Genomic DNA, 57671 nt, shown 5'->3' on the forward strand with positions numbered 1-57671 from the left:
TGCAGGTCCGACGTCTCGCCAACAAGTTGGCTCCTACCGGGTCACCGTTTGCTTCGCGACAGCGGTGTGTCATGGACGCAAGGCGCGCGCTCATCCAGCATCACGTCGATAATGGATTGAAACGCAGACCGGGTAGGAGGCAACTTGTTGGCGAGGCGCAATTTCTGACGATGCAGGTCCGACGTCTCGCCAACAAGTTGGCTCCTACCGGGTCACCCGTTTGCTTCGCTACAGCGGTGTGTCATGGATACAACAGGTTGGCGTTTAAATCGCAGCATACGGTCCCTCCCGCGCTTACTCGCGCCCCACTCCAACCTAAAGTTTCCCTGCTATTGGCCGCTACAAAGTAGATACAATCCAGATAAGCCAGCACGGAAGCGCTATGACCTCAATCTCTTTAGTCACTGCCAGCACGCCGCTCATTACCACACCAGCCGCCACTGCCGTACCGGTGAGCGCCACCGAGACACCTCTCACTCTCGCCAGCTCACCGGCCTCCGTTGTGATGCTCGGTCAGGATTCAAAAGTCGCAGATGCCGCCACTTACTCCAGTCGCGGGAGCTTGAACAACGCCGATTCGGTGTTGTTCTTTGAGAAAAAAACCAGCGATGCAGTGACGACAGTCCTCACTGGCAACATGTCCGCTAAATCCACGGCCGGACGTTTTCAGGGCCTGGGTGCTGCACTGCTGGAACAGCTTGCCAGCGGCAATTCGAACTCAATCTCCCAGTCCGTCATCAGATCAGGCACTGACGGTATAAAAGACGCTGCCGCGCTGAAATCAGCCCAGGCTCAGCTGCACAGCAATACCCAAAACACCATCACCCTCACGCTGAAAACCGCGAGCGGCGCGACCATCACGCTGAACCTGACCAGCAAGGATGACGGTCTCGCCGTGCAAGCGGATGTGACCGGTGGCAAGCTGAGCGATGAAGAAAATGAGGCATTGGCCTCTTTGGCAGACTCCTTTCAGGGAGCCATTGATGGCCTGACTGCCGGAACACCGCGTCTGAATCTCGGCAACCTGACCCAGCTGGACCCGGCCTTGTTCTCGTCGATTGACCTGAGCGCGCGCCTGAAAGTGGGCGATAACCAGTATCAGACGCTGAACTTCCAGTCGGATGAAAAAAACAGGTCCGTGGAAATGAACGGCCCGACCGGCAATGTTCAGTTGAGCGTCAAAAACAATGCTGCGATATTGGGCAACGCGCAACAGCAAGCCCAGGCTGTAGAAAGCTACCTGAAGCAATTTGACGCAGCGCAAAACCGGGGCCAGGGCGACAAAGACCTCATGGCGCTGTTCAAGGATGCGTTTTCCTCCTTGCAGAGCACCACCAAGAGCCTGAGCGGTAGCTCCAGCCTCAACAGTGTGGATCGCTCGATGTTGACCGGTCTTGCTGATTTCAGTGTGTCGCTGACGCAAAACGCCCAACACAGCAACCCGATGCGCCCCGCCGAAGCCGACAAGTTCTCTTATAAAGCCTCGCAGACTACCGACCTGCAAGGTGCAGGCGACGCCAATCGATCCATCGAGCAGAAACAGACATCCAGTCTCGAGGCGTCGTACCACAAGAGCATTTACCCAGGCTCGAAACTGGCCTTGGGCAATACCGCGGAATCGCAAAACTACGACTTCTACCAGATTACTGATCAGGCCGAGAGCACGACCCGCATCGGCTATAACAAGGGCGCGCTGGTAGTAGCCAACTCTACCCAGAGCGTCCAGCAGTCAACGATCGTCAATCGATACGAAATGGGCAAATTGATCGACACCATCAGCACCCCGAAAGAGATTTCCAGGTCGCGTAACTTGCTGGGCATGATCGACGCCGCCCTGCGTGAAGACCGAAGCTCGCGGGTAACGACGGGCAAGTCGACACTTGAAGACGATCTGATGGCCGTTCACGCCAAGGTGCTGCTGCAGTCGAATCCCTCTTCGGTTCGCTGACTGGCAGTTATGACGCAAACTTGTAGGAGCTGCCGAAGGCTGCGAGGCGATAATCCTGACACACCGCCATCGCAGCCTTGGGCAGCTCCTACCAAACAATGCATAACTATCTGATTCACACCACAACCTGTGGGGCCGGATTCATCCGGGAAGAGGCCAGTAGATCCGCCACATCATCGTCGCCTGGAATGCCGTCTTCCCGGATGAATCCAGTCCCACAGGTCCTAGGTTTGTTGAGCGACAGCGTGTTGTCAGTGATACCCGGGCAGCTCCAACGGAAAATCAGCGTCAGGCCTGAGGAACTCAAACATCGCGAAACAGATCGTGAGCGTCCAGCAACCGGTAGGCGATTTCGGGGTTCTTTTCCAGCCCTCGCCTGATTGCAGCAGGAATCGACTGCCTGGTTTTGCGGCACAAACCCGGCAGCTCGTCGATAGTAATCGCGATCCCGCGCATGCTGCGTACTTCGTTAAAACCCGGCACCACCTCCAGGCGAATCCCCAACTGCTCGTACAACTTGCGCTGCATGTGCTCAAGGTCAGCCAGACTCTTCAGGTTTTCCAGACGCTCAAGCAGGCGTTTCTCCTCCTGGCGGGTCAACGCCAGAATCCGCAGCTCGTCCGCCTGCAACAGTTCGCGCCCGCAATTGCAGGCACCGGGGGGACAAGGCTGACGAAGCGATAGCGTGGTACTCATGGTCGCAGCATACCGAGGCTTGTCCCGACTTTGCCATCACCCCTGGCAGGATTGGCGCATTTTTACCCCCGATTATGTTCAAACTCCCGACTGAGCAAATCCCTGAACGCGGGCAACACCGGATTTTCGTTATCGCGACGGGAAATCATGTGCAGGTCAGCATTCAGGGTCGCGTCGCGGAGCGGACGGAATACCACAGCGCCACTGTGCAGTTGCCGGGCCGAAGCCGGCACAATCGAAAGCCCCAGACCGGCCTGAACCATGCTGACAATGGCGTGGGTCTGGCCCAGATGATAGGCATACCGCGGCGTGACACCGCTCATGGCGAACAGCCCGACAATGCAGTCATAGAAGTAACGGCCTTCATCCGCGGCGTACATCACAAAAGGCTGATGATTAAGGTCCGCGAGGGCAATCGACGGCTGTGTGGTCAACGGATGCTCTGAGGGCAACACCACTAAGAGCGGTTCGCGATACACCAACTGCGCATCGAACACTTCTCGATCCCTGACCTGACGCACCAGGCCAATGTCGATCAGGTTCGCTGACAGCGCATCCAGCTGGGCATCGGAAACCATCTCCTTGAGGACGAACTTCACTTCCGGCATTTCAAAGGCAGCCTTGGCCAGCAACTGCGGCACCATGCTGTAAGCGCTGACGCCGGTAAACCCGAGGGTCAGCCTGCCCACTTCGCCGGAGGCCAGACGCCGCGCGGAATTTCCTGCCTGTTCGGAGAACGTCAGGATGTGTCGCGCATCGCGCAGAAAGCCCCGGCCAGCCGCCGTCAGGCGAACGCCACGGTTATTGCGCTCCAGCAGGACAATGCCCAACGAACGCTCAAGCAGCTGGATCTGTCGGCTTAATGGCGGCTGGGTCATATGCAGGCGTGTAGCGGCTCTGCCGAAGTGCAACTCTTCGGCGGCGGCCACAAAACATCGTAACTGGTGCAATTCCACGATTCAAAATCCGCATCAACCTATCCAGCATCTATGTTAGACGTATATCCACCAAGGCTCCTACTATCGGGGAAAGACAGAGTTACATCTTCTAACAAAAATAAAACGTCCCTACAGGAGACGCCCCATGCTTTCGAAATCCATTCCTCTGGACCAGGTCGAGGCGCAAGCCCGGGTCGGTCGCCATCGCTTTCTCATTCTTGCCCTGATCTTTATCGTTACCGTCATCAACTATGCCGACCGGGCCACCATGTCGATTGCGGGCACCGGGGTGGTCAAGGACCTGGGTCTGGATCCCATGATGCTCGGCGTGATTTTCTCCGCATTTGCCTGGGCATACGCGCTGGGCCAGATCCCGGGCGGCTGGTTGCTGGACCGGTTCGGTGCGCGGCGTGTTTATGGCTGCAGTCTGGTGCTCTGGTCTATCTTCACCATGCTGCAGGGCACTGTCGGCTGGATGGGCTTGATGGGCGCTTCGGCCGCCATCAGCCTGTTCGCCATGCGCTTCATGCTGGGGCTTGTTGAATCGCCGGCCTTCCCTGCCAATAACCGAATCGTTTCCTGCTGGTTCCCTACCAGCGAACGCGGCACAGCGTCAGCGTTGTTCAACTCCGCGCAATACATGGCAGTGGTGCTGTTCACGCCGTTGATGGCCTGGTTGACCCATTCGTGGGGCTGGGAACATGTATTTCTGTGGATGGGCGGCCTGGGCCTGGTGCTCAGCATGGTCTGGTTTGCCTTCTACCGCGAGCCCCACAGCGATAAAAACCTCAGCCCTCGGGAGCTGGAATACATGCGTGACGGCGGCGCACTGGTAGACCTGGAGCTGACCCGCACCACGAAAAAACCCAAAGCAAAGCTCAGCGAAATCAAGCAACTGTTCACCAGCCGCACCTTGTGGTCGATCTACCTCGGTCAATACTGCATCACCGCCCTCACCTACTTTTTCATCACCTGGTTCCCGATCTATCTGATCAAGGGACGCGGCATGACCATCATGGAAGCCGGTTGGGTTGCGGCGCTGCCCGCCATCTGCGGTTTCTCGGGCGGCGTATTGGGCGGCATGCTCTCTGACTGGATGATTCGTCGTGGCGTACACCCGTCAATCGCCCGCAAGACACCGTTCATGATCGGCATGTCGATGTCGACGATCCTGGTCTCGGCCAACTTCCTGGATGCCAACTGGATGGTCATCACGGTCATGGCCATCGCCTTCTTCGGCAAAGGGTTGGCGGCGGTGGGCTGGGCAGTGTTGTCTGATACCGCACCGAAAAACATGGTCGGCCTCAGCGGTGGCGTGTTCAACGGCATCGGCAATATTGCCGGGATCATCACACCACTGGTGATCGGCTACATCGTCGCGGTTACCGGTTCCTTTAACATTGCCCTGTGGTTCGTCGCGGCCCATGGCGTGCTGGGCCTTCTGTCTTATGGCCTGCTGGCCGGCCGGTTTGAACGGGTGGTGATTGTGGAGAAAGCTTCGGTTTGAAGTTACCAAACCTTTTGATTGAAATGCAGTTTCATGTGGGAGTCGGGCTTGCCCGCGGTAAGGCTGGAACCGATCTGAAGTGAACCGCTTCCGGCCTTATCGCGAGCAAGCTCGGCTCCCACGAGAATCACATTTCAGATTAATCTCTCAGCGCTTCTTCAAAAAACGCCACCAATGCCTGCAACCGCGCCGTACGATTTTTCCGGGAGCGCACCAGCAAGCTGACAGGCGCGCTATCGAACTCCCATCCCGGCAAGACCCGCACCAGAGCCCCACTCGCCAACGCCTCCTTGATGTCCCATTGAGAACGTAACACCAGGCCCAGGTCTTGCTCGGCCCAACGCCGGGCCACGCTGCCGTCATTGCTGAGCATTGCCGGTTCGATCCGCAGGGTGCGCCGCGTTGATTGCTTGCGCAGTTGCCAGAGGGTGACGTCTTCTTCATTTTCGCGAATGCAGATACACCGATGCTGCAACAGATCTTCGGCGGACTCAGGCATTCCGTATCGCTCAAGATACCTCGGGCTCGCGCACAACCAACGCTCGTTGTGGGCAAGAGTACGTACCACCCAGGAACTGTCGCTGACACTGCCGATATGAATCACTGCGTCGCAGTCGTGGCGGTCCGGCCAGGGTGTTTCGCGCAAATCCAGATGCACTCGCACGTCGGGGTGCAGTCGGGCGAAACGTGCCAGTAACGGCGCGATCCGCGACCGGCCATAACCGAACGGCGCTGCCAGTCTCAGCGTGCCGCTCAGTTGATCATCGGCCTGCTTGAAATCCTCCGGCAGTGCTTCCAGTTGCTCCAGCAGCAAGGCGCTTTGTCGGGCAAAACGCTCACCCTCGGCGGTCAGGCTCAAACGTCGGGCAGTCCGGTTCGCGAGGCTGATTCCCAGCAATCCTTCCAGCTTGCGCAGACGCATGGAGAGCGCCGGAGGCGAGACATTCATGCTTCTGGCTGCCGCGCTGAGGGATTCAGAACGGGCAAGCGTCACTGCCAGACGCAAATCTTCGATGGCAATCATTCAATTTCACTTAATGATAAATGCCATCGTATTGAAGCACAGACTTACGTTTAAGACGTAGATTGGCGACACACACAGCTAACATGAGCCATGACCATGCCGACACTTCAGACCCTGGACACACCCGCCGCGGTCATCGACATCCCCCGCATGCAGCGCAACATCCAGCGCATGCAGCAACGGATGGACACGCTGGGCGTCCGCCTGCGCCCGCATGTGAAAACCAGCAAATGCCTGGCCGTCATCGACGCCCAGCGCGGGGCCGGAGCACAAGGCATCACAGTGTCCACGTTGAAAGAAGCCGCGCACTGTTTCTCCCATGGCATCGATGACATTCTTTACGGCGTGGCCATGGCACCGGGAAAATTGCAGCAGGCACTTGAGTTACGGCTGAAAGGTTGTCGCTTGAGCATCGTGACTGACAGTCTGGTCGGCGCCCAGGCCATCGTCAGCTTTGGCAGAGAACATGGGCACCGCTTCGAGGTCTGGATCGAAATCGACAGCGACGGCCATCGCTCTGGACTGAAAATCGAGGATCCGACGCTGCTGCATGTTGCGCGCACGCTTCATGAAGGAGGCATGCAACTGCTCGGTGTCATGACCCACGCCGGTTCAAGTTACGAGCTGGACAATCCCGAAGCATTGCAGGCCATGGCCGAACAGGAACGTCGGGCCTGCGTAATGGCTGCGCAAAAGCTCCGTGCGCAAGGGCTGCCCTGCCCCGAAGTCAGCATCGGCTCGACGCCGACCGCGCTGTCAGCCACCAGCCTTGAAGGCGTGACGGAAGTTCGTGCGGGGGTTTATGTATTTTTTGATCTGGTGATGCTTAACGTTGGCATCTGCCAGCCAGATGAACTGGCCCTGAGCGTGCTGACCACGGTTATTGGTCATCAGGAGGAAAAAGGCTGGATCATCACCGACGCGGGCTGGATGGCTATGAGTCGGGATCGTGGTACCCAAAAGCAGAAACGCGACTTCGGTTATGGACAGGTCTGCACCGAAAGCGGTGACTGGATTGAAGGTGCGGTGTTTGAAGGGGCCAATCAGGAGCACGGGATTGTCAGTACCTGCGAAGCTGACATCACCGATCGCTATCCGATTGGCAGCCGCCTGCGCATTCTTCCTAACCATGCGTGCGCGACAGGCGCGCAGTTTCCGGAATATCAGGCGGTTGATGCCGAAGGTCGGGTGCAGGTTTGGGGGCGGTTGTATGGGTGGTGATATGTGTTTGGCCTTCGCTGGATGTACACAATTTTCTTGTGTACATATCCGTTATTCGGTAATGGCTGGTATTGGTTGCGCTTTTACAGCGCGTCACTTTTGAACATCCGGAAGCCGGCCCACACAAAAGTAACCAAAAGGCTCTTGCCCCACCACTCGGCACCTCGCTGTCGCTCGGTGTACCCGCCCGCAGATCCTGAACCGTGGGCCGCCGCAACGGGCCATCCATGGCCCAATGCGGCTAACCCGGCGTCCTGCCCCTCTTCAACTCAAGAGCACCCCACGCTTCAGAATCTGCGTTCGGCCAGCGTGGTTTAACGGGGCGCCTAAGATCAAAATCAAAAGCGCGGCGGCCTGACAGCCGACCTGATGTGTGAACTTACCGATATTTTGTAGGAGCTGCCGAAGGCTGCGAAGCGGTGTGTCAGATGAAGAATGCGTTGGCTGTCGGGACGTCTCGCGAACAAGTTCGCTCCTACCGATCCGAGGCAACCCCACCGGGGGGTTCTCGCCCCCGCTCTGCTTTTGATCTGCTCTGCTTTTGATTTTGATCTTAAGCGCCCCGTTAAACCACGTCGGCCGGAATTCGATATTGCTGTGTGGGGTGAACCGGCAGGGATGCCGGTTTAGCCGCCTCAGGCCATGGATGGCCGGTGGCGGCGGCCCCACGCAGCAATGTCGGATTACGGGCATGCCGAGCGACAGCGAGGCACCCAGTGGTGGGGCAAGAGCCTTTTGGTTACTTTTGGCTGGGCCGGCTTCCGGCTGTTCAAAAGTGACGCGCTGTAAAAGCGCAACCAATACCAGCCGTCACCAAATAACGGATATGTACACAACCAAAACTACCCCACCTTACGCCCCTGCACCGGATAACCCGGATCGGTATAGCCATGGGTCGACGTATGCCCCGGCACCACAAGGCTGTCCACCAGCTTCTCATCGTCCGGACCCAGCTCCAGGCTCAACGCATCCATATATGTATCCCAATGCGCCTCAGTCCGGGGCCCGGCGATCGCGGCGCTGATCAGCTTGTTCTTCAAGACCCAGGCCAGCGCGAATGCAATAGATGTAGTGCCCCGCTCAGCCGCATGTCCGGCGATCGTCTGAGCGATTTTCAGCGACTCGGGACGCCACTCGGTCTGCTGCAAACGCTTGTCACCGCGGGCCGCTCGGGAGTCTGCCGGAATGTCTGCATCAACCCCGTACTTGCCGCTCAACACCCCCCGCGCCAACGGGCTGTAAGACACAACACCCAATCCGTACTGCTCGGCCGCCGGCAATTGCTCCACCTCCGCACTACGGTCGACGATGTTGTACAGCGGCTCACTCGCCAACGGCCGTTCGATACCCAACTGATCAGCGATACGAACCATCTCGGCAATGCGCCAGCCATGGAAATTGGAAACGCCGTAATAACGGATCTTGCCCTGACGAATCAGATCGCCGATGGCCCGAACCCCCTCTTCCATCGGCGCATCAGTCAGCGCCCGGTGGAAATACAGCACGTCGATATAGTCGGTACCCAAACGTTTCAGGCTGGCTTCAACGGACTGCATGATCCATTTGCGCGACTGGCCCTGCTCGTTTGGCCCTTGGGTCCGGGGTGTGGGGTAACCGAACTTGGTCGCCAGTACCCAACTGTCGCGTTGCGGGGCAATGGCACGGCCTACGACTTCTTCAGAACCACCGGCATGATAGGCGTCGGCTGTATCGAGAAAATTGACGCCCTGTTCGAACGCCTTGTCGATGATGCGTTTAGACGTTGGCTCATCCGTTTCGCCGCCAAACATCATGGCGCCCAGGCACAGGGGGGAGACTTTCAGAGCGCTGCGGCCCAGATATCGGTAGTCCATAAGGTCCTCTCGAGAATGGCTGAAATACACATTCAGCCCATCCTAAAGAACCGGGGATTATTGAGTAAGCCCGAAAAGCGAGATGCAGTCATGAGCAATATTCATGTGTTCAGCCGTAAGGCATCGACCACGATTGCCAAGGCCCGGGAGCTTTGACGGCGACTGGCGTAATACAGATGCAGGCCCGGAAAAGTCGGAAACCAGTCCTCCAGCACCCAGTTCAAACGACCCGCATCGACGTGCGGCTGTGCCAGGTCTTCAGGCATATAGGCCAGACCACCGCCATCAATGGCGGCCTGAAGTATCTGATACACACCGTTGAAGGTCAGTTGCCCGTCTACGCGGATCTGCAACTCATCTTTGCCATTCGCCAGTTCCCAGGCATAACAACCGCCATGGGTCGGCAGGCGCAGGTTGATGCAGTTGTGCTGATGCAGATCATCGGGTTTGAGCGGCATGGCGCGGTTTGCGAGATAGGACGGCGCGCCCACGATGGACATGCGCATGTCCGGTGCAATACGTACCGCGATCATGTCCTTGGCGACCTGATCGCCGAGCCGCACTCCGATGTCGTAACGCTGAGCGACGATGTCCGTCAGACCGTAATCGGTAATGATCTCGACTTTGAGGTCGGGGTACATCGGCAGGACTTTCGCCAGCCTCGGCCAAAGAACCGTGTTGGCGCTGTGGTCGGTGGCGGTAATACGGATAGTGCCGCGCGGCTTGTCCCGCATGCCCGTTACTTCGGCCAGATCAGCATCTATTTCTTCAAATCGCGGCGCCAGGCTTTCGAACAGCCGCTCACCTGCTTCGGTAGGTGCCACGCTGCGGGTGGTGCGAGTCAGCAACCGTACGCCGAGCCGGGTCTCCAGAGAGCGAATGGTATGACTCAAGGCGGACTGAGAAACCCCAAGCTGGGCCGCCGCGCGAGTAAAGCTCCTTTCACGGGCCACCGCGATGAATGCCAGCAAATCGTTGTAACTGTCCCGCGCCATTCATGAGCCCTCGTCATCTAATGACTGGATTAAACCAGCTATCGCTTAATCGCCCACGCTATTTGTTTGCAAGATGTATCGGGACACCCACGTCCGAATAGGCGTCAAGCGCCCGTACACATGGGTTAAGAGGGGATTGATGAGCTCAGTTCAGGTGTGTATTGCGATCTTTGCGCGTAGTCCTGCAAGACTCTGCCGACTAACGTCACAGCTCTCGCACACCTTCTCCAAGCCACCACGAATTCATGAGCAGAATGCATAACTGTTAGCGAGCAGAAACCGCAAACTTTCTACGCAAGCGGCGAGTCGTAACTTTGACTTGTACGAAATTGACCTCCACGAAACAAGCCCCAGCCGGACCAGGCCTGAAGGCGCAAAGACGCCCGGCACTAGCGAACTTGATGACAAGGTGTCGATACGGACGCCGCTGCCAAGCCACTGCTGAATTCGCAGCCATCCCCGTGCATAGGGGAACAAAATAATGGACGACCGTGACCTCATGAAAATAACCAGACGCAAATTCCTGATCGTGGGCGCGGTGACCGCGACCACGGCCGTACTTCCCCCGTTTATTTCCGCCCTGGCATCGGCGGCCAACCAGATGGCTCGCCCGGTCCGCGCACCGGTTTCACTTGAAGTGAATGGCGTGGCTCGACAACTGGATCTGGATACCCGCACCACGTTACTCGACGCTCTGCGCGAGCACTTGCATCTGACGGGCACCAAAAAAGGCTGTGACCATGGCCAGTGCGGTGCCTGCACCGTGATCGTCAACGGCAAACGCGTCAACTCATGCCTGACCCTCGCGGTCATGCAGCAAGGCTCGAAAGTGACCACGGTCGAAGGCCTGGGCACGCCCGACAAATTGCACGCGATGCAGGCCGCTTTCATCAAGCACGATGGCTTCCAGTGCGGCTATTGCACACCGGGGCAAATCTGTTCTGCAGTGGCTGTCCTAGATGAGATTCGTCAGGGTATCCCCAGCCACGTGAGCCAGAGCCTGACTGACCGTCCGCAACTGATCGCCAGTGAATTCCAGGAACGCATGAGCGGCAATATCTGCCGCTGCGGTGCGTACTCCAACATCATTGCCGCCATCAGCGAAGTCGCGGAGGTGAACGCATGAGGCCTTTTACTTATGTACGGGCGCAGTCGCCCGCCGAAGCGGCGGCACAGGCTGCACAGACCGAAGGGGCCAAGTTCATCGCTGGCGGGACCAACCTGCTGGACTTGATGAAGCTGGAAATCGAAACCCCGATGCACCTGATCGACGTCAATGACCTTGCACTGGATCGTATAGAAGCGACGCCCGAAGGCGGCCTGCGGATCGGCGCACTGGTGCGCAACACCGATCTGGCCGCTGACGCCCGGGTGCGCAAGGATTACGGCTTGCTCTCCCGAGCATTGCTGGCCGGCGCTTCCGGGCAATTGCGCAACGCTGCGACCACGGCGGGCAACCTGCTGCAGCGAACCCGTTGCCCGTATTTCTACGACACCAATCAGGCCTGCAACAAACGCCATCCGGGCAGTGGTTGCGCAGCGATTGGCGGGGTCACGCGGCAACTGGGGATTATCGGTGTGAGCAGCGCCTGCATCGCCACCCATCCGAGCGACATGGCCATCGCCATGCGGGTACTGGATGCCCAGGTTGAGACCGTACGCCCGGACGGCACCACCCGGGTCATTCCCATCGCCGACTTTCATCGGCTGCCCGGCAATACGCCTAACATCGAAACATCGCTGGCAGCCAACGAATTGATCACCGCCGTTACCCTGCCCGCGCCGATTGGCGGCACCCACATCTATCAGAAAGTTCGTGACCGGGCGTCTTACGCGTTCGCGCTGATTTCAGTTGCTGCGGTGATTCAAAGCAACGGCAAAGGCCGCGTCGCGCTGGGCGGTGTTGCACCTAAACCCTGGCGCGTTGAAGACGCTGACTCGCTGATGCCCGACGGTGCCAAGGCGGTCATGGCCAAGCTACTGTCTGGCGCCACGCCGACCCACGAAAATGAATTCAAGGTCACGCTTGCCGAGCGCACGCTGGCTTCGGTCATGGCGCAAGCGAGGGCTACCTCATGAAATTTGATACCCCGGCCAGCACCAACCCCATCGACCAGCTCAAAGTGGTCGGCAAAGCAACGCCGCGCATTGACGGCAAACTGAAAACAACCGGCCAGGCGCACTACGCCTATGAACATCACGACGTCGTGCCGAATCAGGCTTATGGCTATGTGGTGACCTCCGCCATTGCCAAGGGCCGTATCGGTTCAATGAATCTGGAGGCCGCCAACGCAGCGCCGGGTGTCATCGGGATCGTTACCGCAGCCAGCGCGGGCAAACTTGGCAAAGGCAAATACAACACCGCCACACTGCTCGGCGGCCCCGAGATCCAGCACTATCATCAGGCGATCGCGCTGGTGGTGGCAGAGTCCTTCGAGCAGGCACGCACCGCTGCGCAACTGGTGCAGGTCGAGTACCTGCGCACTAACGGCAAATACGATCTGGGCGGCGACCTGAATGCAGCCGTGAAGCCTGAAGGTGAATCACCCGATACCGCACGCGGCGACTTTGCCGGTGCATTCAGTTCGGCGGCGGTGCAATTCGATGCGACCTATACAACCCCGGATCAGTCCCACGCAGCCATGGAACCGCATACCTCCATGGCGACCTGGGAAGGCGAAAAGCTGACCCTGTGGACGTCCAACCAGATGATCGCCTGGAGCGTTGGCGATATCGCTACCACGCTGGGCATGGCCAAGGAAAATGTGCGTCTGGTCTCGCCTTATATCGGCGGTGGCTTCGGCGGCAAACTGTTCATCCGCTCTGATGCGATCCTTGCTGCGCTGGGTTCTCGGCAGTGCGGCCGTCCGGTCAAGGTCGCGCTGGCCCGCCCGCAGATCATCAACAACACCACGCACCGCCCGGCCACTATTCAGCGGATCCGCATCGGCGCAGGTCAGGATGGGAAGATCACTGCGATTGCCCACGAAGGCTGGTCCGGTGATCTGGCGGGTGGCGGTGTAGAGAACGCCGTACAGCCCACCCAGTTTCTATATGCCGGTGAAAACCGCATGACCGCCATGCGCCTCGCCACGCTGGACCTGCCGGAAGGCAATGCCATGCGTGCACCGGGGGAAACGCCGGGGTTGATGGCGCTGGAAATTGCCATGGACGAGATGGCGGAGAAGCTCAACATGGACCCTATTGAGTTCAGGGTCCTGAACGATACTCAAGTCGATCCTAACAATCCGCAGCGGCCCTTCTCGCAACGTAACCTGATCCAGTGCCTGCAAACCGGTGCCGAGCGCTTTGGCTGGAACAAACGCAACCCGCGTCCCGGCATGCAGCGCGAAGGCAACTGGCTGATTGGTATGGGCGTCGGCTGCGCCTATCGCAACAACCTCCTGCTCAAATCCGGCGCCCGGGTACGTCTGGGGAGCAACGGTAAGGTCACGGTCGAAACCGACATGACGGACATCGGTACTGGCAGCTACACGATCATTGCCCAGACCGCGGCAGAAATGATGGGCGTGACGCTGGATGACGTGGTGGTGCGTCTGGGTGATTCGGACTTCCCGGTGTCAGCGGGTTCCGGCGGCCAGTTCGGTGCCAACTGCTCGACTGCCGGGGTTTACGCGGCCTGCGTGAAGTTGCGTGAAGCCGTCACCCAACGCCTGGGTTACACCGCCAACGATGCGGTTTTCACGGAGGGTCAGGTGCAGTTCGCAGGACGTAGCGTTCCGCTGGGTCAGGCTGCGCGTAACGGCGAGCTGGTGGCCGAGGACTCCATCGAGTTTGCGGAACTCGCCAAGAAGTACCAGCAATCCACCTTCGGCGCGCACTTCGTTGAAGTTGCCGTCAACATGGCCACAGGGGAAACCCGTGTAAGGCGAATGCTGGCTGTTTGTGCAGCAGGTCGCATTCTCAATCCCACATCTGCCCGCAGCCAGGTGATTGGGGCGATGACAATGGGCGTCGGCGCAGCGCTGATGGAAGAGCTTGCCGTGGACAAACGACTGGGGTTTTTCGTCAATCACGATCTGGCGGGATACGAGGTGCCGGTACATGCCGACATTCCCGAGCAGGAAGTGATTTTCCTCGACGAAACCGACCCGATGTCATCGCCCATGAAAGCCAAGGGCGTAGGCGAACTGGGCTTGTGCGGCGTGAGCGCGGCGATTGCCAACGCGATTTACAACGCGACTGGGGCAAGGGTTCGGGAGTATCCGATTACCTTGGACAAAGTCCTGAAATCTTTGCCTGAGATGATTTAGGCAAACAGATACACGTTTCTCTGCAGGAGCTGCCGAAGGCTGCGATGGCGATGTGTCAGGACCAATGCTTTCGCAGCCTTCGGCAGCTCCTACAGGGAACGTGTTTCGAGTCAGGCAATCGCGTTTGCAATCCTGTGGGAGCGAATTCATTCGCGAAGGCGGTAGTTCAGGCGTTACATCTGCAGCGTATGCACCCGTCTCTTCGCGAATGAATTCGCTCCCACGAAAAACCGTGCAGTCAGGTGTTTTGGCGGTGAAAATACATTTCTGTGGGAGCGAATTCATTCGCGAAGGCGGTAGTTCAGGCGGTACATCTGCAGCGTATGCACCCGTCTCTTCGCAAATGAATTCGCTCCCACCAGGTTTTGCGCTTGCGGGCAAATATCGACGCCTCTACGTCAGATATCATTCAGATCATGGCCCTGCGTGATCAAACCTCACTGCGCCCTACCCCATTCGCCACCCTGATCACATCCGCCATCACCGCAATAGCGATCTCCGCTGGAGTTTTACTGCCCAGGTTCAAGCCGATCGGCGCGTGAATACGCTGCAACTGCGCCTCTTCCAGACCACCAATACGCACCAGCCGCTCCATGCGTTTTTCACTGGTGCGCCGCGAGCCCATGGCGCCGATGTAAAAGGCGTCGGTTCGCACGGCCTCCATCAGCGTCAGATCGTCCAGTCGCGGATCGTGGGTCAGTGCAACCACCGCTGTGGCAGCGTGGCAGCCACCTTCGGCGATGAACACCGACGGCAGCACCTCGCGGATTTGCACGCCTGCCATAGCGAACCCTGCAATGACCTCAGCACGTGGATCACAGAGAATCACTTCGTAGCCCAAGGCCACAGCGAAACTGGCGCAGAACTCCGCCACGGGAGACAGCCCGGCAAGAATCAGCCGATACACGGCCCCGACTCTGATAAACACTTGATCATCCAGCACTGAAACCCGCGCCTCTTCCATGCTCGCCGGGCGAATATCGCGTTCGGTGCCGTGCAGGCGCACGCTCCTTATCGCCAACGCTCGCCCAGCGAGAGCGTGATCTATCGCTGCCAGATGTGTCTCGCTGTCTTTGCCTGGTTCAAGGTACTCGACCAGAACATCCAGTACACCGCCGCAGGGCAATGCCAGATTGGGTGCCAGTCCGCCGTCGCCGTAGCGAACGATCTGATTCACCTGCGGAAAATACCGTGCAGCCAGTCGCTCGAGGAAATCATCCTCGACGCAGCCCCCCGAAAGCGAGCCGCGATGCTCCCCCGTCGATAACGCCACCAACATCGCCCCCGGCCCTCGCGGTGCAGAACCGAAGGTCGAGAGGACCGTGCAGAGCCAGATCGGCTTGCCGGACGCGAGCCAGTCACGGGCTTGCTGAATGACCTGCAAATCAAGCTGCTTCATCGTTAAAACATCCAACCCTGCGCCGCTTGAAATAAAAAAGGCCACCCCTCAACGGAGTAGAACCGAGGTGGCCTGGATAACTGGGGATCGATCTTCGGATCAACGGATATTCCGGTATTCTTGCTCGCTCACCTGCTCCATCCAGTTCACCACCTTACCGTCCAACGCTTCGGCAATGGCGACATGGGTCATGCCGGTGTTGGCGGCTGCACCGTGCCAATGCTTGACGCCGGGCGGAATCCACACGGTGTCACCGGCCTTTATTATCTGAATGGCCTTGCCTGATTCCTGCACTAGCCCCGTTCCCGCGGTGACGATCAGGGTTTGCCCCAACGGATGCGTATGCCAGGCAGAGCGGGCACCCGGTTCGAACGTCACCGTCGCACCACTTACCCTGGCAGGCTCACTGCCCTTGAACGGCGCATCAATCCGCACTGCGCCGGTAAAAAAGTCCGCCGGGCCCTTGACCGAAGGCTGTGATCCGTTAGGCGTAACGGTGACCGGAATCGCCTCCGCGTGGGACTCGAACGCGACTAGCGAGAGCGATAAAGCAGCAGCTGCAAGTGTTCTCATGATGACCTCACTGGAATGTATTCAGCTCTAAACAGTGGATTCGAGCGCCGCAACCTCAGCCTTGAGCACCACGACTTGCAAAGACTTCTTTCAACACCGGCACTGCCGACATTGCCTTTGGCCAACCGGTGTAGAACGCCAGATGCGTCACCACTTCAGCCGCCTGTTCGCGGGTCAGACCGTTGTCCATGGCGCGGTTGAGATGGAACGGCAGCTGTGCCGCCTGGCCCTGAGTAATCAATGCAGCAACGGTCACCAGGCTGCGATCCCGCGCCGTCAGGCTGGTTTGTCGCCACAGGTCTGCAAACAGCACGTCATCGGTGAAGCGCCCGAGCTCCGGGGCTACATCTGCCGTCGCAGCAGCAACAGCTGCTTTACGCCTGGCTTCGCTGGCGGGGTCCAGAGTCAGCGGCTCAGTGGCCGGTGGCACGATGTGGTCTGCAGGAATGCCCCGCTCGTCAAAGACCTTTTTCGCCACGCCCACCGCGGACATCGCGTTCGGCCAACCGGAATAGAACGCAAGGTGGGTAATCAACGCGCTGATTTCGCTTGGCTTGAGACCGTTGTCGAGACCCAGTTTCACGTGGCTGGTCATCTGGGCGGTCTGTCCGCCGGCCACCAGCGCAGACAGGGTGATCAGGCTACGATCACGAGGCGACAGTTCCTTGCGCTTCCAGACTTCGCCGAACAGTAACTCAGTGGTGTATTGATAAAGCTGAGGCGTGACTTCCAGGACATCAGGCGATGGCTTTGGGTCAGGCCTGGCTCTGGATTCGCTGCCGTCGGATGCAGCAGCGAAAAATAGAGTGGCGAACGCGGTTGCTAGCAGCTTCATGCATGGGCCTTTCAAGTAGATGAATGTACCCGGGATCTGGCCCCGGCGGGTAAATGATCCTTGGACGTTAAAGCACTGAAAGGACCAGAACTATGGGCGATAACCGCATGCAACGATGAGTGGAATTCACCAATACTTTTCAAGGCTGGTAGCGCAACGCATCAACCACCAGAGAAAATGCCAGCGAGGCATGACGCCGGTTCGGGTAATACAGGTGATAGCCCGCGCATGGCTGACACCAATCGTCGAGCACAGCCACCAATCGGCCGTCTTCGATGAACGGTGCCGCCCGGTCTTCCGGCAGATAAGCCAGCCCAAGACCCGCCACTGCCGCATCCAGCCGCATGAAAATGCTGTTGAAGGTCAGTTGCCCTTCCACCCTAACCTTGACCTCGCGGCCATCCTTTTCGAAGTCCCAGACAAACAGTTCGCCATGGGTCGGAAAACGAATGTTGATGCAGTTGTGCCCGGCGAGGTCCTGCGGGACTTCAGGTCGCGGATGCCTGAGAAAATAATCCGGTGAACCCACGATGACCCAGCGCAGATCAGGACTGATCCGCACGGCAATCATGTCCTTGGCGACCCGTTCGCCCAGTCGCACACCAATGTCGAAGCGCTCGGCGACGATATTGGTCAGGCCGGAATCGATATTGACCTCGACATTGATGTCCGGGTACTGCGGCAACAGTTTCTGCAACGCCGGGGCAATGATCGAGATGGCCGCGTGCTCACTGGCCGTAATGCGGATGGTGCCAGCGGGCGTTTCGCGTTGATCGCTCAACATCGCCAACTCCGAAGTGATCTCATCGAAGCGAGGCTTCAGCGTGCGCAGCAACCGCTCACCGGCCTCGGTCGGTGAAACACTGCGGGTAGTGCGCGTCAGCAAGCGCAACCCCAGCCGCGCTTCGAGATTGCGGATGGTATGGCTCAAGGCCGACGGGCTGACACCCAGTCTGGCGGCAGCCTTGGTAAAACTGCGATCGGTCGCAACAGCGGCAAAGGCGAAGAGATCGTTGAAGTTTTCCTGCTGCATTCGGGGTTCCGTTTTCTGAGGCATCTGGAGTGCCGAAGCTGGCAAGTCAGTTCAATTAAAGCATCCGGGATTGTCACGACTCACTGTTCCGACATCGGCTGTTCCACCATCGGCGTAAAGCTGGCGAAGGTCAGGCTTGCACAGGACTCAATCAACGCGCTGACGATCTCGGTCATCGGCTCACTGGAAAAATGCGCAGTCATTTCTGTCGCGCTGGACCAGTAGCCGCTCATGATCCACACATCGTCTCGACTGGAGCTACGAATCAACGAATAACCCAGACAGCCCTGAATGTGTTGAATACGTGCGACGCAGGCTTGCAGGTGTTGCTCAAGCTGTGAGTCAGCCTCGGGACTGGTCCGGATTTCCAGGGTGTTGACGGCAGTTATGCTCATGACTTTCGTTCCTGCGCCCGCTTAAGACGGGGTGGAAGTTAACCAGCAGGTAAGACCATGACTATAGGGCCATGTCTACTTACACTCTTGAGCCGGTTTCATTAATCCACAGCAACAGCGTTGCTCAAGATGCCTCCAGCCGTTGGCTCCAGGCTCTCGGTAAGGGTCTCATGGGAAAAAGCCTAACGTCATTCCAGACTGTAAAAAGCTACAGCCCTCATGGGATATGAGCTTTAGCCATGCCCGCAACGAACAATCAAAACAACCGGCTGCCGAAGGGATGATCTTTGGCGTCGCGTTGATCAGAGGTACTCACGCGCTGGTAAAACATCAAGTCAGCGGCCACCCGCGATGAGCGGGATACATTTTGCAATCATTGCAAGCAAGCATACCTCCTGCATTGAGGCGCATTTCTGTAGCCCCGGTGTCCATGGCACCGCGCTGTCTCCCGGCAAACACAAGACTTGTAGGAGCTGCCGAAGGCTGCGACCGCGGTGTGTCAGGAGAAATGCTTCGCAGCCTTCGGCAACTCAAGCAGAAAATGCATTTCATCCAGTAGTTTGCATGTTGTTTGATGAGGGCTGCCTGAGGTCGTCGCCAGGCTAAAACCCCGCCGCGTGCCCATCCCGGCGGCTATCACTGGCCGCCACATAACCGTGGTCCGCATCCTCCGACAATCGCCAGATAAACTGCCCCGAACCGAAATCCATGTACGGGTCCTCCACCGACTTCAGGCGATGCCCCAAATCCCGCAAACCCTCCACCGTAGCGTTCGCCAGGGTATCTTCCAGATCCACCGAAAAATCCCGATTCACCTTCCAGCGTGGTGCATCACAGGCGGCCTGAGGCTGCTGGTTGTAATCCAGCATTCGCACCAGCGTCTGCACATGCCCCTGCGGCTGCATGTCCCCGCCCATCACCCCGAAACTCATCTGCGGCTGGCCGTCTTTGGTCAGGAAAGCCGGAATAATCGTATGGAACGGCCGCTTGCCCGGTGCAACTACATTGGCCGACTTCGGATCACTGGAAAAACCAGCGCCACGGTTCTGCAAACTGATCCCGTACTCAGGCACCACAATCCCCGAACCAAAGCCCATGTAATTGGACTGAATGAACGAAATCATCATGCCGTTTTCATCCGCCGCGCTCAGGTACACCGTGCCCCCGCTGCGTGGCATGCCGAAGCCCGGATCACTGGCCTTATCCAGATTGATCAGCTTGGCGCGACTTTCCAGGTAAGCCTCATCGAGCATCCGCTCCGGCGTTACGTCCATGCTCTTGGGATCGGCCACATACTGATAGATATCGGCAAACGCCAGCTTCATGGCTTCAATCTGCAAATGCTGCGACTGTGCCGAATCCAGCGGCAGCGAGCCGACGTCGAAGCGCTCCAGAATCCCCAGCGCGATTAACGCCGCAATACCCTGCCCGTTTGGCGGGATCTCATGCACGTCATAACCCCGGTAGGATTTCGAGATCGGCTTGACCCACTCCGGCTGATAGTTGCGCAAATCATCCAGCGTTAAAGAGCCGCCAGTCTGCCGGGCAAAACCCACAATGGCTTCAGCAATCTGGCCCTCATAAAACGCCCGACCACCTTGTTGGCCGAGCAGGCGCAAGGTCCGCGCGGCGTTCTTAAACACGAACTTCTCACCGATGCGCGGCGCGCGCCCGCCGGGCATGAAAGTCTCGGCAAAACCGGGCTGGGTATTCAGCAACGGCACAGCTCCCGACCATTTATGGGCTACGGTCGGCGCAAGCGTCACACCGCGCTCGGCAACCTGCGCAGCGGGCTCCAGAATGTCAGCAAATGGCAGCTTGCCGAAACGCTCATGCAAAGCAGCCCAGCCCGCCACAGCACCCGGCACCGTCACCGAATCCCAGCCACGTGCCGGGCGCTTGGCATGACCCGCGCCATCTTCGCCATAACGCCCGCGAAAGTGCTCCAGATCCCAGGCCTGCGGCGCCGGGCCGGAAGCGTTCAGGCCATGCAATTGTTCACCGTCCCAAAGGATTGCAAACGCGTCGCTGCCCAGCCCATTGGACACAGGCTCCACTACCGTGAGCATTGCGGCAGCGGCAATCGCTGCGTCTACCGCGTTACCGCCAGCAAGCAGAGTATTCAGCCCTGCCTGAGCGGCCAGCGGGTGAGACGTCGACACCACGTTGCGGGCGAACAACGGGATCCGGGTAGTCGGATAAGGGTTTTGCCAATCGAAAGCCATGAGCGCTCCTTGATTCAGTCTTTACGTTGTCGCCGGGCGGCGCCCGGCTCCCAGAAAATCACGCGATGCTGTAGGGCTCGCACGCTTTGCGCGCCGCACAGGCCGATCAGCGCCAGCAGGATCAGGCCGCTGAACATCGTTGCCATGTTCATGCTCACCGAGCTTGAGGCGATCAGGTAACCCAGCCCGCTTTGCGACGAGAGAAACTCGCCGACGACCGCACCGATCAGCGCCAGTGAGATACCGATCTGCAAACCGGCGAAGACTTCCCCCGCCGCTGCCGGAAACTTCACATGCAGCAGCAGATACAACCGCGATGCCGAAAACGCCCGGCAGGCGTCCAGCAACTCCGGGTCGGTACGGCGGATGCCATTCACCGTATTGACGAACAGCGGGAAGAAGCACACCAGAGTCACGAGGACGATCTTTGAAGCGATGCCAAAGCCGAACCAGACCAGGATGATCGGCCCCAGCGCAACTTTCGGCGTGGCCTGCAGGCCAATCAGCAGCGGGTAGACAAAGCGTTCGAAGGTTCGCGATTCAGCCAGTACTGCACCGAGAACAATGGCCAGTACCGAACCCAGCACATAACCACTCAACGTCTCGATGACGGTCGACGCAATGTGCGGCCACAAGGTCCCGTCAGCGAACCCGTTGGCCAGTGCGCGATAGACCGCCAACGGCGGTGGCAGCAGATAATCGGAAATTCCCAGCCAGCGTACGCTCTGGTCCCAGACCAGAATCAGCACTGCCAGACTGGTCAGTGGATACAAAAACGGCACTAATTTACGCATGGCTGAAGTGGCTCCGCAGGTGATGACACAGCGCGGCAAACTGCGGATCGTTGAGAGTATCCAGGGTTCGCGGGCGCGGCAGAGGAATCGTCAGCTCATCAATAATGGTGCCGGGTGACGGCGACATCACCAGCACCCGGTCGGCGAGAAACACCGCCTCCTGAATGCTGTGAGTGATGAACAGCACGGACTTGCGGTGTACGCTCCAGATACGTTGCAACTCCAGCGTCAGCGCCTCACGGGACATGGCATCCAGCGCCGCGAACGGCTCATCCATCAACAGCATCTGCGGATCGTGCAATAACATCCGGGCAATACCGACCCGTTGCTGCATGCCCCCGGACAGCTCGAACGGGTAGTCGTTGGCAAACGCCTGTAGACCCACCAGTTCCAGCAATTGCACCGCCCGCTCTCGGGATTCAGCCATGGGCAACCCGAGGGTTTTCGCGGGCAACAGCACGTTATCCATGACCGACTTCCACGGCAGCATATTGGGTTTCTGGAACACCACGCCGCTTTGCCGACTTGGCCCCTGTACCTCACGCCCCGCCAATTCGATGCGACCGCTGGAAACGGGCAACAAACCCGCTGCAAGTTTCAGCAAGGTGGATTTGCCGCATCCCGATGGCCCCAGCAACGCGACAAACTCGCCATCAGCAACATTCAGGTCGATGTTGCTTAACGCCTGAATATGCCCGCGCCGGGTCTCATAGGTCAGCCCTACTTGCTGCAGGCTCAGTGCAGCACTCATCGCGCAGAACTCCTGGCAGCAACAGCCCGGTCCAGAAACGCCAGCACCCTGCCCCAGCTGTGCTGGTTGGCCAATGCGTTGGCCGCAGGCGTGCCGCCGCCACTGATCAACACCCTGGCCACCGGATGCAGGCGGGCAATCATCGTGGTCGGCACGTACGGGAAGCCAATGGCGTGTCCGGCGCCCTGATTGAGCACATGCTCAACAGGCCAGGCATGACCCCGTGCGTGCAGGTCTGCCTCGATTTCGGCGCTGTAGGCGGCTGAAGGCCAGAAACCATCATCGTCACCGGAGATCAGCAACAACGGGCCGTTGATGTTCTCCACCGGAATACGCGCCCTGGCAACGGACGGTGCATCCTGTTGCACCGCGACAAACGCCGGAGCTTGACGGATCGGCGCGCCAGCCGGCTCCGCCACGTCGAACGGGCGCCAGTCGACCCGCGGGTTGTTTTGCCAGACGTTGGTCAGCGGCTGTCCTTGCCAGGTCCAGGCATTCGCGTCCCGGGGTTGCTCCGGTCTACCGGCGCGCAGAGTACCGTGGACCACTGAACTCGGCACGTAGCCGATGACAGCACTGACCAATCCCGGAAAATACGACCCCAGCAGCAGCGCCAACTCAGCGCCCCGGGACAACCCTGCAACGGCAATAAAGCCGTCCTTGGGCTTGAGCGTATTGGCCACCCACTCCAGCGCCTGCTGAAAATACTCCAGCGGTGTGTCGCTGATGTGCTCGGGACGACCCGGCGCCTTGAAATAGCCCAGTGCCAACGCCGTATAGCCATGGGCAGCATAAAGCGCGGCCCGCTGTTGCGGTGTACCACCGCCCGAGCCGTTCAGCACAACCACTGCCGCTTGAGGCTGATCACCTTCAGGGAGAAACAGCGTGCCGCTGATTCCATCCTCTCTGATCTCGCGTCGTTGCACCCCGGCCGCCAGATAATACTGAGTAAACGCACCCGCGATTTGCTGCCCTTTGGCGTCAGTCAATTGCAGCTCGATACACTGCGCCGCAAGGCTTTCCTGCGACGGCACACGAGTGGGTGGCTTGACCTGTTGCATCGACCAGACCAGCGCCATCGCGTCCGCAGACAACCAATCGCCACTTTGCGGAGCGTCTTTGGCCAGATCAAGCTCGCCCTGCGCTCCGATCAGAAATCGCGCCTGACTCTCCCAGCGACTGCCGTCAGCGCCCTGTAACCAGGCGCGCAAGCTGGCCTCGCCCGCCGACAGTCCGCTGAAACGAATGTGCCGGGGTTGATCGATCAGCCCTTCATCAACGTCAATCCAGTACTGCAGGCTCATTTCGCCTCCTGAGCACGCTTGACCAGCCCGGCGCGATCAAAGTCACTGAACGCCGGGACAAACTCGTTGGAGAAGATCGTGTTCACAGGCACATCAGCTGTCGGGAATTCCCCGGTTTTGGCCATGGCCGAAATCGCATCTTTGATGATCTGCAGGTTGTATTCGCCGGGCACCCGCTCACTACCATCCGGGTGATGCAAGGTGTTACGCAAACGGCGAACCAACAGTTCCCGTGCATCCGCCAGGCCTTTGCCGTCGGCGTCTGCCGGTTTGCTTTCAGGGTGCTGACGCCAGAACGCCTGCACGCAATACGTCGGGTTGGCCTCACAGACCAGTTGCCCTTGGGTGTAAGCCCGACCAAAACGGCGGATCAGGTCAGGGTTTTCCTTGAACGTGTCCACATGGGCAACGAAGCCATTGCCGGGGTTTTCCTGGAACACCGGTGGGTAGGCGATCCGGCGAATCGGCGTGCCGGACAGCTCCAGCATGTCATCCCAACTGCTGTTGAAATTGAGCGCATCGACTCGCCCGGTTTTCAGCGCCTGAAAGCCTGCGCCCAAAGCACCGACCGCTACAAATTCGACGTTCTTGCCCGGTTCCAGCCCGGCGATGCGCAACGCCGCACGGCTATTGGGCAAGGTGCCCCAAGTCAATGCGCCCACGCCGATCTGCTTGCCTTTGAGGTCAGCCAGCGACTTGATCGGCGAGTCGGCCAGCACCGCGTACTCCATGGTCTGGCTGGGTACGCCGTTGTAGAAATAGCGCACCGGCAACGGGTCTTTGCCGTTGAAGTAGCTGGAGATGATCGGCTCGGCGACCGGAAAGCCAAAGGTCACGCGTTTGCTTGCCAACTGAGGCAGCAAGGCACCCGCCCCCTGAAACACCACCACGTTGACCTTCAGCCCCTGCTCCTTGAACAGGCCCAGCTCCTCGGCGGCAGCATAGGCCGCACCGTCATGCACGGCAGGCGGAATCGCCAGCGCCACGGTTACATCATCCAGCGCCCAGGCCTGGGTGGCCGTAAAAATCAAGGGCACAGACAGCGGCAGCAACAACTTTACAAGGGTCATGAGCGGTCCTTATTGAGTCAAAACTGATTGCGCCTGATCAATCAGGGCGCGACGGTCGATCTTGTTAGTCGTGGCGAGTGGTAGTGCGACAAGAAACCAGACCCGCCGCGGATGCTGGTAAGCAGCGGCGTGTTCCAGCACAAAACTTTTGAGCTGGTCTTCACTGGCTTTAAAACCTTCGCGCAGAACCACAAAGGCCACAGGTTTGTGGCCTTTTATGGCGTCTTCTACCGGCACCACGCAGGCCTGCTGTACCGCGGGATGACGCTCCAGCAATTTCTCGATTTCACTTGGGTAAATGTTCTCGCCGCCGCTAACAAACATGTCGTCACGGCGGCCGACAAAGGTGTAGAAGCCTTGCGAGTCGCGGGCGAAAACGTCGCTGGTGATGTAATAACCTTCAGCGGTAAACGGCAGCGGCAGGTCCGGGCGATTGTGGTATCCGGTCATCAAACCGGGACTGCGCAGTTCCAGTACGCCCTGATCACCGAGCGCACCGGCTTCATCGCGCAATCGCAGCTGTACTTTTGGGTGAGCACAGCCCAAGGACATCGCCGGTGTAGGTAAGCCAGCCGGATGTGGCGCAAAGACCACAGGCCCGCCTTCGGTGGTGCCATAAGCATTGATGACTTTTGCTTCAGGCAACAGGCAGTGGATTTGCTCAAGCAGGCTGGCACTCACCGGCGCAGAACCCATGCGTACGACCCGCACAGACGACAGATCAGCCTCAGCCAGCAAGGTTTTTTCACTGAGCATCATGGCGATCATCGGCGGTACCGCGGTCAACCAGGTGCAGCGGTGACGCTGAACCGCAGCGATGTAACTCGCGGCGGTGAATTGCGGCAGCAGCACGGTCGTTGCGTGAGACGCCAGGCTGAGGAAAGCCAACGCCAAGGCATTCATGTGATAGAACGGTGCGGCAATCAATGGTTTTTCGTCGGCCAGGCGGGTCGCCTGCAAACGGGTTCGCACCACCCACAAATGCGCCGCATGGCTGAGCACCACGCCCTTGGGTTTGCCGGTGGAACCCGAGGTATAAAGAATCAGCGCGGGTTCATCTGCCAGTGGCGCGAATGCCTCGTACGGCCCCGGATTGGCGAAAGTATCAAGCCCCTCGGTACTCAACTCGATGTGCTCAAGCCCGACGGGTGCTGACGACAAACGACGCGGATCACAGAACAGCAACCGCGCACCGCTGTCGGCAATCACGTAATGCACCGTGGCATCAGGGAATTTGTAATTGACCGGCACCGCTACCAGCCCGGCACGCATGATGCCCAGCACCACCACCAGGTATTCCACGGAGTTGGCGGCCAACACGGCGACCCTGTCACCCTGAGCGAAATCTCGTGCCGCCAACGCACGGGCAACGCCATCGGCAAAGTCATCGAGTTCGCCGTAGGTGATGAATCTTTCTGCAGCCAGCCTCCCGGCAGGAGCGAACTTGTTCACGAGGCGTTGTGTCAGGCGCGCCGCCTCGCGAACAAGTTCGCTCCTATCGGTCGAGGCTGTATCGTCTATTCCAACAAACGCCACCCTTTCCCGGTCAGCCTGGCGGTCTATCAACCGGCCGAGGTTTTTGATGCCGTCGATCACGAGACAAACTCCAGCAAGGTTTCGAACTCGGCAATCTCGATCAGTACACGCTCCGCTTCGAGCCGATAGGGCAAGCCGGCCTGCCCGGCCAGGCGCGCCAGTTCGGCAGGATCAACGCAGCGCAGGGTAATCGCCGCAAAACGCTCGCCTCGTTGGCTCAATTGACTGGCGGACGCGCCATAGCGCTGCTCAAGGGTGACCTGATCAATAACGTCCAGTGCAAAGCCATCGCCCAGTTGCCCCAATGCGGCATAGCGCTCGCGTGCCGCTTCGGGCTCTGCGCTGAGCACCGTCAGTTTGACGATCGCGCTGACACCATTGGCATGCGTCAGCCACTGCGGCTGCCAGACGAGTTCGGGGGTTTCGTGATGGCAGTAGTAAACCCGCCCGGCGGCAAAGTGGTTGGCTTGCAGCCGCACGGTGGTGAAACGCGCCGTCAACTCCCGTCCCTGATGCTCCACGGCGCGGGAGAAGCGCTGCACCGGCTGCACCAGAAAACCGGCGCTGACCAGTTCACTGTGCGTGGCATGGGCGTTACGGGTACTCAGCACCAGACCGTCAATGCCCAGCGGGCTGTCAAGCACCTCCTGGCGTAACTTGCGCGTGCCCAGCGGCAAGCCGATGAGTTCGAGGTAACCGCCCGGGAACATCATCAAATGGTTGAGTGAACCCAGCGAGTGATAACCACGCGGCGTGAGGGTGAAACCCAGCGCAGCGAACACTTGAGCTGCGGTGTCAGTCTCGAAACGAGTATTGATGACCAGATGATCCAGAGCGGTTTGCATGATCAGGCCTTGGCAGCAGGAGTCGAATAAAGACCACGGCCACTGGCGACCAGATGCCCTTCACTATCGAACACCTGAGCCTCAGCCACCGAGAACTGCTTGCCAAACTTGATCACCCGGCCCGTGGCACGCAAATCGCCCTTGGCGGCACGGTGGTAATCGACACGCAGATCGACGGTCGGCACGCCTTTGCCGGTTTTCGAGACCAGCGCCCAGTCAGCCGTCAGATCGACCAATGCCGCGAGGATCCCGCCGTGGGTGTACCCCCCCTCGACGTTGACCACCCACTCTTCGCGCCATTTGGCGGTGAGTTCGATGCAGCCCTCGCCCACCTCGATCACTTCAAGGCCCAGCCATTGGTGGTAAGTCCCTTTGAGCAAACGGGCTTGAATATCGGCAGCGGTTGGCAATGTATCTGTCATGTTCAAATTCCTGGTTGTCTAGTTAGGGGAGATCCCACGCTTTCTCGCATCAAACGCTGGACCTGTAGGAGCTGCCGCAGGCTGCGATAGCGGTGTGGCAGGACGAATGTTTCGCAGCCTTCGGCAGCTCCTACAGAAGTTGCGTTTAAATCCAGCCGAGTCGCTGAATCCAGGGCAAACGAGCCCCGTGCCGCCGAATGGAAACCTCCGGCAGCGGTACAGCATTAAAAGGTTAAAAAGGGCTCAGGGCTTGACGACAACCTTGCCCAACACTTCACGGTCGCGGATCAGCGCCAAGCCTTCGGCAGCCTGTTCCAGAGGCAGAACGCGGTCGATCAGCGGATCGATCTTGCCCTCGGCAATCAGGTCCAGCAGGCCCACAAGGTTTTCCTCGTAGAAGCTGTTGGAGCCCTTGATGTTGAGCTCGAAGCTCCACACGTAACGCAAATCCTCGGCGGGATCGTGACCTGCAGTCGCGCCACAGACCAGTAAGGTGCCGCCGCGCTTCAGGCATTTGAGCGATGGCACCCAGGTGTCGCCGCCGGTGAAGTTGATCACCACATCAACGCCGCCTTCGTGAGTGCGGCGTTGTGGCTTGCCGTACTGGGCAATCGCCCACTTGGAGAAATCGGTCTCGCGATAATTGAGCACGTGATCGGCGCCGATTTCCTTGAGGCGCTCGCCCTTGGCGTCACTGCCCGCACAAGCGATCACCTCAGCGCCAAGCAGTTTGGCAAGAATCACGCTGGCCGTGCCCACACCGCCACTGGCCCCTAGAATCAACACACGGTCGCCAGGTTTTACGGTGTTGTGAGTGATCAACATGCGGTGCGCGGTGCCATAAGCCACCGGCAACGCCGCGGCCTGCTCGAAGCTCACTGCCGACGGCAGGCTGATTAACTGACGGGCATCCACCAGCGCATATTCAGCCATGCCGCCGTCAACCATTTCGCCCATCAGGCCGACATCGGGTTTCAACGGATTGACCAGTACACGGTCGCCAACGCTCCAGCCACTGACGCCCTCGCCGACCTCGGTGATGGTGCCTGCCAGATCCAGGCCGATGACCACCGGCAACGGCACTTTGATACCCGGCATGCCTTTGACGGTGAACACATCGTGGTAGTTAAAGGACGACGCGCCAACGCGGATTACGACGTGTCCCTGGGTGACTGCCGGTACCGGCTTGTCGCTTACCACGCGCAAACGGTCGAGGTCGCCGTGTGCATCGAGTACCAGGGCTTTCATGGTTTTGCTCACTGGGGATTTCTCCTGAGTCGTTGATGGATCTGGATTGATCACTTAAGGGTTTTGGAGTCGGCGTAAGGCTTGGTAGCGAACAGGTCATCCTTGAGCTCGCCCTTGACCAGGCCGCCTTCGATGAACACCTTGTGCTGCAATTTCAGGGTCTCGATGTCGGCAGGCTCGAAGGACACACGGTTCATGGCATTCCACAGGCCCACGTAAACTTTGGCGTCCCTGGTCGGCAGGTTGGCGCTCTTTTCCAGGATGCCGACGACTTCGTCAGGGTGGGCTGCGCCCCAGGCCAACGTGTCGCGCAGCGCGGCAATGACCCTGGCGACGGTCTCAGGATGCTCGTCCACCAATTTGGCGTTCACCGCACCGACGCCGATGTAAGGCACCGCGTCGGTTTTGGTCAGCTTCTTCCACTCATCCGCGAAGCTGCCCAGGCGTTTGACCTTCAGCTCGTCGTCCAACTGGTCGATGGTCAATGAGCGCAAGGCCGCACCGTCCACCTGCTTTTGCGAGAGGAACTGCGCCAGTCGAGATTCATTGCCGCCAATCAACGAAAAGTCCGTTGGCTGAATGCCGTAGTTGCCCGCCAACACCGTGCCTGCAATCACCGCCACCGAGGAACCGGTGGGTGACATACCGATTTTCTTGCCCTTGAACTCGGCCACCGACTTGATCGGGGAATCCGCAGGCACTACAAATTGCACATCGGCCGGCTGAGTGGCGGCAAAGATTCTGATCGGCACGCCTTCGGCTGCGGCACTGAACACGCCTGCCACCGGCGCGCCAAATGCCAGGTCAATGGAGCCAGCCGCCAGTGCACGGATCGGCGCATTCACGTCCGGAAAATGCACAAAGGTCGCCTCGATACCGCGCTTGGCCAGGAAGTCCTTGGCCTCAAGCACCGAGCCATAGCCCAGGCTGACGCCGCTGGTCCAGTAGCCGATGCGGACGGCTTCGGCCGCCTGGCTGGAGAAAGAAACAAAAACAGTCGTCGCCAACGCTGCGGCGGCAAAAAGCTTGCGCATGGGTGCAGCTCCTGAAGGAATAATTCAAAGGGTTATTGATTGGAGGTTTTCCAGCGAAACAAACGCCGTTCGAGGGGTTTGAGCACGCCCGCCTCAAGTAGCAACATCAACGTGACCAGCAAGATCGTCCAGGCGAACACCTGATCGCTCTGCACCAGATCAGCCGCCTGACGCAGGCGGTAACCGATACCGTCAGACGCGCCGAGGGTCTCCGCGACCAGCGACACTCGCCAGCCGAAACCGAACGCCAGCCGGGCACCGGAAAAGAAGTACGGGAGGATGGTCGGCAAGTAGATCTTCAGCAGGATCTGGCCGCGGGACATGCGAAACGAGCGCGCCAGATCGATGTACTGGCGCTCCACGGTCTGCGCGCCCTGCCAGACATTGGTCAGGATCAATGGCATCGACGTCATGAACACCACAAAAACGGTGGTCGCATCGGAAATGCCGAACCAGATAATCGCGAAAATCGCCCAGATCGCTGAAGACACCGTGTTAAACACGGCGAGGATTGGCTCGAAGAATTGCGCCAGCGTGCGGCTTGAACCCAAGGCCAGTCCAAGTGGCGTACCGATCAGTGCCGCCAGAGCAAAACCACTGAACACCCGACCCATGGTCGCGCCTAGATCATGAGCGAAGGTCGCGCTGTGCCAGAGCGTATTCAGTGCGATGAAGACCTTTTCTGGCCCAGGCAACACGAAGGATGGAACGCTTCCGGCGGCATACCACCAGGCGACAGCAAACGCCGCCACTAACAGCAAACGCTGGGCAAAAAGAATCACAAACCGGTTGCCAAGCATGCTGTTCATACCTTCAACCGCAGTTGACGAACCTGCTCGCTGACGTCCGCGGCGGTCGGCGTGCGTGGACGCGGCAAGTCAATCGCAACGATGTCCCGTACCCGGCCGGGTCTCGGCTCCAGAACCACCACGCGATCGGCCAGCACCACGGCTTCTTCCACGTCGTGGGTGACAAAGACGATGGTCATGCCCTTGAGCGCTTGCAGGCGCAGCAATTCATCATGCATCTGGCTGCGGGTTTGCGGATCGAGCTTGGAAAACGGCTCGTCCATCAATAACACACCGGGCTCCACCACCAGGCTGCGCGCCAGTGCCACGCGACTGCGCATCCCGCCCGACAGCTGATGCGGCCAAGCCTTGGCGAACGCCTCCAGCTCCACCAGTTTCAGCGCGGCATCGGCACGGACCAGGCGCTCGGCCTTGCTCAGACCCGATCCTTCCAGGCCAAAAACGACGTTGCTGCGCACTGTGCGCCAAGGCAGCAAGCGATCTTCCTGGAACATGTAGGCGACGCGGCGCCAGCCGTCGAAGTCTTCGGCGGCCAGGCCCTCCAGTTGCAGGCTACCCTGATCAGCCTTGAGCAGACCGGACAGGATATTCAACAGCGTACTTTTGCCGCAGCCGGAGGTGCCCAACAAGGCGAGAATTTCGCCCTGAGCGACTTGTACCGAGATATCGCGCAGCACTTCCAGCTCGCCAAAGTATTTGGAGATGCCTTGCAGGCTCAGCGCCGGAGCCGTGAGCGGAAAAAAGGCGTGCGCGGTCATCGGGCAAACCTCGCGGCAAGCATCGGCAGCGATGCGCCGGATTCACTGAGGCTGTCGTAGACCTTCTCCAGCGTCATGGCCTGAAAGGTTTCTATGTGGCGGCGGGCAATCAGCTCGGCCCGCTTGCCGTCGCCTTCTTCGAAGGCGTTGATCATGGCGTTGTGATCGTGCTTGATCTCGGGTTTGGTGCCTTGCACGTTGAAACCCAGCGCCACCAGACGGGTCATTTCATCCATCAGGCCGGACAAGGTACGCACCAGTCGTTCATTGCCCGAGGCTTCGATGATCGCCATGTGGAACGCCTTGTTAGCGTCCATGAACACGTCAATCTGCTCCGACAGCGGCACCAGATGGCGAACTCGGCAAGCTGCTTCGAGGGCCCGTAGCTGTTCAAGATCAACACGCCCGACCGCCAGTCGTGCGGCCATGGGTTCGAGCTGCACCCGCAGGGCGAAGATTTCTTCGACGTCTTTCAAGGTGATCGGTGCGACCTGATAGCCCTTGCGCGGAATCGAGCGCAGCAGGTTTTCATGGCACAAACGGGTCAGCGCGATGCGGCAGCTGCTTTTACCGATGCCGTAGTCCGCCATCAGGTCAGGCTCGGTGATTTTCGTGCCTGGCATCAACCGGCAGGAAAGAATGTCGCGACGGATGCGGCCATAGGCATCATCGCCAAAACTGGCGACCTCGGGTCTGGCAAACGGCGTGGCGGGAGTAGTCATCTAGCGGCTCGATCCAGTCTGTGAGCAGCTCACAGACTGATTCTGTGAGGCTTACCAAGGGCCACTACGCTAATCTAAAACTTCATAAATCCGAACGAACGCTTTCGGCTAAGAATATGCATCGGGAGCATAACGTGGGCTGCTCACAGCACTGAAAGAAACCTCAAATTCCGCGGAATGCCCCAGCGGTAGGTGCGAACTTGTTCGCGAGCAATTGGGCTGGCGCTAAATCTTTGGGGTTCACAGAATCTCTCGCGAACAAGTTCGCTCCTACCAAGGTGACGCGAGATGAACCGCTGGCAGGAGCGAACTTGTTTACGAGAGGGACAACGCGGTTTGTCTGATAGACCGCGGAGCCTGCATCGCGAGCAAGCTCGGCTCCCACAAGGCTCATCACAGCCATTACCGCCTTCGCTCAAATCGCAATCCGGCGCAGCACCAGAGCCCGGGAGAACTCGTCGAGCAGGTCCAGATAACGCCTGCCGGGGACGTCCGCGAGCAAACCACGGGTGTAGGGATGGGTCGGTGATTCGAACACCTGCTCGGTATCGCCCCGCTCCACCACCCTGCCTGCCTGCATCACAACCACCTGATCAGAGATCTGTCGCACCACCGCCAGATCATGGGAAATGAACAGGTAACTCAACCCCAGTCGCTGCTGCAGATCAGCCAGCAGCGCCAATATCTGCGTCTGCACCGAGGCATCCAGTGCAGAAAGTGGCTCGTCCAGCACCACCAGCTCTGGCTCAAGTGCCAGCGCACGGGCGATGGCGACACGTTGCCGTTGACCACCCGAAAGCTGCCCCGGTCGGCAATGCAACAAACGGGGCGGCAGCTCCACCTGTTCCAGCAGTTGCGCAGCGCGTGCCGAACGCCAGGCTTTGTCGCCGATAGCATAAGCCTGCAACGGCTCGGTAATGATTTGCTCCAGGGTAAAACCGGGGTCCAGCGACGCATAAGGGTTCTGGTAAACCACCTGAATCCTGCGGCGCAACGCCTGCCAGTCGCGGCGTGTGTATTGGCTGATTTCCGCTCCGTCAAACAGCACACGCCCGCTGTCCAGTTTTTCCAGGCCCAGGATCAATCGAGCCGTGGTGGACTTACCTGACCCCGACTCCCCCACCAGGCTGGTGGTACCCCGGCGCAACAGCGTAAACGACACATCATCCACGGCTGGCAGACCCGGGTTACGCCAGCTGGAAAAATCCTTGCCCAACCGCTCGACCACCAGCAATGGCCGCTCGTTGTCGAAAGCAGCACGGCGGCGTTCGGACACCACCGGCTGGGCCGCAGCCGACAGCACCGGAACGGTTTTCAGCAGTTGTCGGGTGTATGCGTGCTGCGGTCGCTGGAACATCTGCCGGGTGTCACCACTTTCGACGACGCGGCCACGGTACATCACCAACACCCGGTCAGCCCGATCCAGCGCAACCCCCAGATCATGGGTGATCAGCAGCACCGCTGTGCCGCGCTCTCGGGCCAGTTCCTGCAAACGGTCGAGAATCTGCCGCTGCACCCCGACGTCCAGCGCACTGGTCGGTTCGTCGGCAATGATCAGCGCCGGATTGTTCGCCAACGCAATCGCGATCAATACCCGCTGACGCATGCCCCCGGACAGCTGATGCGGGAAGCTGCGCTGCACTCGCTCAATGTTCTTCAGGCCGACTTCTTCCAGCAATCGGCTGGTACGCAGCCTGGCAGCGGCCCTCGGCACGCCATGAATCGTCATGGCTTCCTGCAACTGAGCGCCAATGCGCTTGACAGGGTCCAGCGACAGACCAGGGTCCTGCGGCACAAAGCCCAGCACATTGCCGCGTAAGTTGCGCCATTGCTTTTCGCTGGCGGCGACCTGCTCCGTACCGTTAAGCAGGATGCTTCCGGATTCGATCCGGCCATTACCCGCCAACAACCCGACCAATGCCGCCGCCGTGGTGGACTTGCCGGAGCCGGACTCACCCACCACGGCCAGAATCTCACCGGGGTACAGGGCGAAGCTGATCTGACTGACACCATCCACCCGGCCTTCACGGGTCTGATAACCAATGCTCAGGTCGCTGACCTGTAAAACAGCGTTTGCGGTACTCATGACTTGCTTCCCTGTAGATCCTGGACCGCGCGTGCGAGCTGATTGGCCGCCAGCACCACCGATGCAACCACCAGCCCCGGCAAGGTGGTGTACCACCAGGCGGCGACCATGTAGTTACGCCCCTCGGAAATCAGCAGGCCCCATTCCGGTTGCGGCGGAGGTGCGCCAAAACCGAGGAAGCTCAGGGCAGAAACGGCCAGCACTGCGCTGCCGAACTCCAGTGCAGCTAACGCCAGCACCGGGCCTGCGGCATGCACGAGAATATGCCGACGGATGATGGTCCATGGCCCCACACCACAGGACACAGCTGCTTCGACGAACACCGAAGTACGCCAACGCAATACTTCACCGCGTACCAATCGGGCAAAGGTCGCCACGGACGACAGTCCCACCGCCAGCGCAATGTTCAGGGTGCCAAAGCCCAGCACCGTGATGATTGCCATCGCGAGTAACAGCGATGGAATCGCCATCAACACTTCCACCACACGCATCAGAAACGCATCCACCAGACCGCCGAAGTAGCCGGCAATAACGCCCAGCAGGATGCCTACCAGCAAGGCGATCGCCACCGCCAGCGCCGTGGCCTGCAACGAAATCGCCGAGCCGTGAACCGCGCGGCTGTACAGGTCACGACCCAGTTGGTCGGTACCAAACCAGTGCCGGGCGCCTGGACTTTGCAACGCTTCGCTGGGTACGCCCGACAAGGGGTCGTAATGGCTGAATGCAGTCGGCCAAAGCGCCCAGGCCAGCGCGGTTAACAGCACCGCAATACCCAGCGGCAGTAACGGCCTGCTGAGCAGCAGCGCAGCGAGCGTTCGGCTCCAGTGCGGCCGGGTGATCGGCGCACTGGCGAGGCTGTTCAGTGCCAAATCGTCATTGAGTACGTTGCTCATTTGCCGCTCCTTCCCTGAATACGCGGATCAAGCAATGGATACAGCACGTCCACCAGCAAGTTGACGCTGATGAAGATCAACGCTGCCAACACCACCACGCCTTGCACCAGCGGGATGTCCTGACCGCTGACAGCGCCTTGAGCCAGTCGCCCGACACCTTCACGTGAGAACACCGTTTCAGTCACCACCGAACCGGCCAGCAGGTTACCGACAATGACCCCGGACAGACTCAACAGCGGAATGGCGGCGTTATGCAGCAAATGCACGAACAGCAAGCGACGCGGACTCAGCCCCTTGGCAATCAGCACTTCGACAAAGGGTTGCGCACGCACCGCCTGCAACGAGCGCGTCAGTACCTGGGCAATCACTGCCGCAGTGGGGATAGCGAGCGTCAGCGCGGGCAAGACCAAGGCACTGAAGCCCTGATTGCCCATGGCCGGGAACCAGTGCCACGAGAACGAAAAACCCTGCAACAAGAGCAATCCGATCCAGAATGTGGGCAATGAGACCGCCACCGAAGGGATGCCCAGCAGCGCATTACGCAACCAGTCACGCTTGACCAGACTGGCCGTCAACGCCAGCGCAATGCCGGCCAGCAAGGCAAAGCCCAGCGCCAGAAAGGTCAGCGCAGCCGTGGCTGGCAATGCCTGAGCCAAGGCCTGCACCACCGGTTCACCACTCTGTATCGAGTGACCGAAATCCAGCTGAAGCGCCTTCCACAGGGCAATGCCGTATTGCACAGGCAAGGGCTGATCCAGATGGTATTCAGCGCGCAAGGCATCGACTTGCAATTGGTCGACGGCTGAAGGTTCGCCCTGTTGATTGAGCATGATGCTCACCGGGTCGCTGGGTAGCGCGTACAAAATCACAAACGACACGCTGAACGCAGCCCACAGCACCAGCAACGCCTGGCCAATGCGGCTGAGCAGATAGATCGATGCCTGCCTGAGCGGAAAGCGGGTCGCCACTTCGTTGCCGGGGGTGATCAATAAACTGTTGCTCATGGCGCTCTCCTTTCACGCGACACATATCCATCTGAACGCCCGCGTTCATGTGGGAGCGAATTCATTCGCGAAGAGGCCGTACCAGTCACCACATCTTCAGCGCCAGCAACAGCGCCTTCCCGGATGAATCCGGTCCCACAGGGTTTTGCGTCTGCAGTTAGATAGCGTTGTCTCGGGAACATATCGGAACTCCTACCGCTGCAACCACGTATCGAAAAACTGCAACCGCGATGACGCTTCATAATGCAGCCCTTGCACCTGTTTGCCGTGGGCCAGCACCGATGACAGTTCGATCAACGGGATTGCATGCCCTTCACGCAAGAGGATCTCGCTGGCCTGATCAGTCAGTTTCTGGCGTTGGGCGTTGTCCAGCGTGGCTGCGGCCTGCTGCAAGAGCTGATCAACCGGTGCAGGTTGGCGACGGTTGTAATTGCGGCCGTTCACCTCATACACCGTCCGCACCACGTCCGGATCGGCGCGGGTCAGGTTGAAGAATGTCAGGTGCATGTCACTGGCAGACTGCAAGGCAGCGATTTGGCTGATGGTGGATTTGTTCAGGCGCAAGTCGATGCCGACCAGCCGTAACTGCTGCTGTACCAACTCCAGAATCGGCGCGTTTTGCCAGTAACTGAGTTGCAGGGCCAGGCGCTTGCCGTCACGGCTACGGATGCCGTCAGCGCCGACCTTCCAGCCCGCCTCTTCGAGCAGCTGTTTTGCGCCCTCCGGGTCGTATTTCAACAAAAAAGAAAAATCGCGATAAAACGGCGTACTACTTGCCAGCAAGGCTGTTGCCGGTTTTTGATAGCGGGAAATGATGCTGCGCAACTGCTCGCGATCAATCGCTTTGATCAGGGCCTGACGGACCTTTATATCGCTGTACAACGGGTCGGTTTCATCCGGCGTCAGGTTGTACACCACGCCCGGATTGGCTCGGGTCAACAACGACACACCCTGGTTTTCCAGGACCGTTTCGTTCTGCGGCACCACAGCAGTGTCGACGTCGATCTGGCCTGACAACAGACTGCCCAGACGCACGCCGGACTCCGGTACGATGACAAATTCAATCCCGTCCAGCCAGGCTTTGCCTTTGTGCGTCGCCAGGGACGATTCCCCGGAATACGCTTCATGACGTGCAAGCACCACCCTCTGGTTATGCACGAAAGATTTGATCACAAACGGTCCGCTGCCAATCAGGTTGCCCTGGCAACGCTCGGCAGGAGGCAAAGCCAGCGTCGCCGGCGCCAACAGCCCCAGACTCATTGTAGAAGTGGCTTGCAGGAACTGGGCGTTGGACTGCCCGAACTCGATGACGACGGTGTTCTGGTCAGGCGTCTCGATGTTTTTCAGGCCTGCCAGATAGGTCGAACCCAGTACCGAGCGCGCTCCCAGCGCCACGATGTTTTCGAAATTGGCTTTCACCGACGCTGCATTCAGCGCACTGCCGTCACTGAACTTGACGCCTTCGCGCAGGTGAAAGGTGAAACGTCGTGATTCGCCATCCACTTCCCAGCGGCTGGCCAGCCAAGGCACGATTTCACCGGTTTTCGGGTCCTGATCAGTCAGTGAATCAACCACCTGCCGACCCACGTTGAGCGCGGTGTTGTTACCCGCCTGCTGCGGATCGATGCAGTTGGGGTCGCCGTCCAGCGCGACTTTGAGAATGCCGCCAGCAACCGGGCTGGCGGTGGTATTGGTGATCGGCGAATTGGACTCATCGCCGCACCCGGCGAGGGTTACAGCGACGAAGAGCAAGGCCAGTCGAGCGCCGGTGGCAAGTTTTAACGAAGTACTCAAGATCATAAGGAACAACTTTCTCTGAAGTCTGGCTCGGACCCTGTGGGAGCTGGGCTCTAACAGGGCAATGCGATCTTTTGTGGGAGCGGTGCTTGGTCTGGGCGGCATTCCGACGATAAGGACGCCTCGGTATACCTTCGAACCACAGCGCTCCTATCGCGGGCAGCCCCGCTCCCAGAAGATCCAATTGATTCTGCAGGTCTCAGCGCGCATGCCGATTCGCGACATACGGCAAGCCGAGGTTTTCCCGCAGGCTTTTGCCCTGGTATTCACGCTGGAACAGGCCGCGACGTTGCAGTTCGGGCACGACGCCTTCGGCAAAATCACTGATGCTTTCATGCAGGCCGCTGAACATCACATTGAAACCGTCTGCTGCTCCCGCTTCGAACCATTGCTGGAAGTCGTCGGCAATACTTTCAGGCGTCCCGATCAAAATGCGGTGCCCGCCCGATGTCAGCTTGTTGAACAGCTGCCGCACCGTCGGCCGCTCACGGCGAATCAGATCGAAGACCAGCTTCTGGCGACTCTTATGGGTGTTGGTGTCGAACTGTTCCGGCGGTAACGGCACCACTTCGTCGAAGGGCAATTCGGAGAGATCAAACCCGAGGCTGGTAAACCGCGAAATGGTGCGCAGGAAGGTCTTGGCATCAAGCAACTCCTGCAAACGGTCGTACTTGGCCTGAGCCTCGGCCTGGGTGCGCCCCACCACCGGCGAGACACCCGGCAGCACTTTCAGGTGATCGGGATTACGCCCCAACGCGGCCGCACGTTGCTTGATTTCGGTGTAGAACGCCTGGCCCTGCTCCACCGTATGTTGCGCCGTGAACACTAGCTCCCCCGCCCTCGACGCCAAGGCACGACCGGCATCTGAGGAGCCCGCCTGGGCAATCACCGGATAACCCTGAATGGGCCGCGCTGCGTTCAGCGGGCCTTTGACCTGGAACGATTTGCCGTGGTGATCGAGCACGTGCATTTTTTCCACGTCTAGCCAGGTGCCGCTGGCCTTGTCCTGCACAAAAGCGTCATCTTCCCAGCTGTCCCAGAGGCCGGTGACCACGTCATAAAACTCTTCGGCGCGCTCATAACGGTCGGCGTGCTGAACGTGAGCATCCAGGTTGAAGTTCTCGCCGCCGCCCAGCGATGTGACCAGATTCCAGCCTGCCCGGCCGCCACTCAGATGGTCGATGTTGGCCAGCTTGCGGGCAATGTTGTACGGCTCGTTATAGGTGGTACTCGCGGTGCCGATCAGGCCGATGTCGCGGGTGACCAGCGCCAGCGCCGGCATCAGCACCAATGGGTCCCAGCGCACGCTGTTCGGGCCACGCGCCAACGCATCCAGGTCCAGATCGACGTTCAGGCTGTCATTGAAAAACAGCGTGTGGAAACGCGCTTTTTCAAGGGTCTCGGCGATCCAGCGAAAGTGATCGAAATCCTTGAATGAGTCCGCGGCAGCCTGCGGATGACGCCAGCTGGAGCCTAAAATCCCGGCGCTGGGAATAAACGCGCCAAGGATGATCTGTGGTTTTGCAGTGCTCATACTTGATGCCCCTGTCAGAAGGTGTAACTCACACGGGTGTACCAGAGGCCACCGTAGGGATCGAACGGCGAGATGCTGCCGAATTTGGGAAAACCGTTGACGTCGCCAGCGGGGTAAGCGTTGTTGTCAGCACGCACGTCGAACAGGTTGTTGGCGCCGACCGCCACACCAAGGCTGTCGGTCACCGCGTAAGCGACCTCCAGATCGGTGATCCACTTGGCACCGAAGGTCACGTCAAAGTCAGGATTGACGTCACGGGAGATGACCTTGTCGTAGCGATTGAGCGCCAGGTTGATGTTGAATTTATCGACCTGCCAGTTACCGCTGAGAATCAACTTGGTCTTGGGATTGGCCACGGTCAGATAGCCTTGGGCAACCCGGTCGAACAGCTCAAGTCCGGTAGAAGCCAGCGCCGACGGAGTGGATTTGACGCTGTCTATTTCGGTCTTGTTGTAGTTGAACGCAAGGCCGTATTTGACGCTGCCGTAGCGGCCGTAATCGACTTTGTAGTCGGTGACCAGGTCGACACCGCGGGTGGTGGTGTCGGCCGCGTTGGTGAAGTACTTCACCCGGTAGCCGGGTCGATAGCCCTGTTGCTGAAGAATCTGATCGACGCTGTTGCCGGACAGAAAGCCGGTCAGCCCGATACGGTCCTTGATTTCGATCTGGTAAGCATCGAGGGTCAGGTTGGCTGCGGGCACAGGCTTATAGGTGAAGCCCACGCTGATGTTGCGTGACTTTTCCGGGTCCAGATCGCTGGCCCCCAATGCCTTGGCCAACGCCGAATCGACCCGGGCGGTCTTGGCTTCAACGAACTGCAGCACGCCGTTGACCGAGGTGTACTGGTTCGAAGTCTGCGCGTAGGTGGACTGCGACAGCGAAGGCGCCCGGAAACCGTTGCTCAGCGTGCCGCGGACGGCAAACTCGGGAGTGAAATCGTAGCGCAGCGCGAGTTTGCCGCTGGCAGTGTTGCCGGAGCTGTCGTCATACTTTTCAAAACGCCCGGCAACCCCCACGTAAAGCTTTTCGGTGGGGTTGATGCCCAGGTCCAGATAGGTCGCGTAGCTGTTTCGGCTGTTCTGCCCCTCGTCTTCAGGTGTGAGGGTAATCGCACCCTGCGCACCGATGGCTGCCGGTCTTCCGGCCAGCGGCCCGCTCGGGTAAACGTAGCCGCCATTGATATACGAAAGCGGGTCATCGGACTCAGTCTTGTAACGCTCATGGCGATGCTCCGCGCCCCAGGAAACCTGCAAGGGTTTAGCCAGACCGACCTCGAAAGCACGGGTCAGGTCGAGGTTATTAGTCCATTGATCGAAGGTGTTGGAGTAGGTATCGAAATGCGTCGGACTGGACGGCCCCAGAGACGCGTTGAGTGTTTCGTCGGTACCGGCCTGGCCTTTGTCGCGGCCAAAAGTCGAACTCAGATCCCAATTCCACTCCTTGACCAGCCCCCTGGCACCTGCGGCGACCTGATAGTCGATCTCTTCAAGGGTATAGAACGGCGCCGTCCCGTCGGGGTAAATCTCGGGGATGATGTTGGTCGAGTTCGGCCGTCGGTAGTTCTGCCCGCCCCGCGCATCGCGCTTGCTCAGAGTGGAAAAGGAATACAGGCTCAAGTCGTCATTAAGCGGCAGCTCGGCGTTATAGCCGACGTTGATGGCTTTGATTTTCGGCAAACCGTTCTTTTGCAGTTCACGATTAGTGCTTGCTTCTCGCGGATCAGCCGAGCCATCGGCTTGCAGGTAATACAGCGCGCCCGTCGCATCCCTCGAACGGACGGCGGTCTGCTGCGACTTGGCGTCCAGCGAAAAATTGAAGAAGCCGTCGTTGGGCAGCGCAAAACCGGCGTTGAGGGCCTGCTTGATAATCTCGCCGTCGCCTTTGTAATACTCGCCAAACTGAGTGCTGGCCGTGCCGCCATTGTCATTCTGCTTGAGGATGATATTGATCACCCCGGCGATGGCGTCCGAACCGTATTGGGCTGACGCACCGTCACGCAGCACTTCGATGTGGTCGATGGCGCTGATCGGGATCATGTCCAGATCCACCGGGTTGGTGCCATAAGCCGCCGTCGAATCCAGGTTGATGACGGCGCTGTTATGGCGACGCTTGCCGTTGACCAGCACCAGCACATTGGAACCGTTCAGACCGCGCAGGCTGTATGGCCGGGCAATGCTGTCGTTGGAGCTGCCGGACGGTCGCTGACTGAAGGACGGCAAGGACTTTTCCAATGCCCCGCGCAGGCTGCCGGAGCCGGTTTTTTCCAGCTGCTGAGCACTGATTACGTCAATCGGTGCCGGACTGCTGGTTACGGTCCGTGCCTCACTGCCCCGGGAACCGGTGACGATTACTGTATCCAGGGTATCGGTGCTGCTGTCAGCGGCAAATGCCATGACCGGCAGCAAGCTGAAACCTGCGAAAAACCACGGTGCCAGCGGAGTCGCCACCGCGTGAGAGTTCATTTTCATAAGAATCAACTTTCCAGAATCTGCTTGAAGTCGTTACGCCACAGCGGTCGCACGTCGACCTGCTGGCGAATCAACTGATGTTCAAAAAAGGCATCGGCTACTTGCTGCTGGGAGGCGATGGACTGCTCGGAAACCGGCACCATGCGCTGCGCTTCGCCACGCAGGCGCAACTGATCCAGATACAGTTGCGCATCGATGCCGGTGATCTCCTGATTACGCCGCGCCCAGGCCTCAGGGTTGTTTTGTACCCAGGCCCAGGTGGCACGCTCACGCAGAAGAAAATCAGCGACCTGCGCGCTGCGTACTGGATCCTGCAAGGCGCGTTGCGTCGTAGCGATCAGCGTGTTGCCCCGGTAATCGCTGACGTTATGCAAGCGGGTGCCGCCGGACTGCACGGACTGAAGCACAGAAATACCGCCGCCGATCACGGCATCCAGATGCCCGCTGCGAAACGCGATCAAGGCTTCCTGGATCGGCATGGGAATCGGCTGCACATCCTTCAGAGACAGGCCGTGCTGATTGAGCAGGCGCAACAGGAAGTAATGGGTGTTGGTGGCCCGCACATAACTGATCTTCTTGCCCTTCAGGTCCGCAACCTGCTGGATATCGGCGTCATTGCGCACCACGATGCCAATGTCGCTGACATCACCGGGAATCGTCGCCACCAAGGCAATCGGCACCTTGGCAATGGACGCGAAGATCGGCGGGATCTCGCTCATGTACACATAGTCGAGGCTGTCACTGTTCAGGGCTTCGAGGACCAGGTTGCCGCCGCCAATGTCGATCCACTCGACGGGATAAGGCGTATCGAGTTGTCCGGCCAGCCCCATGAACGAGGCTGCCGAGCCTTTATAGCGCCAGACCCGCAGTGGCGCCTGCTCAGCGCCGAACACTGGCGGCGTAAGGGAGGCCAGCAAGCCACCGGCTGCCGCAAGCGCACTGGCGGTCAGCAGTTGGCGTCGGGTAATAGCAACCATGTCCTCAGGCCAACAGATCAGGTTGCCGGGCGATGATCTCGTCCCACAACGGCTGGAAATTGAGCCAGGCAAAAAGCTCGTTGCGCGCCTTGCTCTGGGCACTTGGCGGCTCCACTTGCGGGATCACCGGCACCCCGGCAGCACGAGCCAGCAAGTGCGAGCGCGCTACGTCTTCAGCAAGAATGAAACGCCAGGCCGCGCTCTCGACCGTTTCTCCCACCGTCCAGACACCGTGGTTTTGCCAGAACAAAAGATTGTTGCCTGCAAAGCTGTCGACGAATGCCCCGGTCACGATGTCGCGGTCATGCTCCAGGCTGCCGTCGGCTTTGCGTAACGCATGACGCGGAAAGATTGCCTGATCGCCGACAAAGGCCCCGGCTTCCGCCGTGATCGGATCAAAAAGCTGCGCCAGCGATGACCATGTGCGCCCATAAAAACCATGTAAATGGGCGATACCGACAACTTCCGGACGGGCTTGCTGCAAGCCGTAATGCAAATCCAGTGCGCTGTTATTGAGCAGCCCGTCACCTTCGACGACGTGCCCTTGGGCATCGACGCGCAGCAGTTGCGAAACACTGATCTGCGAAAACGGCACGCCCAGCGGGTTGATCCAGTAGTGATCGGTTTCAATCGGATCGCGAGCGGTGAAATGCCCGGCCAGGCCGACTTCGAATCCATAACGTGAAAACAGGCGATAAGCCGCCGCAAGACGTTGCTTGCGATGCAACCGCTCTTGCAGCAGGTCATCGTGGCGCGGGACGCTATCGAGGGTCAGACGGTTATTGCTGTTGGGCAGGCTGTAAATGCTTCGGGGGATGACGGGTGCATGGCTCATTCGGTTCTACTCAAGCAGTGCTCGTGTTGCCGAGCTTTTTTCTTCAGGCGAACGCAATCGCTGCGCACATTGGAGCGCGTTGACAGGTTGGCATTTAGGAGTTCCGGACCACGCGACATGGGTTGTCGACGGGTCGGAGAAATGGGCAATAACGCTAGATCGTCATGATCGGGGTCCCTCGCATAAAGGCTGGCTGCTGCTCTCCTCCACCGTGCGAGGGGTCGGGTCGAGTCATCGTGTTGTGGCCGTTTTTACGGCTGACGCTTAAGAACCTAAAGCAAGGAAACAGCCTTGTGAAATTCCTTATTGGTCTAACTTAATATTTAATTTTATTATTTATATACGCACCTAACATTCAGTTTAGGCATATATAAATCTCAATCCATCAGTCAGTGTCACTTCTCAGGATCGACAGGGCGACGGACACGACCCCGAAGAACTTGAAATAAATATTGAGCATAATCAAATCGCAAACCAATCAATAAAATACATATTAGCTTAGAAGCAAAAAGCCTTTTACAGCAGCCAACCATAAGAATACGGTCTTAGAAAGACAGCCTGACCCTGCGCTCTTGTCAGCCTTCCCATCTGCCCAACTCCCGCTGTGTAAAGGATCCATCCATGCATCTGAGACATTCCTTGGCAATACCCAACCGCGCCCCAGGCGTTGCAATACACAGTCTCATGGGTCAAGGGTCGAGGATTGCGCGATGAGTAAACGTTTCCCGTTACTTCGCCTGCTGGCTGCCTGCGCCACCGCCGCCACCCTGCTGGGCTGCTCACCGTCCGCTCAGGATCTGGAAGCCAACAAGACCCTGAAGATCGCTTTCTTTCGCGACAACACCACACTCGTCAGCCTCGATCCCTTCCAGGTTTACTGGCTGGAGCATCGCGTAGTTTTGCGCAACGTTGCCGAGTCGCTGACCGATCAGGACCCGCAAAACGGCAAGATCATTCCCTGGCTGGCTGAAAGCTGGGAAGTCAGTGATAACGCGCTGGAATACACGTTCCATCTGCGCAAAGACGTGACCTTCAGCAATGGCACGCGCTTCGACGCTCAGGCGGTCAAAGCAGCCTATGACTCCAACAAAGCCTTTGCGGCGCAACTGCCTACCACGTTCGGCGCGACCTATCTGAAGGGCTACGATCACGCAGAAGTCGTCGATGACTTCACCGTGAAGCTGGTGTTGTCCACGCCTAACGCAGGATTTCTGCAAGCCACCTCAACCACCAACCTTTCGATTCTGGCGCCGGAATCCTACAAGCTCAGCGTCAAGGAACGTTCGCTGGGCGCCATTATTGGCACCGGGCCGTTCGTGCTCGAGCGCTACACCCCGGAAAGCGGCTTGAAGCTGGTCAAGCGCAAGGGCTATGCCTGGCCGTCCGCCAATGCGAAGAACAAGGGCGAGGCGCACCTCAATACCGTCGAGGTCAGCTACGTGCCGGAAGAAAGCGTGCGCAACGGCCAGTTCGTACAAGGTCAGGTGGATATTCTCTGGCCTCGCGCGCCCTTCTCTGAAGTCGATCTGAACCTGTTCAAATCCAAGGGCGCCACGATTCAGAGCCGTTCGCTGCCTGGCCCGGCGCTGAACTTCTACCCTAACACCCGTGGCACGCGCATCCTGGCGGATCGCAATGTGCGGCTTGCGCTGCAAAAAGGCATCGACCGCAAGACCTATGCCGCGACCGTGTACAACCCGCAGTTCCCGGTGGTGACCAGCATCTATGACGTGACTACGCCGTATTACAAAAACAAGTCCGACCAGTTGGCCTACGACCCGCAAGGTGCGGAAAAGCTACTGGATGATGCAGGCTGGCAAAAAGGTCCGGACGGCTATCGCAGCAAGGACGGCAAACGACTCAAGCTGGTCTACAACTTGTCGCCAGCGGAAACCGCAGGCGATGTGCTGATTCAGGACCAACTGCGCAAGATAGGCATCGAACTCAAGCTCAATGTGCTGACCACCGCTGAATGGGCGGCCGCCAACGCCTCGGGCAACTATGACCTGACCTCTACCTACATGACCCGTGCCGACCCGATCATTCTGCAAACCATTATTGATCCGCGCTCGGCCAACAGCTCGACCCTGGCCACCAACCTGTATGCACCGGAAACCCTGCCCAAGGCACTGGAACTGTTTGATGCGGGCCTGACTGCCACACAGGCCGAACAGCGCGCCAAGGCTTACGGCGATCTGCAGGATCTGTTGATCGAAGAAGGCTCGGCATTCCCGATCTACGAGCGCGTCTGGCAGGCCGCGACCGCCAAGAAAGTCCATAACTTCTACTGGACCGCCGAAGGCTTTGCCCTGCTCAACGACATCGAGATCGCAGCGCCATGAGCCGCTACGTGATCGGCCGGATTGGCCAGGCGCTGCTGGTGTTGTGGGGCGCGTACAGCGTGACGTACTTCATCCTGTATTTACTGCCCGGTGACACGCTGTCGATCATGCTCAGTGCGTCGGGTGTCGAAATCGACGCGCTGTCGCCTGAAGAAATCGCCAAGGCACAAGCCTATTACGGTCTGGATGGCGGGATTTTCCAGCAGTACTTTCACTTGCTGTGGGGCGCGGTCCAGGGTGATTTCGGCAGCTCGCTGACCCTCAACCGCCCTGTGGCAGAATTGCTCGTCGAGCGCTTGCCGCAGACCCTGGCGCTGGCCGGTCTGGCCATCGTGTTTTCATTGATTGGCGGCATCGGTCTGGCCTACCTCACCGCTTATGTACGCTGGCAGCCGCTCAAGGTCGCACTGGCCCGATTGCCCTCGCTGGGCTTTTCGGTGCCAGTGTTCTGGATGGGGCTGCTGCTGATTCAGTTATTTGCCTTTACCCTGGGCTGGTTCCCGGCCACCGGCAATCAGGGCTTTTCCAGCCTGATCCTGCCCGCCGTCACCCTGGCGATTCCCAGCGCTGCGGTTTATGCCCAGGTGTTGCAACGCGGCTTTCAAGGTGTCTGGAAAGAACCCTACATCATTACCGCCTACGCCAAAGGCCTGAGCCGTGCCCAGGTTCAGGCCCGGCATGCCTTCAAGAACGCGGCATTGCCGTTGCTGACCCTGATCGGTCTGCAAGTGGGCAATACCGTCTCCGGAGCCGTACTGGTCGAGACGATCTTTGCCCGTTCTGGAGTCGGTCGCCTCGCGCAAGAAGCCGTATTACGCCAGGACATCCCCGTGGTACTGGCAATCGTCGCAGTTTCGGCGGCGGCCTTTGTTCTGATCAATCTGATCGTTGACCTGCTCTACCCCGCCCTCGACCCACGTATCGCCCACACACCAAAGGTCTCCTGACGCCATGACTATTTTTGATAATCGCCTTGAACGTCTGGCCCGCAGCTTCACCAAAACGGATCCGGCACCGCCCGCGCTGTGGCGACGTCGCAGTCGTTTCAGCCGCGCACTGGAGGCCACCCAACCGCTGTTGCGCCGACCAGGCTTCGTGCTGGCGGTGGCAATCATCGCCTTTGCGTTGTTGTCCGCCGTGGCGCCCAACCTGCTCACCCACTTTGCGCCTTACGCTACCTCCCCCATCGACAAACTCACTCCACCCAATGGTGTGCATTGGTTCGGCACCGATGAACTCGGCCGAGACCTCTACACCCGCGTGGTTTACGGATCGGGCCTCTCGGTACAGGCAGCATTGCTGGCAGTGGGCATCGCGCTGGCGGGTGGCTTGAGCCTGGGCATCGTCTCCGGTTTCGCTGGCGGGCGCATCGATGCCGTGATCATGCGTTTCATTGATGTACTGCTGGCCCTTCCAGGCCTGCTGCTCGCGCTGGCCATCGTCACCGCGATCGGCTTCGGCACCATCCCGGTGGCCATCGCCGTGGGCGTAGGGATCATCCCCGGTTTCGCCCGCACCACGCGAGCCGAAGTGCTGCGCATCAAAACCCTGCCCTACGTTGAAGCGGCGCGTCTGGGCGGCGCCAGCTGGACCCGGACCTTGCTGCGCCACATCCTGCCCAACGCCTGGGGCCCGTTTGCAGTACTGGCAACACTGGATTTCGGCGCGGCGATTCTCGCGACTGCGGGCCTGAGCTTTCTCGGTTTCGGCGCAGAACCACCGGCTGCCGAATGGGGCACGCTGATCGCCAACGGTCGTCATTTCCTGATGACCGCGCCGTGGGTATCGTTGTTGCCGGGGCTGTTCGTCGTCGCCGTCGTATTCAGCTTCAACCACATCGCCCGCACCCTTGAGGAGACTCAACGATGAGCATCACGGATGCATTGATCGACGTGCGCCAACTGGCTGTTGCTTACCGTTTTGGCGGGCAGGTCAATCAGGCTGTGCGCGGCGTCTCCTTTCAGGTCGCCAAAGGGGAAACCCTGGCCATTGTCGGTGAGTCCGGTTCCGGCAAGTCCACTATGGCGAATGCCATTCTTGGGCTATTACCGGACAACGCCATAGTGACCGGCGGCGAACTGTGGGTCGACGGCACGGACCTGACCCACGCCTCTGAACGGCAGAAGCGCCAGCTTCGTGGCAGCACCATCGGTTTGGTGCCGCAGGATCCCATGGTCGGTTTGAACCCGACGCTGCGCATTGGCAAGCAAATCGGCGAGGCGCTGATTCAGGCTCACGGCCGTCGTTATCCCGCATTGGATGCTGATGTGCTGGAGTTGCTGCAACAGGTGGGTCTGGACAAGCCATTGCTGCGCGCCCGGCAATATCCCCATGAACTGTCGGGTGGCATGCGTCAACGCGTGCTGATCGCGATTGCGCTGGCGGGCAACCCTCGGCTGATCATCGCCGACGAACCCACCAGTGCGCTGGACGTGACTGTACAACGCAAGATTCTTGATCACCTGCAACGACTGGTGGCCGAGCGCGGCATTTCGTTATTGATCATCACCCACGATCTGGGCGTGGCTGCAGATCGCGCGGATCGAGTATTGGTGATGAAAAGCGGTGAACTGGTCGAACAAGGCCCGCCGCAACAGATTCTGATTAACCCGAGCCATTCCTACACCCAGGCATTGATAGCCGCCGCGCCCGCTTTCGGCCAGCGCAAGACGCCCGTTGCACCTCGCACTCTGGCGAAGGGTGCAGCGCCGATTCTGACGCTGGAGAATGTCGGCAAGTCGTTTCGGTTGCCCTATGTGAAAGGCGAAAACGCTGAATTCCAGGCCCTTGAAGACGTCAATTTCAAGGTATATCCGGGGCAAACGCTGGCCATTGTGGGCGAGTCCGGCTCGGGTAAAAGCACCGCGTTGCGCATTGCGTTAGGTCTGGAAAAACCGACTCAGGGCCGCGTGCTGTTCGAAGATCAGGACATCACTCATTTGGGCTGGCGCGACTTCCGCCCTTTGCGCAGACGTATGCAACTGGTTCAGCAGAACCCTTTCGCTGCCCTCGACCCGCGCTTCACCTTGTTCGAGAGCATCATCGAGCCGCTGGTGTCGTTCGGGCTGTTAAAAGGCCGGGACCTGGAACAGGCCGCACGCAAGCTGATCGAGCGGGTGCATCTGCCGGTGGCTTATCTCGACCGTTTGCCACGGGAGCTTTCCGGTGGTCAGCGACAGCGAGTCGCCATCGCCCGGGCACTGGCGTTGCAACCGGACTTGCTGCTGCTCGACGAGCCGGTCTCGGCCCTCGACGTGTCGGTACAGGCGCAGATTCTTGATCTGCTGGTGGAATTGCAACACGAACTGGGCATCGCCTATGTGCTGGTGTCTCACGACCTCGCGGTGGTCGCCAGCGTGGCTCATCAGGTGCTGGTATTGCGTCAGGGCAAGACCGTCGAACAAGGCGCTGCCAGCGAAATTTTCCACCAGCCGGAAGCGGCGTATACCCGTGAGCTGATTGATGCGATACCGGGGCGACGGCTGGAGGTGGCAGCGCAGTATTGAATTGAAATCCATTCGGCAGCGCTCATCAAACAAAATATAACCACATGATTTGGAATGCTCTTCTGTAGGAGTGAGCTTGCTCGCGATAGCGTCAGCACAGGCAATATATTCATCGACTGATAGACCGAATCGCGAGCAAGCTCACTCCTACAGGTACTGTGTTTACAGCTCGATGTTGGTACACATCCCACAAGGACAATCATGACCCGCACCCTTCTGGCTTTGACCCTCGCCTCGCTTCTCGCACCGGCCCTCAGCCAGGCTGCGACAACGGATATCACTGATGCGCAGTACCGGAAAGTGCTTGAAGGCCCATGGCGAACAAAGGAAAACAGCGCCCGCGACAGGTATCGTCATCCACAAGAGACATTGAAGTTCTTCGGTCTGCAGGCTCAGCAGACGGTAATCGAGATCACCCCGGGTGGTGGCTGGTACAGCGAAATTCTCGCGCCCTTGCTCAAGGACCATGGCCGTTACATCGCAGCCCTTCAAGCGCCCTCCTCTGGCGACTATTACAAGAAAGCCGCCGATGGCCTGAAGCAAAAACTCAAGGCGGACCCAGCTCGCTATGGCGAAGCGGAAACCATCGAGTTCGACCCGCAGGCACCGGTATTCGGCAAACCCGGCTCTGCCGACCGCGTACTGACCTTCCGCAACGTACACAACTGGGTTCTGGCCGATGACGCGCCGCAGATGTTCGCCGCGTTTTTCAAGGTGCTCAAACCCGGTGGCGTGCTGGGCGTGGTGGATCACAGGGCCAAAGACGGAGCGGATGTCAGCAGCATTAAAGCCAGCGGCTATCTGCCTACTGATTACGTGGTGAAACTGGCCACGGATGCGGGCTTCAAGCTGGAAGCGCAAAGCGAAGTCAACGCCAACCCGAAAGACAGCAAAGACTACTCCGCAGGCGTCTGGACCTTACCGCCCTCGTACAAACTGGGCGATCAGGACCGGGCGAAATACACAGCGATCGGCGAGTCTGACCGGTTCACGTTGCGGTTTGTGAAGCCGGTGGGTAATTAGGGCACAGCTTATGACCTGGAATGCAGACCTGTGCAGTCTGTGTGGGAGCTGGGCTTGCCCGCGAGCGTGCCGGTGACGAACGCCTCATCGGCGCTGTAGACCTGAGCCAGCGTGAATTCGCCTTCGTGAACCTTGATACCGTTTTCACGCGCCAGACTGACCAGGGTCTGGCGGGTAATGCCGTTGAAGCAGCAATGCGCCGATGACGTCCACAGTTCACCTTTGCGCACGATAAAGAAGTTGGTGGAGTTGCAGCTGGCGACGAAGCCCCGGCTGTCGAGCATCAAAGCCTCATCGGCACCCGCGTGCAACGCTTGCAGCAAAGCCTGAATCAGGTTCAGACGGCTGTGGGAGTTGAGCCGCAAATCAAACACGTCCGGCGTGCTGCAACGGTAGGTCGAGGTGAACAGCGAAATGCCTCTTGCCTTGGCTTCCAGATCGACGACCTTGTACTCAGCTACACACACCACAGTCGCCTTGCCAATGATGAAGCGCGGATCCTGATTGGGCGTGCTTTTGCGCCCACGGGTGACCATCAGACGCAAGTGTGCACCGTCAGTCATGCCATTGATAGCCAGGGTATCCCAGAGCACTTTTTCGACTTCGGCACGGGTCAGGCCAATATCGAGATCGATACTCAACGCACCTTCGAACAACCGGTCCAGATGCGCCTGCAGGGCAACCAGACGGCCTTGCACCAGTCGCAGTCCTTCCCAGACGCCATCGCCGCAGACAAAACCGGCGTCGAAGATCGATACCTTAGCGGCATCGCGATGAACGAACTCACCGTTGAGGTAGACCTTGACGTCCGCATTGCGCGGGTCTGGTGCATACGCCTGACTGCTGGTGGTTGAAAGCATGGGGGTCTCCGGTCTTAAAAAGAACGCTCGGCAAAGCGGGCGAGGAATTCCTGGGTACGGGGTTGCTGCGGGTTCTTCAGCACTTGATCAGGCGTGCCCTGCTCATGGATGACGCCATTTTCGAGAAACAGTACCCGCTCGGCAAAGTGGTAAGCGAAGCCCAGTTCGTGAGTCACCAGCAACAAGGTGCGACCTTCGTCAGCCAGTTGGCGAATCACCCGCAGGACTTCGCCGACCAATTCGGGGTCAAGCGAAGACGTCGGCTCGTCAAACAGCAAGACCTCAGGTTCCATGACCAACGCACGAGCAATCGCCACGCGCTGTTGCTGACCGCCTGACAAACGCCCCGGGTAGGTATCGCGGCGGTCGGCCAGGCCGACTTTTTCCAGCTGCGCCAACGCACGTTCACGCGCTTCGGCCTGCGGGATCTTTTTCACCGAGATCAGCCCTTCCATGACATTTTCCAGCACGCTCATGTGCGGGAACAGGTTGAACTGCTGAAAGACCATGCCGACCCGTTCGCGTACTTCGCGCAGTTGACGCTCTTGATAGGAGCGCTCACCGCCACGCTCCTCACCCAGCAGCACGCCATTGAGTTCGATCTCGCCGCTGGTGGGCATTTCCATGAAATTCAGGCAGCGCAGCAACGTGCTCTTACCCGATCCGCTGCCACCGATGATGGCGATGCGTTCACCGCGACGGACGTTCAGATCAATCCCTTTTAGCACTGGCTGATCGAAATTCTTGTGCAACTGGCGGATACGGAACAACGGTTGTTCGGTCATGACAATTCTCAACAAATCAGCGAAGCGCCAGACGGCGTTCAAGGCGCGCAGCGAGGAAGCTGAACGGCCAGATCAGGCAGAAATACAGCAGCGCAACCACCGTCAGAATTTCCAGCGGTCGATAGTAGCTGGAGCTGAGCAAACGCCCCTGATACATCACTTCGGTCACTGCCAGGGTGGAGGCCAGTGACGTCACCTTGACCAGTTCAATCATGCGATTGGTGAGTGCGGGAAGCATGCGCTGGCAGGCCTGCGGCAAGATGATCCGCCGTAACGCACGGGCCCGACTCATGCCCAGCGCTTTGGCGCCCTCCCACTGACCGCGGACTACCGACTGAAGACCGGCACGAAAAATTTCCGCGCAGTAGGCCGCGGTGTACAAGCTCAGCGCCAGCGCCGCCGCGAAGAATGGCGTGAAGCGCACTCCCAGCAAGACCGGAAAGGCGTAGTAGATCCAGATCAACTGAATCAGCACTGGCGTGTTGCGGAACACTTCAATAAAGGCAACGGCAGGCAAGGTAACGCGCCGCTTGGGCGACAAACGCGCGACGCCCAGCATCAGCCCGACTGGCACGCCAACCAGCGCGGCGATCACAAACAATTGCAGGGTGACTTTCAGCCCACGCAGCAGCACTGGCAAGTTGTCGATGACGATCTGGAAATCCCAGGTGTAATCCATCTCAAGCGCTCCTCGCCAGGTGGCGTTCAAGGCGCTGGCTGGCCAGACTCGCCGCAAACAGCACACTGAAATACATCACGGCAATCACGCTATAGACCTCCAGTGGCCTGAACGTCTGAGTATTGATCTGCATGGCCTGATACAGGAGTTCGGCATACGCCAGCGACGACGCCAGCGCCGTGGTTTTGACCAGCTCGAAACTGCGTTCCAGAAAGGGTGCGAGCATGCGCCGCAGTGCTTGCGGCAGGATGATCCTGCGCAGCACTCTGGCCTGGGTCATGCCCAATGCCTTGGCGCCCTCCCACTGGCCACGTTCCATGGACGCAATGCCGCCGCGCAACACTTCGGCGTAAAAGGCGCTGGACTGGATCGACAGCGCCAGTACGGCAGCCGTAAACGGCGACAGACTGACCGGTGCCAGTACCGGCAACGCGTAGAAAAACCAGAAGAAATGCACGATGGCCGGGGTATTGCGGTAGAAACCGATAAAGGCCATCGCCGGGTAACGCAGCACGGCCCGCGATGACATGCGCAACACCGCCATCAAAGCACCCAGCAGGACACCAAAAAACAGTGAGACCAGCGCGATACGCAACGTGCCCAACAGACCTTCGAACAGCAAGCCGCTATAGGGCCATATCGCAGAAAAATTCCAGGTATACACTCGTTGTTTCTCTCCTGGGGTGTTCCCCTCTGAGGCCGCTCAGCATTGCCTTCGCCAGACAAAGGCCGCGCATGGTAATAGCTGGACACAAATAGCGATAAATACCTGATATGCATTTGCATATTCGTTTTTGTTCTAGCAATCCATATGCCATTCGATTGCGTAAGCAGTAGCCTTTGACGTTTTCACACGGGCACCGCCATGAGCAGCGATTCACTGACCCACACCCTCGCGCGATTCGCTGCAGACCTGAAGTTGACGCACGTGCCCGACGTGGTGCGTGAGCAGATCAAACTGCACCTGATCGACGCCCTCGCCTGCGGTCTTGCCTCAACGCGCAGCGAACTGGCAGTCAGATTCCAGCAGCATTGCATCGAAGAATACGCTGCGGGCCCCTGCGCGCTGTTGGGCACCTCCGTGCGTCTGGCACCGGTGGGCGCTGCGCTGTACAACGGCATGGCAATCAACGCGCTGGATCATGACGATGGCTTCGAGGTGGATGGCCGCGGAATGGGTCATCCGGGTGCAAGTCTGGTAGCTGCGGCACTCAGTGGTATCTGGCTGCGCAAAACCTCTGGCGTTGAACTGCTGGAAGCGCTGATCGCCGCTTACGAGATCAACGCTCGGGTAATCATCGCTGTGCAGCCAAGCATTGAACGCTTTCGTCAGGTGTACGGCGTTTGCCAGCATCAGGCATTGGGTGCTGCGGTTGCGTTTGGCAAGCTGATGCAGCTGGACGCGGCAGGTCTGGAAAATGCCCTGGGTCTGGCGGGCACGCTGACGCCACTGCCGAGCCTGCGTAAATACAACTGGGAATCCCGACCATTGGTGTCATTCAAGGACTTCACCGCACCAGCCGCCGAGGCCGGGGTCCGCGCGGTGCGCCTGCAACAGCATCAGTGGGTAGGCGCTCAATCGGTGCTGGATGGTGATCAGGGCTTGTGGCGCATGCTCGGCTCCGATCGGTTTGATCCACACCTGCTAGTCGCCGGTCTGGGCAGCGAATGGCTTGCAGCCAACGCCAGCCTCAAGCACTACCCCGCCTGCCGGTGGATACACACGGCGCTAGAGTCGTTCGAGCAATTGCAATCGAGCCATTCCTTCCACGCCTCGGCCATCAGCGAGATACGCGTACTGACCGGCACCACCCAGGCCCGCGACTTTATGGACAGGCGACCGGTCAACGAAGTGGACGCTCAATTCAGCCTGCCTCATACACTGGCCTGTCTTGCGCTGGGCATCGCGACACAGGATTGGCACACAGCTCGCACCTTGAATGATCCGCAGATTCAGGCGTTGGCGGATCGGGTGGTTGCCGAGGTCGACCCGGAATTGAACGCGCTGATGGCCGATACCCGCCGCCCGGCCGGGCAAGTGCTGGTACGACTGGGTGAGGAAATGATTACCGGCCTACGACTGGACTATCCGCTGGGTTGCCGCGAAAGGCCATTGAGCCGCGAACAGGTGGCAGACAAATTCCGCCAGTACGCGCCATTGGGCGGCGCTGCTCAGAACGTCGAATTGATACTGGCGGGGTTGTTTGCAATTGAAGAGTGCGAGGATGTGGCGGTATTGCTGGAGGGGTTGTCTGGACCTGATTCACCCCACTCGGGCGCCGGCGGGTCGTGAACAATTCAGAACCCTGTGGGAGCCGGGCTTGCCCGCGATAAGGTTCAGGTAATCTGCCTGACAAACCGCGGTGTCTGTATCGCGGGCAAGCCCAGCTCCCACAGAGCCGACCCGAGCTGTGTCAGAAACACCGCTATCTCAGCCTTCGGCAGCTCCTACAGCTCATTCACAGGTATCGAGTTACTTCGCCCACTGTTCCTTGATCACCGGCGGTACTTTGATTGGGTCTACGCCGCGCAGGCTGCGGGTTGTGAACAATTCAGAACCCTGTGGGAGTGGTCCCGGTATCCCTGACACCTCGCTGTCGCTAAGCAAACGGATGACCCTGTAGGAGCCAACTTGTTGGCGAGACGTCGGACCCGCATCGTCAGAAATTCCGCTTCGCCAACAAGTTAGCTCCTACAAGGTCCGCGTTTCAAATCCATTATTGGAGTGATGTTTGATAGGAGCCGACCCGGGCTGTGTCAGAAACACCGATATCGCAGTCTTCGGCAGCTCCTACCGCTCATTCACAGGTATCGAGTTACTTCGCCCACTGCTCCTTGATCACCGGCGGTACTTTGCTAGGGTCTACGCCGCGCAAGCGCAGAGCGTCTTCGTAGTACTTCTGGGTGGTTCCGCTTTCATAGAGTTTGGCGAATTCCTTGCCGACGAAATCCCGGAAGGTCTTGTCATCTTCGTAACGCACAGCGCCACTGGTGCTCACCGCGACGATAGGCGTTGGCAGGATCAACGTCCCTTTGCGCACTTTGGCTTGTTGCAGCGCCAGCGCCGGGTGGAAGTAAGACAGGCCGTCGACACGTCCTGCATAGAACGCGGCAACGCCTTCGTCCATGTTGGTGTAGCGCTCCAGATGGGCCTTTTTGAAGGTCTTGCTGAGGATCAAGTCCGGACTGCTGCCCTGGGTGACGCCAATACGCACGTCGTCACGGTCCAGGTCTTCCCAGGTGGTCGCGGTCAGGCCGTCACGGAGCAGTACGCCTTGGGCATACCAGAAGAATGGCTGCTCGGGAAAATCCACAGCCTTGCGACGTTCTTCAGTCGGGTCCAGCACCAGCATCAGGTCAATCTGACCGGATTGCAGTGCAGCGACCGAATTACCCCACGTAGTTTCGACCGTAACCAGTTTGACGCCCAGTTCCTTGGCGATGTCCTTGCCCACGTTGTAGCCGATGCCGTTCCACTCCTCGGTGGCAGGATCCTTGAAAAACCAGGGCTCCCCCTGAGCGACACCAATCCGTAGCTCACCTGAATCGTGGATCTGCTTCCAGGTCGAGGCCGACTCTGCGGCCTGGGCGATGGAAACGGTGGACAGCAGCGCAGCGGCAATGACTCGCGCGTAGAAACCTAGAGACTTCATCGAGGTGATCCTGTTGACGTTGTTGACCCGTGTGGGGGGACGAATGATGGCAATTCGCACAGCGCATTCAAAAGAATTAATAGTATGTTTTTAATTACCTCAAGGAATATCAGAACAAACAACCTACCGAAAAATCAGATACCCGAAGGTAACGATTTGTAAAACATCACCGACCATCTCACCGACGGGCGCGCTTCTCAAGGGGTTTGGATGTGTTTCTATCCATGACACCTCTGTTACACATTCAAGAATGAAAGGAGTCGTCGCATGCCCGCCCACTCGTTAAGCCGCCGTCACTTCATTCAAGCAAGCTCAGCGCTGGCCGCAATGGCTGCCTTGTCTCCCCTGCTTCCGGCATTTGCGGCGACATCGCTGTTGACCCGCAAGATTCCCTCATCAGGTGAAGACTTGCCGGTGATTGGCCTGGGCACCGCGCGCACCTTTAACTTTGCACTGACTTCAGAAGAGATGACTCCGGCGCTGGAAGTCCTCAAGACGCTACTGAATGGCGGCGCAAAGTTGATCGACACCGCGCCGAGTTACGGGGAATCACAATCCGTCACAGGCGAATTGCTGACCCGCGCCAAAGCCCATGGCCAGGCCTTTATCGCCACCAAGGTTTCGTCAACAGGGCGAGAAGCGGGTTTGCAGCAAATAGAGCAAGCGTTCAAACAACTGCAGACCGAACGTATCGACCTGATTCAGGTGCACAACCTGCAAGACACAACCACTCAGTTGCAGACCTTGCGCGAACTCAAGCAACAGGGTCGTATTCGCTACATCGGCGTGACGCATTACGTCGAGTCGGCTCACGATGAACTGCTGGCGGTGCTACAGAAAGAGAAAGTGGATTTCGTTCAGGTCAACTATTCCATTGGCGCCCGCAATGCTGAAAAGCGTCTATTGCCCTGGTGCGCCGATAATGGCGTCGCAGTGCTGGCCAACCGCACCTTCGAGGCCGGTCGACTGTTTGCCAAGGTCAAAGGCAAGCCATTGCCGGATTGGGCATCTGCCGAACTG

Annotated in this window: 49 protein-coding genes (1 of these 49 running past the window's edge); 13 read left to right on the forward strand and 36 right to left on the reverse strand. The window is 59.0% G+C overall.

Going from position 1 to position 57671, the window contains the following annotated elements; all coding sequences use genetic code 11:
• Positions 1 to 382 precede the first annotated feature (382 nt).
• Positions 383 to 1948, forward strand: coding sequence for a lactate dehydrogenase (locus RX972_RS10535; RefSeq protein WP_316874861.1), 1566 nt, complete (start codon positions 383 to 385; stop codon positions 1946 to 1948).
• A 303-nt stretch (positions 1949 to 2251) separates the two neighbouring features.
• Here the strand turns inward: RX972_RS10535 and RX972_RS10540 are convergent, their stop codons facing one another.
• Together RX972_RS10540 and RX972_RS10545 are read right to left on the reverse strand one after the other, a co-directional pair.
• A complete protein-coding gene (locus RX972_RS10540; RefSeq protein ID WP_316874863.1) occupies positions 2252 to 2644 on the reverse strand; it encodes a hypothetical protein in 393 nt (130 codons plus the stop codon).
• A gap of 62 nt (positions 2645 to 2706) precedes the next feature.
• Positions 2707 to 3600, reverse strand: a complete 894-nt coding sequence (locus RX972_RS10545) for a LysR family transcriptional regulator (protein ID WP_316874865.1) — start codon at positions 3598 to 3600, stop codon at positions 2707 to 2709.
• Positions 3601 to 3727: 127 nt separating this feature from the next.
• On the opposite strand from RX972_RS10545, the gene RX972_RS10550 reads away from it, so the two are divergent.
• A complete protein-coding gene (locus RX972_RS10550) occupies positions 3728 to 5089 on the forward strand; it encodes an MFS transporter (RefSeq protein WP_316874867.1) in 1362 nt (453 codons plus the stop codon).
• Between the two features lie 139 nt (positions 5090 to 5228).
• Here the strand turns inward: RX972_RS10550 and RX972_RS10555 are convergent, their stop codons facing one another.
• Positions 5229 to 6113 (reverse strand): LysR family transcriptional regulator, encoded by an 885-nt coding sequence (locus tag RX972_RS10555; RefSeq protein ID WP_316874869.1) that lies wholly within the window; start codon positions 6111 to 6113, stop codon positions 5229 to 5231.
• A 96-nt stretch (positions 6114 to 6209) separates the two neighbouring features.
• Here RX972_RS10555 and RX972_RS10560 point away from each other — a divergent pair, with 96 nt between their 5' ends.
• Positions 6210 to 7334, forward strand: a complete 1125-nt coding sequence (locus RX972_RS10560; RefSeq protein WP_410478217.1) for a DSD1 family PLP-dependent enzyme — start codon at positions 6210 to 6212, stop codon at positions 7332 to 7334.
• A gap of 842 nt (positions 7335 to 8176) precedes the next feature.
• Here the strand turns inward: RX972_RS10560 and RX972_RS10565 are convergent.
• Positions 8177 to 9187: an aldo/keto reductase gene (locus tag RX972_RS10565; RefSeq protein ID WP_316874872.1), complete on the reverse strand. Its 1011-nt coding sequence runs from the start codon at positions 9185 to 9187 to the stop codon at positions 8177 to 8179.
• Between the two features lie 101 nt (positions 9188 to 9288).
• Positions 9289 to 10182, reverse strand: coding sequence for a LysR family transcriptional regulator (locus RX972_RS10570; protein ID WP_231678140.1), 894 nt, complete (start codon positions 10180 to 10182; stop codon positions 9289 to 9291).
• Positions 10183 to 10681: 499 nt separating this feature from the next.
• Between RX972_RS10570 and paoA the strand changes: the two genes are divergently transcribed.
• The 3 genes from paoA to paoC are packed head-to-tail and all read left to right on the forward strand — an operon-like array spanning position 10682 to position 14456.
• The gene (gene paoA / locus RX972_RS10575) at positions 10682 to 11308 is read left to right on the forward strand and encodes an aldehyde dehydrogenase iron-sulfur subunit PaoA (protein WP_231665874.1); all 627 of its coding nucleotides are present in this window, start codon (positions 10682 to 10684) and stop codon (positions 11306 to 11308) included.
• Positions 11305 to 12261 carry an FAD binding domain-containing protein gene (locus RX972_RS10580; RefSeq protein WP_255880448.1) on the forward strand — a complete coding sequence of 319 codons (957 nt, stop codon included), beginning with the start codon at positions 11305 to 11307 and terminating at the stop codon, positions 12259 to 12261. Before paoA ends, RX972_RS10580 begins: the two co-directional genes overlap by 4 nt.
• Positions 12258 to 14456 carry an aldehyde oxidoreductase molybdenum-binding subunit PaoC gene (gene paoC / locus RX972_RS10585; RefSeq protein WP_316874876.1) on the forward strand — a complete coding sequence of 733 codons (2199 nt, stop codon included), beginning with the start codon at positions 12258 to 12260 and terminating at the stop codon, positions 14454 to 14456. The genes RX972_RS10580 and paoC overlap by 4 nt, the downstream gene beginning before the upstream one ends.
• Positions 14457 to 14886: 430 nt before the next feature.
• Here paoC and RX972_RS10590 read toward each other — a convergent pair whose 3' ends face one another.
• From RX972_RS10590 to RX972_RS10715, 26 genes are all read right to left on the reverse strand, one after another.
• Complete coding sequence (locus RX972_RS10590; RefSeq protein WP_316874877.1) at positions 14887 to 15855, reverse strand: XdhC family protein; 969 nt, start codon at positions 15853 to 15855, stop codon at positions 14887 to 14889.
• Positions 15856 to 15954: 99 nt separating this feature from the next.
• Complete coding sequence (locus RX972_RS10595) at positions 15955 to 16428, reverse strand: cupin domain-containing protein (protein ID WP_122704080.1); 474 nt, start codon at positions 16426 to 16428, stop codon at positions 15955 to 15957.
• A 55-nt stretch (positions 16429 to 16483) separates the two neighbouring features.
• Complete coding sequence (locus RX972_RS10600; protein WP_316874880.1) at positions 16484 to 17263, reverse strand: carboxymuconolactone decarboxylase family protein; 780 nt, start codon at positions 17261 to 17263, stop codon at positions 16484 to 16486.
• Positions 17264 to 17402: 139 nt separating this feature from the next.
• Positions 17403 to 18296, reverse strand: a complete 894-nt coding sequence (locus RX972_RS10605; protein ID WP_231665848.1) for a LysR family transcriptional regulator — start codon at positions 18294 to 18296, stop codon at positions 17403 to 17405.
• 80 nt (positions 18297 to 18376) lie between these two features.
• A complete protein-coding gene (locus RX972_RS10610) occupies positions 18377 to 18691 on the reverse strand; it encodes an antibiotic biosynthesis monooxygenase family protein (protein ID WP_316874883.1) in 315 nt (104 codons plus the stop codon).
• Positions 18692 to 19293: 602 nt separating this feature from the next.
• Positions 19294 to 20916 (reverse strand): gamma-glutamyltransferase, encoded by a 1623-nt coding sequence (gene ggt / locus RX972_RS10615; protein ID WP_316874884.1) that lies wholly within the window; start codon positions 20914 to 20916, stop codon positions 19294 to 19296.
• A 14-nt stretch (positions 20917 to 20930) separates the two neighbouring features.
• Positions 20931 to 21710, reverse strand: a complete 780-nt coding sequence (locus RX972_RS10620; RefSeq protein WP_316874886.1) for an ABC transporter permease — start codon at positions 21708 to 21710, stop codon at positions 20931 to 20933.
• Positions 21703 to 22461: an ABC transporter ATP-binding protein gene (locus tag RX972_RS10625; RefSeq protein WP_122397758.1), complete on the reverse strand. Its 759-nt coding sequence runs from the start codon at positions 22459 to 22461 to the stop codon at positions 21703 to 21705. Before RX972_RS10625 ends, RX972_RS10620 begins: the two co-directional genes overlap by 8 nt.
• Positions 22458 to 23765 carry an acyl-CoA thioesterase/bile acid-CoA:amino acid N-acyltransferase family protein gene (locus RX972_RS10630; RefSeq protein ID WP_316874889.1) on the reverse strand — a complete coding sequence of 436 codons (1308 nt, stop codon included), beginning with the start codon at positions 23763 to 23765 and terminating at the stop codon, positions 22458 to 22460. Before RX972_RS10630 ends, RX972_RS10625 begins: the two co-directional genes overlap by 4 nt.
• Positions 23762 to 24835, reverse strand: coding sequence for an ABC transporter substrate-binding protein (locus RX972_RS10635; RefSeq protein WP_316874891.1), 1074 nt, complete (start codon positions 24833 to 24835; stop codon positions 23762 to 23764). Before RX972_RS10635 ends, RX972_RS10630 begins: the two co-directional genes overlap by 4 nt.
• A 9-nt stretch (positions 24836 to 24844) precedes the next feature.
• Entirely contained in the window at positions 24845 to 26431 is a 1587-nt protein-coding gene (locus RX972_RS10640) for a class I adenylate-forming enzyme family protein (RefSeq protein WP_316874893.1), read from the reverse strand.
• Positions 26428 to 27216, reverse strand: a complete 789-nt coding sequence (locus RX972_RS10645; RefSeq protein ID WP_231665843.1) for a VOC family protein — start codon at positions 27214 to 27216, stop codon at positions 26428 to 26430. The genes RX972_RS10640 and RX972_RS10645 overlap by 4 nt, the downstream gene beginning before the upstream one ends.
• A 2-nt stretch (positions 27217 to 27218) precedes the next feature.
• Positions 27219 to 27638 carry a PaaI family thioesterase gene (locus RX972_RS10650; protein WP_122704062.1) on the reverse strand — a complete coding sequence of 140 codons (420 nt, stop codon included), beginning with the start codon at positions 27636 to 27638 and terminating at the stop codon, positions 27219 to 27221.
• A 243-nt stretch (positions 27639 to 27881) separates the two neighbouring features.
• Positions 27882 to 28898 (reverse strand): zinc-binding dehydrogenase, encoded by a 1017-nt coding sequence (locus RX972_RS10655; RefSeq protein WP_122704060.1) that lies wholly within the window; start codon positions 28896 to 28898, stop codon positions 27882 to 27884.
• A 38-nt stretch (positions 28899 to 28936) separates the two neighbouring features.
• Complete coding sequence (locus RX972_RS10660; protein WP_231665841.1) at positions 28937 to 29920, reverse strand: ABC transporter substrate-binding protein; 984 nt, start codon at positions 29918 to 29920, stop codon at positions 28937 to 28939.
• Between the two features lie 32 nt (positions 29921 to 29952).
• On the reverse strand, positions 29953 to 30729 hold the full coding sequence (locus RX972_RS10665; RefSeq protein ID WP_316874900.1) for an ABC transporter permease: 777 nt from the start codon (positions 30727 to 30729) through the stop codon (positions 29953 to 29955).
• On the reverse strand, positions 30726 to 31487 hold the full coding sequence (locus tag RX972_RS10670) for an ABC transporter ATP-binding protein (RefSeq protein WP_316874903.1): 762 nt from the start codon (positions 31485 to 31487) through the stop codon (positions 30726 to 30728). The genes RX972_RS10665 and RX972_RS10670 overlap by 4 nt, the downstream gene beginning before the upstream one ends.
• Positions 31484 to 32209 (reverse strand): GntR family transcriptional regulator, encoded by a 726-nt coding sequence (locus RX972_RS10675; protein WP_122397750.1) that lies wholly within the window; start codon positions 32207 to 32209, stop codon positions 31484 to 31486. Before RX972_RS10675 ends, RX972_RS10670 begins: the two co-directional genes overlap by 4 nt.
• A gap of 415 nt (positions 32210 to 32624) precedes the next feature.
• Entirely contained in the window at positions 32625 to 34295 is a 1671-nt protein-coding gene (locus RX972_RS10680; RefSeq protein WP_316874906.1) for an ABC transporter ATP-binding protein, read from the reverse strand.
• Positions 34292 to 35188 (reverse strand): ABC transporter permease, encoded by an 897-nt coding sequence (locus tag RX972_RS10685; RefSeq protein WP_122397747.1) that lies wholly within the window; start codon positions 35186 to 35188, stop codon positions 34292 to 34294. The genes RX972_RS10680 and RX972_RS10685 overlap by 4 nt, the downstream gene beginning before the upstream one ends.
• Positions 35185 to 36192 (reverse strand): ABC transporter permease, encoded by a 1008-nt coding sequence (locus RX972_RS10690; protein WP_122704054.1) that lies wholly within the window; start codon positions 36190 to 36192, stop codon positions 35185 to 35187. The genes RX972_RS10685 and RX972_RS10690 overlap by 4 nt, the downstream gene beginning before the upstream one ends.
• Before the next feature lie 192 nt (positions 36193 to 36384).
• Positions 36385 to 37992 carry an ABC transporter substrate-binding protein gene (locus RX972_RS10695; protein WP_316874911.1) on the reverse strand — a complete coding sequence of 536 codons (1608 nt, stop codon included), beginning with the start codon at positions 37990 to 37992 and terminating at the stop codon, positions 36385 to 36387.
• Between the two features lie 196 nt (positions 37993 to 38188).
• Positions 38189 to 39523 carry an LLM class flavin-dependent oxidoreductase gene (locus RX972_RS10700; protein ID WP_122397744.1) on the reverse strand — a complete coding sequence of 445 codons (1335 nt, stop codon included), beginning with the start codon at positions 39521 to 39523 and terminating at the stop codon, positions 38189 to 38191.
• A 14-nt stretch (positions 39524 to 39537) separates the two neighbouring features.
• Positions 39538 to 41991 (reverse strand): TonB-dependent receptor, encoded by a 2454-nt coding sequence (locus RX972_RS10705; RefSeq protein ID WP_316874914.1) that lies wholly within the window; start codon positions 41989 to 41991, stop codon positions 39538 to 39540.
• 5 nt (positions 41992 to 41996) lie between these two features.
• On the reverse strand, positions 41997 to 42968 hold the full coding sequence (locus RX972_RS10710; RefSeq protein WP_316874916.1) for an ABC transporter substrate-binding protein: 972 nt from the start codon (positions 42966 to 42968) through the stop codon (positions 41997 to 41999).
• 4 nt (positions 42969 to 42972) lie between these two features.
• A complete protein-coding gene (locus RX972_RS10715) occupies positions 42973 to 43803 on the reverse strand; it encodes a class II aldolase/adducin family protein (RefSeq protein WP_122704046.1) in 831 nt (276 codons plus the stop codon).
• Between the two features lie 710 nt (positions 43804 to 44513).
• Here RX972_RS10715 and RX972_RS10720 point away from each other — a divergent pair.
• The 5 genes from RX972_RS10720 (at position 44514) to RX972_RS10740 (ending at position 50674) form a co-directional block, all read left to right on the forward strand.
• Complete coding sequence (locus tag RX972_RS10720) at positions 44514 to 46145, forward strand: ABC transporter substrate-binding protein (RefSeq protein WP_316874920.1); 1632 nt, start codon at positions 44514 to 44516, stop codon at positions 46143 to 46145.
• On the forward strand, positions 46142 to 47092 hold the full coding sequence (locus RX972_RS10725; RefSeq protein WP_095102106.1) for an ABC transporter permease: 951 nt from the start codon (positions 46142 to 46144) through the stop codon (positions 47090 to 47092). Before RX972_RS10720 ends, RX972_RS10725 begins: the two co-directional genes overlap by 4 nt.
• A 4-nt stretch (positions 47093 to 47096) precedes the next feature.
• A complete protein-coding gene (locus RX972_RS10730) occupies positions 47097 to 48014 on the forward strand; it encodes an ABC transporter permease (RefSeq protein WP_316874924.1) in 918 nt (305 codons plus the stop codon).
• A complete protein-coding gene (locus RX972_RS10735; protein ID WP_316874926.1) occupies positions 48011 to 49651 on the forward strand; it encodes an ABC transporter ATP-binding protein in 1641 nt (546 codons plus the stop codon). Before RX972_RS10730 ends, RX972_RS10735 begins: the two co-directional genes overlap by 4 nt.
• Positions 49652 to 49852: 201 nt before the next feature.
• The gene (locus RX972_RS10740) at positions 49853 to 50674 is read left to right on the forward strand and encodes a methyltransferase (protein ID WP_316874927.1); all 822 of its coding nucleotides are present in this window, start codon (positions 49853 to 49855) and stop codon (positions 50672 to 50674) included.
• An 8-nt stretch (positions 50675 to 50682) separates the two neighbouring features.
• On the opposite strand, the gene RX972_RS10745 is transcribed toward RX972_RS10740, so the two are convergent.
• Genes RX972_RS10745 through RX972_RS10760 form a run of 4 tightly spaced genes read right to left on the reverse strand, consistent with a single transcriptional unit; the run spans position 50683 to position 53662 of the window.
• Positions 50683 to 51534 (reverse strand): aminotransferase class IV, encoded by an 852-nt coding sequence (locus RX972_RS10745; RefSeq protein WP_316874929.1) that lies wholly within the window; start codon positions 51532 to 51534, stop codon positions 50683 to 50685.
• 14 nt (positions 51535 to 51548) lie between these two features.
• Complete coding sequence (locus RX972_RS10750) at positions 51549 to 52319, reverse strand: amino acid ABC transporter ATP-binding protein (RefSeq protein ID WP_263267247.1); 771 nt, start codon at positions 52317 to 52319, stop codon at positions 51549 to 51551.
• A 16-nt stretch (positions 52320 to 52335) separates the two neighbouring features.
• Positions 52336 to 52998: an amino acid ABC transporter permease gene (locus RX972_RS10755; protein WP_122704036.1), complete on the reverse strand. Its 663-nt coding sequence runs from the start codon at positions 52996 to 52998 to the stop codon at positions 52336 to 52338.
• Position 52999: 1 nt separating this feature from the next.
• Positions 53000 to 53662 carry an amino acid ABC transporter permease gene (locus RX972_RS10760; RefSeq protein WP_206197252.1) on the reverse strand — a complete coding sequence of 221 codons (663 nt, stop codon included), beginning with the start codon at positions 53660 to 53662 and terminating at the stop codon, positions 53000 to 53002.
• A 201-nt stretch (positions 53663 to 53863) separates the two neighbouring features.
• Here RX972_RS10760 and RX972_RS10765 point away from each other — a divergent pair, with 201 nt between their 5' ends.
• Positions 53864 to 55291: an MmgE/PrpD family protein gene (locus tag RX972_RS10765; protein ID WP_316874935.1), complete on the forward strand. Its 1428-nt coding sequence runs from the start codon at positions 53864 to 53866 to the stop codon at positions 55289 to 55291.
• Positions 55292 to 55814: 523 nt separating this feature from the next.
• Here the strand turns inward: RX972_RS10765 and RX972_RS10770 are convergent.
• The gene (locus RX972_RS10770; protein WP_122394657.1) at positions 55815 to 56651 is read right to left on the reverse strand and encodes a transporter substrate-binding domain-containing protein; all 837 of its coding nucleotides are present in this window, start codon (positions 56649 to 56651) and stop codon (positions 55815 to 55817) included.
• A 267-nt stretch (positions 56652 to 56918) separates the two neighbouring features.
• Between RX972_RS10770 and RX972_RS10775 the strand changes: the two genes are divergently transcribed.
• A protein-coding gene (locus RX972_RS10775; RefSeq protein WP_122704028.1) for an aldo/keto reductase crosses the window boundary here: on the forward strand, positions 56919 to 57671 show its 5' portion. Its footprint extends 174 nt past the window's final position; 753 of the gene's 927 nt are visible here — the first part of the coding sequence; it begins with the start codon at positions 56919 to 56921; the stop codon falls past the right edge of the window.

The organism is Pseudomonas syringae group sp. J309-1, from assembly GCF_032582135.1.
Taxonomy (GTDB): Bacteria; Pseudomonadota; Gammaproteobacteria; order Pseudomonadales; family Pseudomonadaceae; genus Aquipseudomonas; species Aquipseudomonas quasicaspiana.

Bases quoted from the DNA above. Each gene is read 5' to 3' on its own strand.
- RX972_RS10535 (WP_316874861.1), top strand. From the start codon at position 383: ATGACCTCAATCTCTTTAGTCACTGCCAGCACGCCGCTCATTACCACA.
- RX972_RS10540 (WP_316874863.1), bottom strand. From the start codon at position 2,644: ATGAGTACCACGCTATCGCTTCGTCAGCCTTGTCCCCCCGGTGCCTGC.
- RX972_RS10550 (WP_316874867.1), top strand. From the start codon at position 3,728: ATGCTTTCGAAATCCATTCCTCTGGACCAGGTCGAGGCGCAAGCCCGG.
- RX972_RS10555 (WP_316874869.1), bottom strand. From the start codon at position 6,113: ATGATTGCCATCGAAGATTTGCGTCTGGCAGTGACGCTTGCCCGTTCT.
- RX972_RS10560 (WP_410478217.1), top strand. From the start codon at position 6,210: ATGCCGACACTTCAGACCCTGGACACACCCGCCGCGGTCATCGACATC.
- RX972_RS10565 (WP_316874872.1), bottom strand. From the start codon at position 9,187: ATGGACTACCGATATCTGGGCCGCAGCGCTCTGAAAGTCTCCCCCCTG.
- RX972_RS10570 (WP_231678140.1), bottom strand. From the start codon at position 10,182: ATGGCGCGGGACAGTTACAACGATTTGCTGGCATTCATCGCGGTGGCC.
- paoA (WP_231665874.1), top strand. From the start codon at position 10,682: ATGAAAATAACCAGACGCAAATTCCTGATCGTGGGCGCGGTGACCGCG.
- RX972_RS10580 (WP_255880448.1), top strand. From the start codon at position 11,305: ATGAGGCCTTTTACTTATGTACGGGCGCAGTCGCCCGCCGAAGCGGCG.
- paoC (WP_316874876.1), top strand. From the start codon at position 12,258: ATGAAATTTGATACCCCGGCCAGCACCAACCCCATCGACCAGCTCAAA.
- RX972_RS10590 (WP_316874877.1), bottom strand. From the start codon at position 15,855: ATGAAGCAGCTTGATTTGCAGGTCATTCAGCAAGCCCGTGACTGGCTC.
- RX972_RS10595 (WP_122704080.1), bottom strand. From the start codon at position 16,428: ATGAGAACACTTGCAGCTGCTGCTTTATCGCTCTCGCTAGTCGCGTTC.
- RX972_RS10600 (WP_316874880.1), bottom strand. From the start codon at position 17,263: ATGAAGCTGCTAGCAACCGCGTTCGCCACTCTATTTTTCGCTGCTGCA.
- RX972_RS10605 (WP_231665848.1), bottom strand. From the start codon at position 18,296: ATGCAGCAGGAAAACTTCAACGATCTCTTCGCCTTTGCCGCTGTTGCG.
- RX972_RS10610 (WP_316874883.1), bottom strand. From the start codon at position 18,691: ATGAGCATAACTGCCGTCAACACCCTGGAAATCCGGACCAGTCCCGAG.
- ggt (WP_316874884.1), bottom strand. From the start codon at position 20,916: ATGGCTTTCGATTGGCAAAACCCTTATCCGACTACCCGGATCCCGTTG.
- RX972_RS10620 (WP_316874886.1), bottom strand. From the start codon at position 21,710: ATGCGTAAATTAGTGCCGTTTTTGTATCCACTGACCAGTCTGGCAGTG.
- RX972_RS10625 (WP_122397758.1), bottom strand. From the start codon at position 22,461: ATGAGTGCTGCACTGAGCCTGCAGCAAGTAGGGCTGACCTATGAGACC.
- RX972_RS10630 (WP_316874889.1), bottom strand. From the start codon at position 23,765: ATGAGCCTGCAGTACTGGATTGACGTTGATGAAGGGCTGATCGATCAA.
- RX972_RS10635 (WP_316874891.1), bottom strand. From the start codon at position 24,835: ATGACCCTTGTAAAGTTGTTGCTGCCGCTGTCTGTGCCCTTGATTTTT.
- RX972_RS10645 (WP_231665843.1), bottom strand. From the start codon at position 27,216: ATGCAAACCGCTCTGGATCATCTGGTCATCAATACTCGTTTCGAGACT.
- RX972_RS10650 (WP_122704062.1), bottom strand. From the start codon at position 27,638: ATGACAGATACATTGCCAACCGCTGCCGATATTCAAGCCCGTTTGCTC.
- RX972_RS10660 (WP_231665841.1), bottom strand. From the start codon at position 29,920: ATGCGCAAGCTTTTTGCCGCCGCAGCGTTGGCGACGACTGTTTTTGTT.
- RX972_RS10665 (WP_316874900.1), bottom strand. From the start codon at position 30,729: ATGAACAGCATGCTTGGCAACCGGTTTGTGATTCTTTTTGCCCAGCGT.
- RX972_RS10670 (WP_316874903.1), bottom strand. From the start codon at position 31,487: ATGACCGCGCACGCCTTTTTTCCGCTCACGGCTCCGGCGCTGAGCCTG.
- RX972_RS10675 (WP_122397750.1), bottom strand. From the start codon at position 32,209: ATGACTACTCCCGCCACGCCGTTTGCCAGACCCGAGGTCGCCAGTTTT.
- RX972_RS10680 (WP_316874906.1), bottom strand. From the start codon at position 34,295: ATGAGTACCGCAAACGCTGTTTTACAGGTCAGCGACCTGAGCATTGGT.
- RX972_RS10685 (WP_122397747.1), bottom strand. From the start codon at position 35,188: ATGAGCAACGTACTCAATGACGATTTGGCACTGAACAGCCTCGCCAGT.
- RX972_RS10690 (WP_122704054.1), bottom strand. From the start codon at position 36,192: ATGAGCAACAGTTTATTGATCACCCCCGGCAACGAAGTGGCGACCCGC.
- RX972_RS10695 (WP_316874911.1), bottom strand. From the start codon at position 37,992: ATGATCTTGAGTACTTCGTTAAAACTTGCCACCGGCGCTCGACTGGCC.
- RX972_RS10700 (WP_122397744.1), bottom strand. From the start codon at position 39,523: ATGAGCACTGCAAAACCACAGATCATCCTTGGCGCGTTTATTCCCAGC.
- RX972_RS10705 (WP_316874914.1), bottom strand. From the start codon at position 41,991: ATGAAAATGAACTCTCACGCGGTGGCGACTCCGCTGGCACCGTGGTTT.
- RX972_RS10710 (WP_316874916.1), bottom strand. From the start codon at position 42,968: ATGGTTGCTATTACCCGACGCCAACTGCTGACCGCCAGTGCGCTTGCG.
- RX972_RS10715 (WP_122704046.1), bottom strand. From the start codon at position 43,803: ATGAGCCATGCACCCGTCATCCCCCGAAGCATTTACAGCCTGCCCAAC.
- RX972_RS10720 (WP_316874920.1), top strand. From the start codon at position 44,514: ATGAGTAAACGTTTCCCGTTACTTCGCCTGCTGGCTGCCTGCGCCACC.
- RX972_RS10725 (WP_095102106.1), top strand. From the start codon at position 46,142: ATGAGCCGCTACGTGATCGGCCGGATTGGCCAGGCGCTGCTGGTGTTG.
- RX972_RS10730 (WP_316874924.1), top strand. From the start codon at position 47,097: ATGACTATTTTTGATAATCGCCTTGAACGTCTGGCCCGCAGCTTCACC.
- RX972_RS10735 (WP_316874926.1), top strand. From the start codon at position 48,011: ATGAGCATCACGGATGCATTGATCGACGTGCGCCAACTGGCTGTTGCT.
- RX972_RS10740 (WP_316874927.1), top strand. From the start codon at position 49,853: ATGACCCGCACCCTTCTGGCTTTGACCCTCGCCTCGCTTCTCGCACCG.
- RX972_RS10745 (WP_316874929.1), bottom strand. From the start codon at position 51,534: ATGCTTTCAACCACCAGCAGTCAGGCGTATGCACCAGACCCGCGCAAT.
- RX972_RS10750 (WP_263267247.1), bottom strand. From the start codon at position 52,319: ATGACCGAACAACCGTTGTTCCGTATCCGCCAGTTGCACAAGAATTTC.
- RX972_RS10755 (WP_122704036.1), bottom strand. From the start codon at position 52,998: ATGGATTACACCTGGGATTTCCAGATCGTCATCGACAACTTGCCAGTG.
- RX972_RS10765 (WP_316874935.1), top strand. From the start codon at position 53,864: ATGAGCAGCGATTCACTGACCCACACCCTCGCGCGATTCGCTGCAGAC.
- RX972_RS10770 (WP_122394657.1), bottom strand. From the start codon at position 56,651: ATGAAGTCTCTAGGTTTCTACGCGCGAGTCATTGCCGCTGCGCTGCTG.